The 53,488-nt window shown below is 63.8% G+C and carries 60 protein-coding genes, 1 tRNA gene and 1 pseudogene (2 of these 62 cut by a window edge); 38 read left to right on the forward strand and 24 right to left on the reverse strand.

The window, feature by feature from the left end:
* On the forward strand, positions 1–102 hold the end of the coding sequence (locus NKJ75_RS21545; protein ID WP_352500163.1) for an ArsR/SmtB family transcription factor. 603 nt of this gene lie to the left of the window's left edge; 102 of the gene's 705 nt are visible here — the last part of the coding sequence; its start codon lies beyond the left edge, outside the window; the stop codon is at positions 100–102.
* A 218-nt stretch (positions 103–320) separates the two neighbouring features.
* On the opposite strand, the gene ligD is transcribed toward NKJ75_RS21545, so the two are convergent.
* On the reverse strand, positions 321–2,831 hold the full coding sequence (gene ligD, locus NKJ75_RS21550; RefSeq protein ID WP_352500164.1) for a DNA ligase D: 2,511 nt from the start codon (positions 2,829–2,831) through the stop codon (positions 321–323).
* A gap of 11 nt (positions 2,832–2,842) precedes the next feature.
* Positions 2,843–3,709 (reverse strand): non-homologous end joining protein Ku, encoded by an 867-nt coding sequence (gene ku, locus NKJ75_RS21555; RefSeq protein WP_352500165.1) that lies wholly within the window; start codon positions 3,707–3,709, stop codon positions 2,843–2,845.
* A 345-nt stretch (positions 3,710–4,054) separates the two neighbouring features.
* On the opposite strand from ku, the gene NKJ75_RS21560 reads away from it, so the two are divergent.
* Positions 4,055–4,204 (forward strand): hypothetical protein, encoded by a 150-nt coding sequence (locus NKJ75_RS21560; protein WP_196813601.1) that lies wholly within the window; start codon positions 4,055–4,057, stop codon positions 4,202–4,204.
* 178 nt (positions 4,205–4,382) lie between these two features.
* Positions 4,383–4,808, forward strand: a complete 426-nt coding sequence (locus NKJ75_RS21565) for a thiol-disulfide oxidoreductase DCC family protein (RefSeq protein WP_031204399.1) — start codon at positions 4,383–4,385, stop codon at positions 4,806–4,808.
* 280 nt (positions 4,809–5,088) lie between these two features.
* Here the strand turns inward: NKJ75_RS21565 and NKJ75_RS21570 are convergent, their stop codons facing one another.
* Positions 5,089–5,550, reverse strand: coding sequence for a RidA family protein (locus tag NKJ75_RS21570; RefSeq protein ID WP_023687546.1), 462 nt, complete (start codon positions 5,548–5,550; stop codon positions 5,089–5,091).
* A gap of 235 nt (positions 5,551–5,785) precedes the next feature.
* On the opposite strand from NKJ75_RS21570, the gene NKJ75_RS21575 reads away from it, so the two are divergent.
* Positions 5,786–6,154, forward strand: a complete 369-nt coding sequence (locus NKJ75_RS21575; protein ID WP_023681239.1) for a YciI family protein — start codon at positions 5,786–5,788, stop codon at positions 6,152–6,154.
* Positions 6,155–6,161: 7 nt separating this feature from the next.
* Entirely contained in the window at positions 6,162–7,406 is a 1,245-nt protein-coding gene (locus NKJ75_RS21580) for an RNA polymerase sigma factor (RefSeq protein ID WP_352500166.1), read from the forward strand.
* A gap of 9 nt (positions 7,407–7,415) precedes the next feature.
* Here the strand turns inward: NKJ75_RS21580 and NKJ75_RS21585 are convergent, their stop codons facing one another.
* The 3 genes from NKJ75_RS21585 to NKJ75_RS21595 all read right to left on the reverse strand — a co-directional run bounded on the left by NKJ75_RS21585 (position 7,416) and on the right by NKJ75_RS21595 (position 10,013).
* Positions 7,416–8,042, reverse strand: coding sequence for a glutathione S-transferase family protein (locus tag NKJ75_RS21585; RefSeq protein ID WP_023681237.1), 627 nt, complete (start codon positions 8,040–8,042; stop codon positions 7,416–7,418).
* Between the two features lie 199 nt (positions 8,043–8,241).
* Positions 8,242–9,216, reverse strand: a complete 975-nt coding sequence (gene cysK, locus NKJ75_RS21590; protein WP_352500167.1) for a cysteine synthase A — start codon at positions 9,214–9,216, stop codon at positions 8,242–8,244.
* 179 nt (positions 9,217–9,395) lie between these two features.
* On the reverse strand, positions 9,396–10,013 hold the full coding sequence (locus NKJ75_RS21595; RefSeq protein WP_352500168.1) for a LysE family translocator: 618 nt from the start codon (positions 10,011–10,013) through the stop codon (positions 9,396–9,398).
* A gap of 178 nt (positions 10,014–10,191) precedes the next feature.
* Between NKJ75_RS21595 and NKJ75_RS21600 the strand changes: the two genes are divergently transcribed.
* Positions 10,192–11,097, forward strand: coding sequence for a hypothetical protein (locus NKJ75_RS21600; protein ID WP_352500169.1), 906 nt, complete (start codon positions 10,192–10,194; stop codon positions 11,095–11,097).
* Between the two features lie 24 nt (positions 11,098–11,121).
* On the opposite strand, the gene NKJ75_RS21605 is transcribed toward NKJ75_RS21600, so the two are convergent.
* The 3 genes from NKJ75_RS21605 to hrcA form a co-directional block, all read right to left on the reverse strand.
* On the reverse strand, positions 11,122–12,471 hold the full coding sequence (locus NKJ75_RS21605) for a PQQ-dependent sugar dehydrogenase (RefSeq protein ID WP_352500170.1): 1,350 nt from the start codon (positions 12,469–12,471) through the stop codon (positions 11,122–11,124).
* A gap of 107 nt (positions 12,472–12,578) precedes the next feature.
* Complete coding sequence (locus NKJ75_RS21610; protein ID WP_023672050.1) at positions 12,579–12,779, reverse strand: hypothetical protein; 201 nt, start codon at positions 12,777–12,779, stop codon at positions 12,579–12,581.
* 36 nt (positions 12,780–12,815) lie between these two features.
* Complete coding sequence (hrcA, locus tag NKJ75_RS21615) at positions 12,816–13,901, reverse strand: heat-inducible transcriptional repressor HrcA (RefSeq protein ID WP_023681233.1); 1,086 nt, start codon at positions 13,899–13,901, stop codon at positions 12,816–12,818.
* 155 nt (positions 13,902–14,056) lie between these two features.
* On the opposite strand from hrcA, the gene rph reads away from it, so the two are divergent.
* From rph to NKJ75_RS21645, 6 genes and pseudogenes are all read left to right on the forward strand, one after another.
* On the forward strand, positions 14,057–14,773 hold the full coding sequence (gene rph / locus NKJ75_RS21620) for a ribonuclease PH (RefSeq protein ID WP_023819299.1): 717 nt from the start codon (positions 14,057–14,059) through the stop codon (positions 14,771–14,773).
* A 190-nt stretch (positions 14,774–14,963) separates the two neighbouring features.
* Positions 14,964–15,374 (forward strand): VOC family protein, encoded by a 411-nt coding sequence (locus tag NKJ75_RS21625; protein WP_023819300.1) that lies wholly within the window; start codon positions 14,964–14,966, stop codon positions 15,372–15,374.
* On the forward strand, positions 15,374–16,021 hold the full coding sequence (rdgB, locus tag NKJ75_RS21630) for an RdgB/HAM1 family non-canonical purine NTP pyrophosphatase (protein ID WP_023692946.1): 648 nt from the start codon (positions 15,374–15,376) through the stop codon (positions 16,019–16,021). The genes NKJ75_RS21625 and rdgB overlap by 1 nt, the downstream gene beginning before the upstream one ends.
* Positions 16,021–17,178: a radical SAM family heme chaperone HemW gene (gene hemW, locus NKJ75_RS21635; protein WP_023681230.1), complete on the forward strand. Its 1,158-nt coding sequence runs from the start codon at positions 16,021–16,023 to the stop codon at positions 17,176–17,178. The genes rdgB and hemW overlap by 1 nt, the downstream gene beginning before the upstream one ends.
* A gap of 71 nt (positions 17,179–17,249) precedes the next feature.
* Positions 17,250–17,618 (forward strand): hypothetical protein, encoded by a 369-nt coding sequence (locus NKJ75_RS21640; protein WP_155923877.1) that lies wholly within the window; start codon positions 17,250–17,252, stop codon positions 17,616–17,618.
* Positions 17,619–17,621: 3 nt separating this feature from the next.
* Positions 17,622–17,944: pseudogene (locus NKJ75_RS21645) on the forward strand (low molecular weight protein tyrosine phosphatase family protein).
* A 113-nt stretch (positions 17,945–18,057) separates the two neighbouring features.
* Here the strand turns inward: NKJ75_RS21645 and NKJ75_RS21650 are convergent.
* A complete protein-coding gene (locus tag NKJ75_RS21650; RefSeq protein WP_023672058.1) occupies positions 18,058–18,246 on the reverse strand; it encodes a hypothetical protein in 189 nt (62 codons plus the stop codon).
* A 7-nt stretch (positions 18,247–18,253) separates the two neighbouring features.
* A complete protein-coding gene (locus NKJ75_RS21655; RefSeq protein ID WP_023672059.1) occupies positions 18,254–18,439 on the reverse strand; it encodes a hypothetical protein in 186 nt (61 codons plus the stop codon).
* A gap of 172 nt (positions 18,440–18,611) precedes the next feature.
* On the opposite strand from NKJ75_RS21655, the gene rsmI reads away from it, so the two are divergent.
* On the forward strand, positions 18,612–19,520 hold the full coding sequence (gene rsmI / locus NKJ75_RS21660; RefSeq protein ID WP_023672060.1) for a 16S rRNA (cytidine(1402)-2'-O)-methyltransferase: 909 nt from the start codon (positions 18,612–18,614) through the stop codon (positions 19,518–19,520).
* Entirely contained in the window at positions 19,513–19,890 is a 378-nt protein-coding gene (locus NKJ75_RS21665) for a YraN family protein (protein ID WP_023692944.1), read from the forward strand. Before rsmI ends, NKJ75_RS21665 begins: the two co-directional genes overlap by 8 nt.
* 176 nt (positions 19,891–20,066) lie before the next feature.
* On the opposite strand, the gene NKJ75_RS21670 is transcribed toward NKJ75_RS21665, so the two are convergent.
* Positions 20,067–20,873 carry an undecaprenyl-diphosphate phosphatase gene (locus NKJ75_RS21670; RefSeq protein WP_352500171.1) on the reverse strand — a complete coding sequence of 269 codons (807 nt, stop codon included), beginning with the start codon at positions 20,871–20,873 and terminating at the stop codon, positions 20,067–20,069.
* A gap of 171 nt (positions 20,874–21,044) precedes the next feature.
* Here NKJ75_RS21670 and NKJ75_RS21675 point away from each other — a divergent pair, with 171 nt between their 5' ends.
* The 9 genes from NKJ75_RS21675 (at position 21,045) to NKJ75_RS21715 (ending at position 30,245) form a co-directional block, all read left to right on the forward strand.
* Positions 21,045–21,737: a glutathione S-transferase family protein gene (locus NKJ75_RS21675; protein ID WP_023672063.1), complete on the forward strand. Its 693-nt coding sequence runs from the start codon at positions 21,045–21,047 to the stop codon at positions 21,735–21,737.
* Positions 21,718–22,872 (forward strand): tRNA epoxyqueuosine(34) reductase QueG, encoded by a 1,155-nt coding sequence (queG, locus tag NKJ75_RS21680; protein WP_023745886.1) that lies wholly within the window; start codon positions 21,718–21,720, stop codon positions 22,870–22,872. Before NKJ75_RS21675 ends, queG begins: the two co-directional genes overlap by 20 nt.
* Complete coding sequence (locus tag NKJ75_RS21685; RefSeq protein ID WP_023745887.1) at positions 22,869–23,969, forward strand: SDR family oxidoreductase; 1,101 nt, start codon at positions 22,869–22,871, stop codon at positions 23,967–23,969. The genes queG and NKJ75_RS21685 overlap by 4 nt, the downstream gene beginning before the upstream one ends.
* A gap of 46 nt (positions 23,970–24,015) precedes the next feature.
* Positions 24,016–25,098 carry a penicillin-insensitive murein endopeptidase gene (gene mepA / locus NKJ75_RS21690; RefSeq protein ID WP_488473627.1) on the forward strand — a complete coding sequence of 361 codons (1,083 nt, stop codon included), beginning with the start codon at positions 24,016–24,018 and terminating at the stop codon, positions 25,096–25,098.
* Between the two features lie 137 nt (positions 25,099–25,235).
* Positions 25,236–26,255 (forward strand): glucokinase, encoded by a 1,020-nt coding sequence (locus NKJ75_RS21695; RefSeq protein WP_023672067.1) that lies wholly within the window; start codon positions 25,236–25,238, stop codon positions 26,253–26,255.
* Between the two features lie 280 nt (positions 26,256–26,535).
* The gene (locus NKJ75_RS21700; protein ID WP_023681221.1) at positions 26,536–28,395 is read left to right on the forward strand and encodes an ABC transporter ATP-binding protein; all 1,860 of its coding nucleotides are present in this window, start codon (positions 26,536–26,538) and stop codon (positions 28,393–28,395) included.
* A complete protein-coding gene (gene dapB / locus NKJ75_RS21705) occupies positions 28,392–29,213 on the forward strand; it encodes a 4-hydroxy-tetrahydrodipicolinate reductase (RefSeq protein ID WP_023747442.1) in 822 nt (273 codons plus the stop codon). The genes NKJ75_RS21700 and dapB overlap by 4 nt, the downstream gene beginning before the upstream one ends.
* A 27-nt stretch (positions 29,214–29,240) precedes the next feature.
* Positions 29,241–29,861 (forward strand): 2,3-bisphosphoglycerate-dependent phosphoglycerate mutase, encoded by a 621-nt coding sequence (locus NKJ75_RS21710; protein WP_023672068.1) that lies wholly within the window; start codon positions 29,241–29,243, stop codon positions 29,859–29,861.
* Between the two features lie 299 nt (positions 29,862–30,160).
* Positions 30,161–30,245, forward strand: a tRNA-Leu gene (locus NKJ75_RS21715).
* A gap of 101 nt (positions 30,246–30,346) precedes the next feature.
* Here NKJ75_RS21715 and NKJ75_RS21720 read toward each other — a convergent pair.
* The 3 genes from NKJ75_RS21720 to NKJ75_RS21730 form a co-directional block, all read right to left on the reverse strand.
* Positions 30,347–30,691: a low affinity iron permease family protein gene (locus NKJ75_RS21720; RefSeq protein WP_023672069.1), complete on the reverse strand. Its 345-nt coding sequence runs from the start codon at positions 30,689–30,691 to the stop codon at positions 30,347–30,349.
* A 200-nt stretch (positions 30,692–30,891) separates the two neighbouring features.
* Positions 30,892–31,200, reverse strand: a complete 309-nt coding sequence (locus NKJ75_RS21725; RefSeq protein WP_023672071.1) for a DUF1236 domain-containing protein — start codon at positions 31,198–31,200, stop codon at positions 30,892–30,894.
* Between the two features lie 48 nt (positions 31,201–31,248).
* Positions 31,249–31,479, reverse strand: coding sequence for a hypothetical protein (locus tag NKJ75_RS21730; protein ID WP_033001362.1), 231 nt, complete (start codon positions 31,477–31,479; stop codon positions 31,249–31,251).
* Between the two features lie 206 nt (positions 31,480–31,685).
* On the opposite strand from NKJ75_RS21730, the gene NKJ75_RS21735 reads away from it, so the two are divergent.
* On the forward strand, positions 31,686–31,985 hold the full coding sequence (locus tag NKJ75_RS21735) for a DUF1236 domain-containing protein (RefSeq protein ID WP_023681215.1): 300 nt from the start codon (positions 31,686–31,688) through the stop codon (positions 31,983–31,985).
* A 74-nt stretch (positions 31,986–32,059) separates the two neighbouring features.
* Positions 32,060–32,266: a hypothetical protein gene (locus NKJ75_RS21740; RefSeq protein WP_023681214.1), complete on the forward strand. Its 207-nt coding sequence runs from the start codon at positions 32,060–32,062 to the stop codon at positions 32,264–32,266.
* A 170-nt stretch (positions 32,267–32,436) separates the two neighbouring features.
* Here NKJ75_RS21740 and NKJ75_RS21745 read toward each other — a convergent pair whose 3' ends face one another.
* On the reverse strand, positions 32,437–32,688 hold the full coding sequence (locus NKJ75_RS21745) for a hypothetical protein (RefSeq protein WP_352500172.1): 252 nt from the start codon (positions 32,686–32,688) through the stop codon (positions 32,437–32,439).
* 465 nt (positions 32,689–33,153) lie between these two features.
* On the opposite strand from NKJ75_RS21745, the gene NKJ75_RS21750 reads away from it, so the two are divergent.
* From NKJ75_RS21750 to NKJ75_RS21760, 3 genes are all read left to right on the forward strand, one after another.
* Entirely contained in the window at positions 33,154–36,345 is a 3,192-nt protein-coding gene (locus tag NKJ75_RS21750; RefSeq protein ID WP_352500173.1) for an amino acid permease, read from the forward strand.
* Between the two features lie 234 nt (positions 36,346–36,579).
* Positions 36,580–38,247 carry an FAD-dependent oxidoreductase gene (locus NKJ75_RS21755; protein WP_352500174.1) on the forward strand — a complete coding sequence of 556 codons (1,668 nt, stop codon included), beginning with the start codon at positions 36,580–36,582 and terminating at the stop codon, positions 38,245–38,247.
* Positions 38,247–38,552: a UBP-type zinc finger domain-containing protein gene (locus NKJ75_RS21760; RefSeq protein WP_023672079.1), complete on the forward strand. Its 306-nt coding sequence runs from the start codon at positions 38,247–38,249 to the stop codon at positions 38,550–38,552. Before NKJ75_RS21755 ends, NKJ75_RS21760 begins: the two co-directional genes overlap by 1 nt.
* A 29-nt stretch (positions 38,553–38,581) precedes the next feature.
* Here NKJ75_RS21760 and NKJ75_RS21765 read toward each other — a convergent pair whose 3' ends face one another.
* From NKJ75_RS21765 to NKJ75_RS21790, 6 genes are all read right to left on the reverse strand, one after another.
* A complete protein-coding gene (locus NKJ75_RS21765) occupies positions 38,582–38,773 on the reverse strand; it encodes a hypothetical protein (RefSeq protein ID WP_196814107.1) in 192 nt (63 codons plus the stop codon).
* A 131-nt stretch (positions 38,774–38,904) separates the two neighbouring features.
* Positions 38,905–40,086: a trans-sulfuration enzyme family protein gene (locus tag NKJ75_RS21770; RefSeq protein ID WP_023706950.1), complete on the reverse strand. Its 1,182-nt coding sequence runs from the start codon at positions 40,084–40,086 to the stop codon at positions 38,905–38,907.
* A complete protein-coding gene (locus NKJ75_RS21775) occupies positions 40,083–41,516 on the reverse strand; it encodes a pyridoxal-phosphate dependent enzyme (protein WP_023692936.1) in 1,434 nt (477 codons plus the stop codon). The genes NKJ75_RS21770 and NKJ75_RS21775 overlap by 4 nt, the downstream gene beginning before the upstream one ends.
* 227 nt (positions 41,517–41,743) lie before the next feature.
* On the reverse strand, positions 41,744–43,111 hold the full coding sequence (locus NKJ75_RS21780; protein WP_352500175.1) for an FAD/NAD(P)-binding protein: 1,368 nt from the start codon (positions 43,109–43,111) through the stop codon (positions 41,744–41,746).
* A 16-nt stretch (positions 43,112–43,127) separates the two neighbouring features.
* Positions 43,128–43,604 (reverse strand): RrF2 family transcriptional regulator, encoded by a 477-nt coding sequence (locus NKJ75_RS21785; RefSeq protein WP_023672084.1) that lies wholly within the window; start codon positions 43,602–43,604, stop codon positions 43,128–43,130.
* 413 nt (positions 43,605–44,017) lie between these two features.
* Entirely contained in the window at positions 44,018–44,179 is a 162-nt protein-coding gene (locus NKJ75_RS21790) for a hypothetical protein (protein WP_023706948.1), read from the reverse strand.
* A 232-nt stretch (positions 44,180–44,411) separates the two neighbouring features.
* Between NKJ75_RS21790 and tauA the strand changes: the two genes are divergently transcribed.
* The 4 genes from tauA to NKJ75_RS21810 all read left to right on the forward strand — a co-directional run bounded on the left by tauA (position 44,412) and on the right by NKJ75_RS21810 (position 47,497).
* Complete coding sequence (gene tauA, locus NKJ75_RS21795; protein WP_023710332.1) at positions 44,412–45,425, forward strand: taurine ABC transporter substrate-binding protein; 1,014 nt, start codon at positions 44,412–44,414, stop codon at positions 45,423–45,425.
* Positions 45,426–45,586: 161 nt separating this feature from the next.
* Complete coding sequence (locus NKJ75_RS21800) at positions 45,587–46,378, forward strand: taurine ABC transporter ATP-binding protein (protein WP_352500176.1); 792 nt, start codon at positions 45,587–45,589, stop codon at positions 46,376–46,378.
* Entirely contained in the window at positions 46,375–47,235 is an 861-nt protein-coding gene (locus NKJ75_RS21805; protein ID WP_023692930.1) for an ABC transporter permease subunit, read from the forward strand. Before NKJ75_RS21800 ends, NKJ75_RS21805 begins: the two co-directional genes overlap by 4 nt.
* 79 nt (positions 47,236–47,314) lie before the next feature.
* Positions 47,315–47,497 (forward strand): hypothetical protein, encoded by a 183-nt coding sequence (locus NKJ75_RS21810; RefSeq protein ID WP_023692929.1) that lies wholly within the window; start codon positions 47,315–47,317, stop codon positions 47,495–47,497.
* Positions 47,498–47,633: 136 nt separating this feature from the next.
* Here the strand turns inward: NKJ75_RS21810 and NKJ75_RS21815 are convergent, their stop codons facing one another.
* The gene (locus tag NKJ75_RS21815; RefSeq protein WP_023672090.1) at positions 47,634–47,921 is read right to left on the reverse strand and encodes a GIY-YIG nuclease family protein; all 288 of its coding nucleotides are present in this window, start codon (positions 47,919–47,921) and stop codon (positions 47,634–47,636) included.
* 284 nt (positions 47,922–48,205) lie between these two features.
* On the opposite strand from NKJ75_RS21815, the gene NKJ75_RS21820 reads away from it, so the two are divergent.
* The 4 genes from NKJ75_RS21820 (at position 48,206) to NKJ75_RS21835 (ending at position 51,983) form a co-directional block, all read left to right on the forward strand.
* Complete coding sequence (locus NKJ75_RS21820; RefSeq protein ID WP_023706947.1) at positions 48,206–49,159, forward strand: sulfonate ABC transporter substrate-binding protein; 954 nt, start codon at positions 48,206–48,208, stop codon at positions 49,157–49,159.
* A 70-nt stretch (positions 49,160–49,229) separates the two neighbouring features.
* Positions 49,230–50,399, forward strand: a complete 1,170-nt coding sequence (ssuD, locus tag NKJ75_RS21825; protein WP_352500177.1) for an FMNH2-dependent alkanesulfonate monooxygenase — start codon at positions 49,230–49,232, stop codon at positions 50,397–50,399.
* The gene (locus tag NKJ75_RS21830; RefSeq protein WP_023706945.1) at positions 50,396–51,172 is read left to right on the forward strand and encodes an ABC transporter permease subunit; all 777 of its coding nucleotides are present in this window, start codon (positions 50,396–50,398) and stop codon (positions 51,170–51,172) included. The genes ssuD and NKJ75_RS21830 overlap by 4 nt, the downstream gene beginning before the upstream one ends.
* Before the next feature lie 7 nt (positions 51,173–51,179).
* Positions 51,180–51,983, forward strand: coding sequence for an ATP-binding cassette domain-containing protein (locus NKJ75_RS21835; protein ID WP_352500178.1), 804 nt, complete (start codon positions 51,180–51,182; stop codon positions 51,981–51,983).
* 320 nt (positions 51,984–52,303) lie between these two features.
* Here NKJ75_RS21835 and NKJ75_RS21840 read toward each other — a convergent pair whose 3' ends face one another.
* Positions 52,304–52,489, reverse strand: coding sequence for a hypothetical protein (locus NKJ75_RS21840; RefSeq protein WP_023750996.1), 186 nt, complete (start codon positions 52,487–52,489; stop codon positions 52,304–52,306).
* 310 nt (positions 52,490–52,799) lie between these two features.
* Between NKJ75_RS21840 and NKJ75_RS21845 the strand changes: the two genes are divergently transcribed.
* Both NKJ75_RS21845 and NKJ75_RS21850 read left to right on the forward strand, forming a co-directional pair.
* Positions 52,800–53,159 (forward strand): septal ring lytic transglycosylase RlpA family protein, encoded by a 360-nt coding sequence (locus NKJ75_RS21845; RefSeq protein ID WP_023672096.1) that lies wholly within the window; start codon positions 52,800–52,802, stop codon positions 53,157–53,159.
* A 252-nt stretch (positions 53,160–53,411) separates the two neighbouring features.
* On the forward strand, positions 53,412–53,488 hold the 5' end (the start) of the coding sequence (locus NKJ75_RS21850; RefSeq protein WP_352500179.1) for a polyhydroxyalkanoate depolymerase. Its footprint extends 1,201 nt past the window's final position; 77 of the gene's 1,278 nt are visible here — the first part of the coding sequence; the start codon lies at positions 53,412–53,414; the stop codon falls past the right edge of the window.

A 53,488-nucleotide genomic window follows, 5' to 3' on the forward strand; every position in this document is an offset into this window, starting at 1 on the left:
AAGATCCTGGCGGAGAAATGGGCAAGGCGGGAGAAGGACAGCCGCGCGGTGGTGTTTTCACCGCCGGGGAAGCAGGCGTTCGAGCGGGTGTTTTTGGCGTAGAGGTTCGGCAGCGCTAATTGGGCGACGCTGGCGGTACAGCACCCCCCCTCTGGCCTGCCGGCCATCTCCCCCTCAAGGGGGGAGATTACGCGCTCAACAGCTTTCGCCAATCTCGAACATCGTAAAGGTGAGCTGCGCCTCGAAGCTGCCAATCTCCCCCCTTGAGGACAGAGGGGGGTGTGACGGAACGCTTGCGTAGCAGGTGAGGCGCGCGACGCTCACCCCCGCTTCAGCACCTTCGCCTGCTCGAAGAAATCCGCCCACGGATCGGCCTTCTCCAATTCCTTCAGCGTCGTCTTGTCGCCGATCGGGAAGGAATTCGGCGCTAGCCCCTTCTCAACCTCCGCCCACGTCACCGGTACCGAGACCGTCGCGCCCTTCTTGGCGCGGGAAGAGTAGGGCGCGACGGTGGTCGAGCCCCTGCCATTGCGCAGATAGTCGACGAAGATTTTTCCGGTGCGCGCCTTTTTCGACAGCGTCGCCGTGTAGCGGTCGGGCGCGGCCTGCTCCAGCGCCTTGGCGAAATCATGCGAGAAGGTTTTGACCGCCTCCCAATCCGCCGACGGCTTCAGCGGCACCAGCACGTGATAGCCCTTGCCGCCTGACGGCTTGACGAAATTCGGCAGCGACAGATCGTCGAGCTTGCCTCTGATGTCGAGCGCGGCCTCGCGCACCGCCTTGACGTCGACGCCTTCGTCGGGATCGAGATCGAAGATGATCTGATCCGGCTTTTCCAGCTCATCGATCTTGCAGCCCCAGATGTGGACCTCGACCACGCCGTACTGGACCAGAGCGGCAAGGCCGTCGAAATCGCGGATGAACAGGATTTCCTCGCCATCGGTCGGGTCCTTCATGCGGGCAATCTTGTCGCTCATGCCGGCCGAAGCATGTTTCTGGAAGAAGCGCGGACCGCCGATGCCATCCGGCGCCCTGACCAGGCTGAGCGGCCGGTTGACGATGAACTGCTCCATGCGCGGCCAGACCAGCGCGTAGTGTTCGAGCAAGTCCTGCTTGGATATTTTTTCCTCGGGCCACAGCAGCTTGTCGGGATGGGATAGTTTTACGCTGGTCGTGATCGTCGCGGGCGCCTTAGCCCCGGCGGCCTTGCCGGCGCCGCCTGCCGCCGGCTTTGCCTTGTTTGCCGCCTTCGATGGCTTTTCCTGCACGACTTCCTCCGCCGGCTTGTCCTCGCGCAGTCCCTGGAACGACGCGTGGCGTATTATACGGTCCGAGGTCCAGCTGCGGAACTCCACTTCGCCGACAAGTTCGGGCCTGACCCAGACCAAACCCTTGCCCTTTGGCACCGCGGCGGCAAACGGCGAGGCGTCTGCCTTCAGCGCATCGAGTTTTTTCTTCAAATCGGTGGCGCTCCTGGCTGTGAAGCCCGTGCCGACGCGGCCGGCATAGTGGAGCTTGCCGCCCTCGTGGTAGCCGACCAGCAGCGAACGCAGGCCGCGGCCGGTCTTGTCCGAGGGCAGATACCCGCCGATGACGAATTCCTGGCGGGCCGTGCATTTCGACTTCACCCAGCTTGGGCCACGGCCGCTGCGGTAGGGCGCATCGGCGCGCTTGGAGACGATGCCTTCAAGGCCCATGCGGCAGGCGTGCTGCAGCATGATCTTGCCGGGCTCGGCGAAATGGTCGCTGAAGCGGACGGGGGCATTTTCGGCCGTCTCGCCGAGCAGCTCCTGCAGCGCCTGCTTGCGCTCGACCAGCGGCTCGCGGCGCAAATCGTTGCCGTCAAGCCGCATAAGGTCGAACACATAGTAGGTGAAGCGGTCGGTTCGATTGGCGGAGAGATCCTGCTGAAGCAGCGAGAAAGACGAAACGCCGCTGTCGGCGAGCACGACGATCTCGCCGTCGATGATGGCGTCGCTGCATTTCAGCTGGGCGAGTTCCGCGACGATCTCGGGGCCGAATTTCTCCGTCCAGTCGAGGCCGGTGCGGGTCAGCAGCCGCACCTCCGTGCCGGCGATCTGCGCCTGCATGCGGTAACCGTCGAACTTGACCTCATGCAGCCAGTCCTCGCCGGGCGGCGCCTCGCGCTCCAGCGTCGCCAGTTGCGGCTCGACGAAGTCGAGGCGCTTGCCGGCTTTCGCCTTGCTGGATGCCGCAGGCTTGTTGGAGTGCCAGACCTGCGGCTTCTTGCCGTCGGCGGTCTTGCCTTCCGCGACCTCTTCGATGGTCAGGCCGGACTTCACCGATTTCGGTGCGTCCTTCAGGATATCCTCGCCGGGGCGGGCGGCGGCATCGTCGGATTTGATCAGCAACCAGTTGTCGCGCTTTTCGCCCGGGCGGGGTCTTAACCTGACCAGATGCCACCGCCCATTCAGCTTCTGGCCGTTGAGTTCGAAGTCGATATGGCCCTTCTTCATCGCCTTGGCGGGGTCGATCTCTGGCGTCCATGTGCCTTCGTCCCAGACGATGACGGTGCCGCCGCCATACTCGCCCTTGGGAATGGTGCCCTCGAAGCGGGCATAGTCGATCGGGTGGTCCTCGACATGCACCGCCAGCCGCTTTTCGTGCGGGTCGAGGCTCGGGCCCCGCGTCACCGCCCAGCTCCACAACACGCCCTCATGCTCGAGGCGGAAATCATAGTGCAGCCTGGTCGCGTCGTGCTTCTGGACGACGAAGATGCCGCCGGGCTGCTTGCCGCGCGCGACCTTGCCCGCCGGCTCGGCCGTCTTCTTGAAATCGCGCTTGGACTGATATTGTTCGAGGCTGGCCACGGCGCCGACCCTCAAGCCGACTTGCGCTTGGGCGCAGAAGCTTTCGCCTTGCCGCTTTTTGCCGCCGGCTTGGCCTTCTTCGCCGGGCCTTCCGCCTGGCCGCCATCGGACAGGCTCTTCTTCAGCGCGTCGAACAGATTGACGACATTGGACGGCTTGGGCGCGGCCTGCGCTTTCGGAGTCTTCTTTCCGGCCTTCTTGGCGCGGATCAGTTCGAGCAGCGCGTCCTCAAACTTGTCCTCGAATGTCGACGGATCGAACTTCCCCTTCTTCTTGTCGATGATGCGTTCGGCCATATCGGTCATCTCCTGGTCGGTCTTCACCGCCTTGATGTCGCCGAAGATGCTCTCCGGCTCCCGCACCGTGTTGCCGTAGCGCAAGGTGGTCAGCACCATGCCTTTGCCGCGCGGCTCGATGACCACGGGCCGCTCGCGGCTATAGAGCACGACGCGCGCCAGCCCGGCCATCTTCTTGTCCGCCATGGCATCGCGAATGACGGCAAAGGCCTCCTCCGACACCTTGTCGGCGGGCGTGACATAATAGGGCGTGTCGAGATAGATCTGCTCTATCGAGGCTTTGTCGACGAAGCCGTCCAGCGCCATCGTGTGCGAGGACTCGATCTGCACCGCTTCGATCTCTTCGTCCTCGATATGGACGAACTCACCGGGGCTCACCTCATAGCCCCTGATCTCGTCACCATCGCCCAGCGGCTTGCCGGTTTCAGAATCGACATAGATGCGCTTGACCGTGTTGCCGGTCTTGCGGTTGAGCACCCGGAACGAAACTTTTTCGGCGTGGGTGACGACGTTTGTCAGTTCGACAGCGCAGGTGACCAGCGACAGTTTCAGATAGCCCTTCCAGGCGGGGCGAGGTGCCATGGCGAACTCCTGCGCGATGCGGTTAAAGCGAGAACGGGCAAGGCCCGTTCCGGTTCCGGGCGCGCAACCAGGGGCATTTCGGCAGCGAGCATGGAAATTTCGAGAGGCTCGCCAAATCTGAAACAGAACCGCGCTCAAGCGACATCCAGACGAAACATATGTGATGCAAAAGTCACAATGCCGGAAATGGCGACGAACCACACCGAAAGACCCCCAAACAGCCGCATTCCGGCCACGAAGCATGGGGTTTTCGACCAAAGATTAACATCGTGTTCACCGACTATTCACGCCTCGACGCTATGATCCCCGCAATCGGACGGGACATCCGAAAATCGGGACAGGGACTTGAGTAAAATGAAATTCTGGGGCCACATCGCCGGCTATGCCGCCGCCATCCGTGAGTTCATCGCGCCGACCTATCGGCCGGAGCGCTACTACATGCGCGGCCCGGGTCCGGCCTGCGCCCGTCGCGGCAGCTCGCTCGGCGCGCATTGATCATGACATTCGAAACGCGTCACGACAGCCGGATCTGCAGACCGGAGGCCGATCCCCGCGCAACCACCTATCGCGCCGAGCGCCCCGCGCTGGCCGCGAGAAGCCGTGCGACAACGCCGCGACTTTGATCCCGCTGCCGGCGGGCTTAGTGTCTGAAGGCACAAGCTGCCGGACTCCCGTGACTTCTTCTCCTGAACCCTTCGATGCCAGCCAGCCATTGATCGTTTTCGACGGCGTCTGCGTGCTGTGCTCGGGCTTCGTGCGCACGGTGGTCAGGCTCGACCGCAAAAACCGCTTCCGCTTCGCCACGGCGCAGTCGCCCTTCGGCGAGGCGCTGTTCCAGAGATACGGGCTGCGCACCGACAGCTACGAGACCAATCTGGTCCTTGTCGGCGGCGCTCCCTTCATCCGGCTGGACAGTTTCATCGCGGTGATGGCCGAACTCGGCTGGCCGTGGCGGGTGGCGAAGGCCCTGCTGCTCATCCCGCGCCCCTTGCGTGACTGGCTCTACGAACGCATCGCCAAAAACCGCTACGCCATGTTCGGCCGCAAGGATAGTTGCGAGATCCTGTCCGCCGCGATACGTGCGCGCGTGATCGGCTAATCGCATGTCACCCAAAAATGACCTCCGTTCTGGGAAAACGACATACGCAAAAAGAGCGGCGCGATAAGGCTTCTGGTCGTTGGCGGCTATGGCATTTTCGGCGGCCGCATCGTGCAATTGCTGGAGAGCGAGCCACGCCTGATCCTGCTCGTCGCCGGGCGCTCACTGGCCAAAGCCGAGGCCTTGTGCAACGCCGGCACCGGCGCGGCGGCGCAGCTCGTGCCGGCGCGCTTCGATCGCAACGGCGACCTCGCGCAAGGCCGGCCTGTTCGTTCGCGCCTCAGTCCGGCAGCGCCGCGACGGCGACGATCTCGATGACGATGTCTGCCTGGGCAAGCGCTGCGACGCCGATTACCTCCGAAGGCGGCGGATTGTTGTCGCTGCAATGCTTCGGACAATGCTCGGCGAAAAACGCGTCCAGCACGTCGAGACGAAAATTAGGCGAGCTGAGGACGCCGCCGTCGGGAAATGGCCCTTTGACGAAAAAGGTCAGCCTGATGAGATGGTCGAGCCCGCTGCCAAGTTCTTCCAGATCCGATTTGATGTTGCCGAGAACTTCCCGCCACTGCGCCGCGGCATCGCCGGCGAAGCCGCCACCCTTCTTGCCGGCCGGATCGTAGTCAGCCGATGTCGCGGTGTTGCCGCAGAGATAGACGGTGCCTTTCGCACCGCTGACGACCGTGCCTTTGCCCCATGGCATCAACCGGCCGTTCTTGAATTTCTTGTGGGTCACGAGTTCCATTCTCTTCTCCCACGCCTCGTGTGACGTGCCCGCCAACGACAGAGGATAGTGCTGTGCGGAGCCACGGCCAGTCCGCTGCCGGTCATCCGCCAGCAGACGAAGGAACATCTGGTCCTTGCGAAATCTCCTGGCGGAGGCGAAAGTTTTTTCTGAAGCCTGTCGAAATCGGCCGCCGCCGCGCGACATACGTCTGGCCCCGCTAGGACGCGGCCTTCGAAACCACGGGAGAAGACCCATGCGATACATGCTTTTGATCAACAGCGACGAAGCCGCGCAGGCGAACACGCCAATCGAGAAGGCTCAGCAGATGAGCGCAGCATATGCCGCCTATACCGAAGCGTTGAAGAAATCCGGCGCATGGCTCGCCGGCGAACGGTTGCGCCCGACCCAGGCGACCACCTCGGTGCGGATCACAGACGGCAAGACCAACGTGATCGACGGCCCCTATGCCGACACCAAGGAGCAGCTTGCCGGCTTCTACATGATCGAGGCGGCCGATATCGATACCGCCATCGACTGGGCGGCGCGCTGTCCGGCGGCGAGCGCCGGCACGGTCGAGTTGCGGCCGATCTGGGAAATGGCCGACTACATGCCCAAGAAATGAAACCGTGATGGACAATCGCCCGGAGATCGCGCGGGCGGCGGCCGAAGCGGCCGCCCGGCAGAGTTACGGCAAGCTGGTCGCCTACCTTGCTGCGCGCACCCGCGACGTAGCCGGCACCGAGGACGCGCTGGCCGAGGCCTTTGCCGCGGCCCTTGAGCGCTGGCCACAGACCGGCGTGCCCGAGAAGCCGGAAGCATGGCTGCTGGCCGTGGCGCGCCGGCGGCGCGTCGACGCGGTGCGCCGTCGGCTGACCAGCGAGGCGAGCCGCGACCATCTCAAGCTGATGGCCGAGGAGATGGAGGCGAGCATGGAAGACGAAGACCTTCCCGACGAACGTCTCAGGCTGATGTTTGCCTGTGCGCATCCGGCGATCGAAGCCAGCGTGCGGGCGCCGCTGATCCTGCAGACGGTTCTGGGTTTCGACGCGGCGACGATCGCCTCGGCCTTCCTGGTTTCGCCGGCGACGATGGGCCAGCGTCTGGTGCGCGCCAAGAGCCGCATCCGCGAGATCGGCATTCCGTTCCGCGTGCCGGATCGCGCCGAACTCGGCGAGCGGCTGGGAACGGTGCTGGAAGCGATCTACGCGGCTTTCGCCGAAGGCTGGACCGACCCGGCAGGGACCGAGACGAGAGCGCGCAATCTGGCGACCGAAGGCATCTGGCTCGGGCGGCTGGTGGCATCGCTGATGCCGGACGAACCGGAAGCGCTCGGCCTGCTGGCGCTGATGCTGTTTGCCGAGGCGCGCCGCCCGGCGCGGCGCGATGCGGCTGGAGATTATGTGCCGCTCGCCGAACAGGATTGCCGTCTTTGGGATCACGCGCTGATCGACGAAGCCGAGGCGCTGCTGGGCCACGCCGCCACCATGGGCGTCATCGGCCGCTACCAGCTCGAAGCGGCGGTACAATCGGTGCATGCGACGCGGCGACGGACCGGCCAAACCGATTGGGCGGCGATCCGTAACTTCTACGATGCGCTGTCGGCGATATCAGGTTCGCCGGTGATTTCGATCAACCGCGCCGTGGCGATTGCCGAGGGCGAAGGGGCGGCGGCAGGACTGGCGGCGCTCTACGTGCTGGGCGACGACAAGCGGCTCAACGACTACCAGCCCTACTGGGCCGCCCGCGCCGGCCTGCTGGCCAGGCTCGGCAATGCGGCGCAAGCGGTCGTGGCCTATGACCGGGCGATCGGCCTTGAACGCGACCCGGCCGTGCGCCGCTTCCTGCAGGCGAAACGGGCGATCCTGCGAAATTGAAGCGTTCGTTCAGGCCGGCCACATTTCATGTGTGGTGTTGAGCCGTTTCATCAGCGGATGCGCGCGCAGCGCCGACCATAAGCGTTCGATGTTCGGCCAGTCGGCTCGCGCCTTGTCCATATCGGGGTGCCAGGCCACCAGCATGACGAGGTAGATGTCGGCCAGCGACATCGCGTCGCCGACCAGCCAGCCGCGCCCCTCGAGGGCTGCATCGACAATGGCGAAGCCGCGGTCCATCTCGGCAATGGCTGCCTGCTTGACGGCTTTCTTGCCGTCGGCATCGGCGGTGTAGCGATGGGCATAGTAGAGGCGCAGGATGGCGGGGTAGAGCACCGATGACATGAACGCCATCCAGCGCAGGAAACCGGCGCGATCCGGCGATCCGGCGGCCGGCGCCAGACCCGCCTCCGGATGGCGCTCGGCAAGCAGGATGCAGATCGCCGCCGATTCGGTTATCGATTGACCGTTGGGCAAGGTCAGCACCGGAACCTGGTTCAACGGGCTGATGTCGAGGAAAGCCGGGTCCGGCGGATCCTTCTTGGGCACATCGATCTGGTCGAATTGCGCGTTTGCCAGCGCCAATGCGGCCTCGACGACAAAACCGCCGCTGCCTGGGCGCGTGTAAAGCTTGTACATGTGATTCTCCCCCTGCCCGCGCGAAGCAGGCCGGGGCGATTTGACCCTGAAGCCGCCTCCCGCTCAAGCCGGTGGCGGACGCCACGGCCGGGTTTTCTGCGGTCCAGCCATGAGACTTCCGATGTCGGAGGGACAGCACCCCCGATGCCCGGCAGGGCAGAGGGGGGTGCGAAGGATCGCCGCCTATCCAGTTAAGACGTTAAGCCCCCAGCCCGTCGAACAGGATCGTCGACAGATAGCGCTCGGCGAAGGACGGGATGATCACCACCAGGTTCTTGCCCTTGTTCTCCGGCCGCGACCCGACGGCGATGGCGGCCTGCAGGGCAGCGCCCGACGAGATGCCGACCGGCACGCCTTCAAGGCGGGCGACGAGGCGGGCGTTGGCGACCGAATCCTCGTTGGAGACCTTGACGATCTCGTCATAGATCGAGGTGTCGAGGATCTTGGGCGCAAAGCCGGCGCCGATGCCCTGGATCTTGTGCGGGCCGGGCTGGCCGCCCGACAGCACCGGCGAGGCCTCCGGCTCGACGGCGACGACATGCACCGAGGGCTTGCGTTGCTTCAGCACCTGGCCGACGCCGGTGATCGTGCCGCCGGTACCAATGCCGGCGACGAAGATGTCGACCCCGCCATCGGTGTCGTTCCAGATCTCCTCGGCGGTGGTGCGGCGGTGGATCTCCGGGTTGGCCGGGTTTTCGAACTGCTGCGGGATGACGGCGTCAGGCAGGGTGGCGGCCAATTCGTCGGCCTTGGCGATGGCGCCCTTCATGCCTTTCGGCCCTTCCGTCAGCACCAGTTCGGCGCCGAGCAGCGCCAGCATCTTGCGGCGCTCCACCGACATGGTTTCGGGCATGGTCAGGATCAGCTTGTAGCCCTTGGCGGCGGCGGCGAAGGCGAGCGCGATGCCGGTATTCCCCGAGGTCGGCTCGATCAGCGTCGTCTTGCCGGGTTTGATCCGGCCCGACACTTCCAGCGCCTCGATCATGGAAACGCCGATGCGGTCCTTGACCGAGGCGATCGGATTGAAGAATTCGAGCTTGGCAAGAAGGTTGGCAACGACGCCCTTCTCCTTGGCGAACTTGTCGAGCCGCACCAGCGGCGTGTCGCCGATCGTCTCGGTGATCGAGTTGTAGACACGGCCGCGGCCGGGCACGCGCGCGGAAGGCTTGTTCATTGGTTTCGCTCCCAAATCAGATCAGGCAATTGGCGTCGGCGGACAGAATAGGGCTTTCGCTCGCGCAAGATAGGCTGCCGGCCGAAAATATCGAGTGGGCCGCTTGCTGAAAACGCTTGTCTCCTCAAGCCGCATTTTCCGGATGGACCGATCGGCGGAATGGATGGGCCTGAACCGATCTACTGACGTGCGGCAATGGCAGCGGCCGCGCCCACCATGAAGCCGGCGGCGGTGCGGTTCAGCGCCTTCAGCGCGCGTGGCGATTTCAGGAACCAGCGCGCCTTGGCGGCCAGCGCAAGATAGGGCACCAGCACCACAAAGAGCACGATAACGGTGAGCGCGACCAGGATGCCGTAGTCGGCGAGCGTGATGGTCTTCAGGTCGACGATGGTCGGCGTGATGGCGAGGTAGAAGATCATCGTCTTCGGGTTGCCCAGCGTGACGGTGAGGCCGGCAAGGAAGCTCGATACCAGGCCGCCCTTGCCTTTCCTGGCCTCGACAGTCTCTGGCGTGATCCCGGCCGTCCAGAAACGCCAGCCGAGGAAGGCGAGATAGGCGACGCCCAACCATTTGATGGCGAGAAACACCATGCCGAGGCTTTGCGCGACAAAGGCAAGGCCGAGCACCACCGCGGTGAGATAAATAAGGTCGCCGAGCATCAGGCCGAACGACATCGCCAGCGACGAGCGGAAGCCGGATCCGAGCGCCCGCGCCACAAGCGCGGTGACGCCGGGACCGGGAATGGCGGCGGCGATGCCCAGCGCAGCACTGTAGGCAAGGAAGCCGGTGAGGGTCATGACGGTCGCACCTCGTGAAACGACTCTGATGCCATGAAAGCCTGCAACGGCAAAAAGGATTCGATTGCGCCAAGCAGGACATGAAAGCCGGTCGTCATCACCTGAAAGCGAGAGATGGTTCACTTACGCCCCGAAGGCGGTCGGCTATCTCGCATGGCTCCGAACGGCAGGAGCACCCATGTTAGCCAAAAGACTTCACATCCAGCTCATGAAGTGGATGCCCAACAACTATTCCGAAGCACGCGGTCACGTCCACGAGCTGGAATGGTATCTGTGGTTCGAGGGGCGTCAGGCTTTCAGCCTGTTCGACAAGGGCGATAGCGATGTCGTTCCGCAGACTGGATATTTTACCGACAGCCGGGACCCTGGCGCTCACCCCATTCGTCCGATGATCTATCCGCTGGTCGTCAACAACCGGTTCAAGGTGCGGCTGGTGGCGATCGAGCGTGACGGACCGCAAAAGATAGACCCCGACGACACCGCCAAAGGCGAATTCTACATCGACCTCGACATCAAATATCCGCCGGTCTCCGACTGGCGCATCATCGCTGCCGATCCGCGCAACACCGACCTCAACGTGGAAGCGTCGTTCCAGCTGCAATGGCTGGATTATGTCGATACCGCCGAGATTGCCGAGGATGGCCCGCCACGCATCATCGACAAGTCCAATTATCCCTATCCCTGGGGCGCCAATGTGATGGTGTTCGAGCACTGGCTCGGGCTTGGCCGCAAGGCGCCGCTCAAACTCATCGACCCGAACCGCGCATCGCGCCGCGAATACTGGATGATCAATTGCAATGCGGCTCGGCGCATGGTGCAGGACCTCTATCGCTTCCACATCAACCAACTGGGCGTCGCCAACGACACCATCAGCAGTGTTTACGTGCCGAAGCTCAATGCCGGCCACGTCACGGTGAGCCTTTACGAGCACGATTTCAGCGACAGCCGCTTCGCGCAAGGGGCGAAGAAGTCCTTCGGCTCGGTCGGGCTCTTCAATCTCAGGGATACCGGTTTTGATGACCGCGTCTCATCGGCCGAGGTGATCCATACCTATCCCAAGGTGATCCATCGGGACGTGCATTAGGGCCGGATTGCGCTGTTCGCCGGCTCAGGATGGGCCATCGACATGGGTGATGCGCCAGATGGTGCCGTTGCCATCCTCGGTGACGATAAGCGCGCCGTCCTTGGCCACCGCGACGCCGACCGGCCGGCCCCAGACGGCGTCGTCGGAGAGGACGAAGCCGGTGATGAAATCCTGGTACTCGCCGGTCGGCTTGCCGTCGCTGAATCTCAGCCGCACCACCTTGTAGCCGGTCCTCATACCACGGTTCCAGGAGCCGTGCAGGGCGACGAAGGCGTCACCCTTGTACTCTGCCGGGAAATTGCCGCCGTCATAGAAGGCGATGTTGAGCGGCGCCGAATGCGCCTGCATCAGCACGTCGGGCACGGTGACCGAGCCGGCGAGGTCTGGGCGCGCGCCCTCGTGACGCGGGTCCTCGTTGGCGCCGATATAATACCAGGGCCAGCCATAGAAGGCGCCGTCCTTGACTGAGGTGGCATATTCGAACGGCACATCGTCGCCGAGACCGTCGCGCTCGTTGACGACACACCACAGCGCGCCGGTGGCCGGCTGCACGGTCATGCCCGAGCAATTGCGCAGGCCGGTAGCGAGGATGCGGCCATTCTTGCCGTCGGGGCCGAAGGCCAGCACGTCGGCACGGCCATCCTCGGAACCCCAGGTGGCGCCGAGTGGCTGTGATTTTGCCCAGGCGTCAAGGCCGCCCTTCGGTGCCTTCTGCATGCCCTCCGCGACGTTCGATCCGGAGCCGACCGAGAGATACAGCGTCTTCCCGTCCGGCGAGAAGGCGATATCGCGGGTCCAGTGGCCGCCGGTAGGGATGTCGGAGACAATCGTCTCCGGTTCGCCGGAGGCTTTAAGGTCGCCGTCGCGGTAGGCGTAGCGGACCACGCTGTCGTTGTTGGCGACGTAGACCCATTGCGGCTTGTCGCCAGGCGGGTAGAAGGCGATGCCATAGGGCTGGTTGAGATTGTCGGCAAAAATGCCCTCTTCGGCCGGCTTCGCGCTACCCTTGGCCAGCCGATAGACGCGGATCTGGTTGGCGTCACTGTCGGCGACGAACAGGTCGCCGTTCGGCGCCACGCGCACGACCCGCGGATTGGAAATGCCGGAAGCAACCAGTTCGGCCGAAAACCCAGGCGGCAGGACGGGCTTCGCGCCCTCGGGCCGATCGCCGAGGCCGGCGCTGTTGGAGGCGGATCCGGTGATGTTGGGTCTTTTCAGATCATCCGGCTTGATCAGCCGGCGCACACCTGGCTTGTCGGCCTTCCAGTCGCCGAAAGCGTCCTTGCCGGTCAGCAGCGGTTGATCGGCCTGCTGGGCGAAGGCGCTGGTGGCCAGAAGCAGGGCAAGGCCTGCGAAGCCGGCAATCCGGATCATGCTGTTCTCCTCGAACTCGCGCCGTCGGCGCGTCACGACAAGGGAGATATTGTGCGGCCGCCGCAAAAGAGAAGCGTGCGCGCGCGCAGATTCGACGAGAGAACCGCTCAACTTTCCTCTTCGACGTCGAGATCGTCGTCGAGACGCTTTTCCAATGCGACGAGATCTTCCGGCAGCGGCAAGCCCATGGCGCGCATTTCGCGCAGTTTTTCGCGCAGCTGCTCCTGGATTTCGTGCTCGTCCTCCGGCTGGTTGACCATTTCTTCGAGCAGCATGCTGATCTGGGCCTTGAACGATTCAAGCGCCATTCTGCGCCCTCCTTTACGGTGATCCCGGCTTTCGAATTATCTTAACATCCGGGTAATCAATTGCGCAGTGTAGTCGACCATAGGCACGATGCGGGCATAATTCAGCCTGGTCGGGCCGATGACGCCGAGCGCGCCGACGACGCGGGCGTCCTTGTCGCGGTAAGGCGCCACGACCAGCGACGAGCCGGAGAGCGAGAACAGCTTGTTTTCCGAGCCGATGAAGATCCGCACGCCGGGGCCGTCCTCGGCGAGGTCGAGCAGCTGGATCAGCCCGTCCTGCGTCTCCAGATCCTCGAACAGGTGGCGCAGCAATTCGATATCGGCCTGGGCGGTGACGTTTTCGAGCAAATTGGCGCGGCCTCGCACGATAAGGCGCGCCGGCAGGCCGCTATCGGCGCCGGCCCACACCGCCAGGCCTTTCTCGACCAGATCCTGCGACAGCGTGTCCAGCGCTGCCCTGGTCTCGTCCTTGATGCGGGCGATCTCGATGCGCGCCTCGGCGAGCGTGCGGCCCCTGATATGGGCGTTGAGGAAGTTGGAGGCCTCGTGCAGCTGCGAGACGGTGATGCCGGCCGGCAGGTCGACGACGCGGTTCTCGACATCGCCATTCTGCGACACCATCACCGCCAGCGCCTTGGTCGGCTCGAGCTGGATGAACTCGATGTGCTTCAGCGCCACCTCGTTCTTGGTGGCGAGCACCAGGCCGGCGCCGCGCGACATGCCCGACAGCATCTGGCTGGCCTCGGTCAGCATGTGTTCCAGCGTCGCGCCCGAGCCGGAGGCGCGCACCTGCGCCTCGATGACCCGGCGTTCCTCGTCGGAGAGATCGCCAAGCTCCATGAAGGCATCGACGAAGAAGCGCAGGCCGGTCTGGGTCGGCAGGCGCCCGGCCGAGATGTGCGGGGCATAGATCAGGCCGAGATGCTCGAGGTCGCTCATCACGTTGCGGATGGTCGCCGGCGACAGCGACGACGGCAGGATGCGCGACAGGCTGCGCGATCCCACAGGCTCACCGTCCTTCAGATAGGATTCGACGATGCGCCGGAAAATGTCGCGCGAACGCATGTCGAGCGATTGCAGCGCGGGCGCCAGCAGACTGGGTTCGGTGACTGCCTTGGTCATTCGAGCCAAAAACCTCCGGCTCAAGGATATAGACTTCCATCGCCCCCGCGCAACCCGGCGTCTGTGCCAGATCGCCCGGCCTTTTCCTTTGCGCCATGGGCTGCATGCGTCTACAAGCCGCCGACGCAACCGTAAAAGAACAGAAAGAGGCCTCGATGCGCCCTTCTAAACGCCAAGCCGACGAAATGCGCGCCATCTCCTTCGAGCGCGGCGTCTCCAAACACGCCGAAGGCTCGTGCCTGGTGAAATTCGGCGACACGCATGTGTTGTGCACGGCGAGCCTGGAGGAAAAGGTGCCGGGCTGGATGCGCAATTCCGGCAAGGGCTGGGTGACGGCGGAATACGGCATGCTGCCGCGTTCGACCGGCGAGCGCATGCGCCGTGAAGCTTCGGCCGGCAAGCAAGGCGGCCGCACGCTGGAAATCCAGCGGCTGATCGGCCGCTCCTTGCGCGCCGTTGTCGACCTGCAGGCGCTGGGCGAACAGCAGATCACCGTCGACTGCGACGTCATCCAGGCCGATGGCGGCACCCGCACGGCGTCGATCACCGGCGGCTGGGTGGCGCTTTACGATTGCCTGCGCTGGATGGAAGCGCGGCAGATGGCCAGGGTTGCCAAGGTGCTGAAAGATCATGTCGCGGCAATTTCCTGCGGCATCCATGACGGCCAGCCGGTCATCGACCTCGACTATATCGAGGATTCGTCTGCCGGCACCGACGCCAATTTCGTCATGACCGGCAAGGGCGGCATCGTCGAGATCCAGGGCACCGCCGAGGGCGAGCCGTTCTCGGAAGGGCAGTTCGCGGAGCTGATGGGCCTGGCAAAGAAGGGCATTCAGCGGCTGGTGAGCTTGCAGCAGATGGCTGTGGCTTGATTGAATTTAACGTGATGACGTCGGCGATCCTTCACACCCCCCTCTGGCCTGCCGGCCATCTCCCCCGCAAGGGGGGAGATCAGAGGTCGCTACCGTTTTCGCCAACCATCAACGTTGAGACGCCGCCAGCGGAACTGCCAATCTCCCCCCTTGCGGGGGGGATGCCCGGCAGGGCAGAGGGGGGTGCCTGATGCACCCCTCCGCTATTCTTGAGTCAGCGCTTTACGTCACGGATCTCGCCGCTGCCGAGACCTTCTACTCCGATGTCCTCGGCCTCCCTCTCCTCGGCAAGGTCGACGGCCGCCATCTCTTCTTCCGCTGCGGCCCGGGCGTGCTGCTCATCTTCAACGCCGAAGCCACCAAAATCCCGCCGGCGCCCGATGCGCGGCTGAAAGTGCCGCCGCATGGCACGGTCGGCGAGGGCCATCTCTGCTTTGCCGCAAGTGAGGATGAACTCGCACAGTGGAAGGCGCAACTTGAGGCGAAAAACATCGCCATCGAAAGCGAATTCGAATGGCCGCAGGGCGGGCGCTCGATCTACATACGCGACCCCTCGGGCAATTCGATCGAATTCGCCGAGCCAAGGATCTGGGGCCTTTGATGCATTCTCTCGATGGAAAGAAGATCGTCGTTGCCAGCCACAATGAAGGCAAGCTGCGCGAATTCGCCGATTTGATGGGTCCGTTCGGCTTCGAGGCGAAGTCGGCCAAGGACTACGGCCTGCCGGAACCGGAGGAGACCGGCACCACCTTCGAGGAAAACGCCTACATCAAGGCCTTCGCCGCGGCTAAGGCGACCGGCCTGCCGGCGCTGTCGGACGATTCGGGCCTGTGCGTCGACGCGCTCGACGGCGCCCCCGGCGTCTACACCGCCAATTGGGCCGAAGCTCCCGATGGCAGCCGCGACTTCGGGATGGCCATGCAGCGCACCGAAGTGGCCTTGCAGGAGGTCGGCGCCGCCAAGCCAGCGCAGCGCAAGGGGCGGTTCGTCGCCGTCATCTGCCTGGCCTTCCCCAATGGCGAGGCTGAATATTATCGCGGCGAAGCTGAGGGAACGCTGGTGTGGCCGCCGCGCGGCGAACTGGGCTTCGGCTACGACCCGGTGTTTTTGCCCGACGGTTTCGACAAGACGTTCGGCGAGATGAGCGCTGAGGAAAAACACGGCTGGAAGCCCGGTCAGCCGACGGCGCTGTCGCACCGCGCCCGCGCCTTCCAGAAATTCGCCCGCGCCAGGTTAGGCTCAGCTTAATGTCGCTGGACCGCAGCCCGGGCTTCGGGGTCTACATCCATTGGCCGTTCTGCGCGGCCAAATGCCCGTATTGCGACTTCAACAGCCATGTCCGTCACCAGCCGGTCGACCAGGAGCGCTTTGCCCGCGCCTTCGAGAACGAGCTGAAGACCATGAGCGAGCGGACCGGGCCGCGCGAAGTGACCAGTATCTTTCTCGGCGGCGGCACACCGTCGCTGATGCAGCCGCAGACGGTGGCGGCGGTGCTGGACGCCGTGGCGAAGAACTGGACGGTGCCCGACGGCATCGAGGTGACGCTGGAAGCCAATCCGTCCTCGGTCGAGGCCGAGCGATTTCGCGGCTACCGCGCCGCCGGCGTCAACCGTGTGTCGCTCGGCGTGCAGGCGCTGAACGACAAGGATCTGCGCTTCCTCGGCCGGCTGCACAATGTCGACGAGGCGCTGCATGCAATTGGCCTGGCACGGGACATATTCCCAAGACTTTCCTTCGACCTGATCTACGCCCGCCCCGGCCAGACGCTGGATGACTGGCAGGCGGAGCTCGAACAGGCGATCGGCCATGCCGCCGACCATCTGTCGCTCTACCAGCTGACCATCGAAGAAGGCACGCCGTTCCATGCCCTTCATGCGGCGAACAAATTCATCATCCCCGATAATGACCGGGCCGCCGATCTCTATGCGCTGACGCAGGAGATCACCGCAGCGCATGGCCTGCCGGCCTATGAGATTTCCAACCACGCCAGGCCGGGCGCCGAGAGCCGGCACAATCTGACCTATTGGCGCTATGGCGAATATGTCGGCGTCGGACCGGGCGCGCATGGCCGCTTTATCGAGAACGGCCACCGCACCGTGACGATCGCCGAGCGGATGCCGGAGACCTGGGCCAATCTGGTGGAGGCCAGGGGCCATGGCGTCACCGGCGGCGAGATCCTGACGCGCTCCGAAGAGGCCGACGAGTTCCTGCTGATGGGGCTGAGGTTGGCCGAAGGCATCGACCTTTCCCGCTACGAGGCGTTTTCCGGGCGCGGCCTGTCGAGCGCCCGGCTGACCGTGCTGCAGGATGAGGGGCTGGTGGCGCCGATCGGCAATGCCAGGCTACGCGCCACGCCAGCCGGCATGATCGTGCTCGATGCCGTGGTGGCGGATTTGGCGCGGTGAGCCCACAGGGCAAATGGCCGGGCTGTTGGACGATTTATCGGCTTGAGCAAGGATGTTAGAAAGTCGACTTGTTGAACCGCTGGCGTGCCAGCGCCGCATCCGAGGTGACTCCTGCGATGACGTTCCTGATCCACGAGACCTTGATGACATTGAACACGGATGATGTGTTCGAGTTTGGATTGACCGAAATCTTGAGATCTCCAGAGCAAGACGACCTCTTTGAGGCTCAGGCGATTTTCATCAGGAACGCAACGGTCACATCGAAACTAAAATTGACCCACTTGAGCGAATTCAGCGTTGTCCTCAGTTTCATAACATATATTGGAAATAAGCTTCGCGGAATCGCCAAGGATGAGTTGCTCGAGTTTGATCTGAATGGACTCACATTTGATCAGTACATCCCTCTCAGCAAAAATCTGCGTAAGATCTGGGATGAGTAGTCGGTGAAGAACGTCCTGTTCGTCTGCAGCCAGAACCGCTTGCGCAGCCCGACCGCCGAGCAGGTGTTCTCCAAACGTAGGGATATCGAGGTCGAGTCGGCCGGCACCAATCACGATGCAGACACGCCGCTGACGCATGAACTGGTCGCCTGGGCCGACATCGTCTTCGTGATGGAAAAAGCGCACCGCACCAAGCTGCAGAAGAATTCAAGGAGAGCCTGAAGAAGGCCCGCGTCATCTGCCTCGACATCCCGGATGACTACGGATCCATGGATCCGGAGTTGATCGACCTTCTGAAGGCACGGGCTTCGCGATATCTCGATTGAACTATGGGGGCTTCGCAACCACGCGTTCGTCATCCTCGAGTCTGCGCCGCGTCGCTTCGCTCCTTGCTCGCCCGTGATGACGAAGTGAGGGTGGTCCTCGCCAATCGCGAAGGTCAAGCGTCGTGCTTGAAGCGGCGCTTGCCGCGGTGTTTCTCGGCATGCGCCTCTCCGGTCCGGGCCGGCTTGGCGTCGCTCTTGTCCCGGCGGACGCTGTTCTGGTCGTTCATCGGATGCGGCGGCGCGCCTTCGCGGGCGCTCTTCGTTTCAAGACGGGTGATGAAGATATCGAAACGATTGGGCATCGTACGGTCAGTGCTCCGTCGTGCTGTCCGGTTTGTTGTCCGAAAGCCTGACATTCGTCGGCAAGGCGGTGGCCGTCCGACTGGCCAGGCCGGTGTCGCTTTCGGCGAGCGCACGCTTGCCCTTTCGCGCAGTGAAGCGCTTGCGCTCGGCATAATAGGGCTCGAAAACGTCCTGCAATTCCAGGCTGTCCATCCTGTCCTCCTCCTCAAGAGACTCAGGTATTCAATCCGCCAGCCACGCTTTCGTTCCCCACTGTGGCAAAGACATGGCCGCCGGGTTACATCGGCGTCAGGTTTGGCCCGACGTTCGGGAGTTTTGCAACCCGGCGCGCGCCATGCCAAACAGGGCGAAATGGAGAGACCCGGTGACCGGCGAGAAACGCAGCTATGTGATCGGGCAGACCGAGATCGCAGTCCGGCCGCTGGCGCCGGCGCTGTATCTGGTGGCGACGCCGATCGGCAATCTCTCCGACATCACGCTGCGCGCGCTGGAAACGCTGGCGGCCGCCGACGTCGTCGCCTGCGAGGACACCCGCGTCTCGCGCGTGCTGCTCGACCGCTACGGCATCCGCCGCCGCACCACGGCCTATCATGAACACAATGCCGGCGAGGCCGGACCGAAGCTGATCGCGGCACTCGAGGCCGGGCAGAGCGTGGCGCTGATTTCGGATGCCGGCACGCCGCTGATCTCCGACCCAGGCTACCGGCTGGTCGGCGAAGCGCTGGAGCGCGGCCTGCGCGTGGTGCCGATCCCCGGCCCATCGGCGCCGCTGGCGGCGCTGACGGCGTCGGGCCTGCCGTCCGACGCCTTCCTGTTTGCCGGGTTTCTGCCGGTGAAATCTGGGCAGCGGCTGACAAAGCTCGAAACGTTCAGGGCGGTGCCGGCAACGCTGATCTTCTTCGAGTCGCCGCGTCGGCTGGCCGAAACGCTGGTCGCCATGGTCGAGGCGTTGGGCGGCGCGCGCAAGGCCGCCATCGGCCGCGAGCTGACCAAGACTTTTGAAGAGATGCGGACGGGAACGCTGCAGGCGCTGGCCGACCACTATGCGGCGGCTGACACGCCGAAGGGCGAGATCGTCATCTGCGTCGGGCCCGCCGAGATCAAGCCCGACCAACCCGCCGACATCGACAGGCTGCTGCTGTCGCTGGCCGCCGAAATGCCGGCGTCCAAGGCGGCGGCGGAGGCGGCGAAGATGACTGGCGGGCAGAAGCAGGCGCTTTACCGGCGGCTGCTGGAACTCAGGGATGCGGTTGGAGAAGGCGAAGGTGGCTGAGCGCCCGGCCGCCAGCCGCCAAAAAGCCTATCGGCGCGGCCATCGCGGCGAGTGGCTGGCGGCAGCGGCGCTGATGCTGAAAGGTTATCGCATCCTCGCCCGCCGGCATCGCACCCGCTTCGGCGAGATCGACCTGATCGCCAGGCGCGGCGACCTGGTGCTGTTCGTCGAAGTCAAGGCGCGGCGCACGCTGATGGAAGCGATGGAGGCGATCGGCCACCAATCGGAGCGCCGCATCGAAGGCGCCGCCGACATCTGGCTGTCGCGGCAGCCGGACTACGGCAGATTGTCAATGCGCTTCGACATGATCGCGGTGCTGCCCTGGCGCTGGCCGGTGCATGTCGAGAACGCGTTTTATGGGAGGAGTTAGCGGCCTTTACCCTCCCCCTTGTGGGGAGGGTCGGTGAGCAAGCGACCCGAAGCGTCGTTGGCGAAACGGGGCGGGGGCGTGGCGCCCCCACCCCGATCCGCTTTGCAGATCGACTGACCGGGGCGAGCCGCCTGTCTCGCCCGTCCTTCGGACCCCCACAAGGGGGAGGGTAAAGCTCACCCCCAAATGAAAAGCGCCACCAACCCAACCGCTCCCACCACCAGGCGCCACCAGCCGAACAGCGAATAGCCGTTGCGCGAGACGTAATCGAGCAGGAAGCGGACGACGATCAGCGCGGTAAGGAAGGCGGCGATGAAGCCGATAGCGATGATCGGCAGGTCGGCGCTGCTCAGCACGTTGCGGTTCTTGAACAGATCGAAGGCGAAGGCGCCGACCATGGTCGGGATGGCGAGGAAGAAGGAGAATTCCGCCGCCGCGCGCTTGTCGACGCCCAGCAGCAGCGCGCCGACGATGGTCGAACCGGAGCGCGACGTCCCGGGGATCAGCGACAGGCACTGGAACAGGCCGATTTGCAAATAAAGCCTTGTCGGGAAGCGCTCGACGTCGCGGTAGACCGGCTGCAGCTTCATGCGGTCGATGACCAGCAGCACGACGCCGCCGATGATCAGCATGATGCAGATCAGCCTTGGCGATTCGAACAGCACCGTCTTGATGAAATCATGCGCCAGCGCGCCGATGATGGCGGCCGGCAGGAAGGCAATCAGGATGCCGAGGACGAAATGCCGCGTCAGCCAGTCATGCGGCAGGTCGAGCAGCATCTGCCACAGACGGCGGAAATAGACGCTGAGGATCGCCAGGATGGCGCCGAGCTGAATCAGGATCTCAAAAGCCTTGCCGGTGGAATGGAAGCCGAGGAAATGGCCGGCGAGCAGGATATGGCCGGTCGAGGAGACCGGGATGAACTCGGTCAGCCCCTCCAGCAGGCCGAGCAGCAGGGCTTCGACAATGGTATGGCTATCCATATGGCAACCTCGGCATTCAAGGGACGGAAGGAAACGGCTGGCAAAAGGGCTTGCTTGTCACGGCGCGGAAGTCCCCCTATAGGTCGCAGCACCGTGACGGCCGCATGACGGGCCGCCAAGACTTACCGGTGCGGACGGCGATTCGCCAGTGCGCCTTAATATCGCGGAATCATGCTGACGCTTTTCCATCACCCGATGTTCGCCACCTGCCGCTTCGTGCGCCTCGCCTTCGGCGAATATGGCGAGGAGCTGGCGCTGATCGAGGAAAAACCGTGGACGCGGCGCAAGGAGTTTCTGGCGCTGAACCCCGCCGGCACCTTGCCTATCCTGCTGGCCGAAGGCGACGTGCCGATCGTCGGCGCCATGGTGATCGCTGAATATCTCGACGAAACACGTGGTGTCCTGAAGCGCGACAAGCGCCTGTTTGCCGAAGACCCGATGCAGCGCGCCGAAATCCGCCGCCTGACCGACTGGTATCTCAACAAGGCCGAGAGCGAAGTGACCCGGCATCTGGTGCGCGAGCGCGTGCTGAAGCCGGTGATGCCGGAAACGGCGGGCGGCGGTTCCCCCGATTCGGCGGCGATCCGCGCGGCGCGCGCCAACATTCGCCAGCACATGAAGTACACCAACTGGCTGGCCGGCACCCGTCATTGGCTGGCCGGCAGCAAGGTCACCTATGCCGACCTGGCGGCAGCGGCGACGCTGTCGGTGCTGGATTATCTCGGCGAGATCGATTGGCGCGAGCATGCCGCGGCGCGCGAATGGTACACGCGGGTGAAATCGCGGCCGTCGTTCCGGCCGCTGCTCTCCGACCGGGTGCGCGGCCTGTCGCCGGTGTCGCATTATGCGGACCTCGACTTCTAGAAGCCAAACCCTGCGCGCGCTAGTCGACGCCGAGGCGCGGCGCGCCGGCTTCGATGCGGTTGCCGTCACCACGCCCGATGCGATCCCGCTGGCGCCAGCCAGATTGGCCGAATTCGTCGCCGATGGTTTTCACGGTTCGATGGCGTGGATTGCGGAGACGCTTCAACGCCGTAGCGAGCCTTCGACGCTGTGGCCCGAGGTGCGCTCGATCATCGTGCTGGCAATGAATTACGGCCCCGACCACGATCCGCGTGCGCTGCAGGCAAGGCGCGATCGCGGCGCGATCTCGGTCTATGCGCAAAACCGCGACTATCACGAGGTGATGAAGGGCCGGCTGAAGGAGATCGCCGGCAAGATCGTCGCGCGGGCCGGCGGCGACGTGAAGGTTTTCGTCGATACGGCGCCCGTGATGGAAAAGCCGCTGGCTGAGGCCGCCGGGCTCGGCTGGCAAGGCAAGCATACCAATCTGGTCAGCCGCGAGCACGGCTCCTGGCTGTTTCTCGGCACCATCTTCACCACGGCTGAGCTCACGCCCGATGCGACCGAGGTAGACCATTGCGGTTCCTGCCGCGCCTGTCTCGACGCCTGCCCGACCGATGCCTTTCCGGCGCCCTATCGGCTCGATGCCAGGCGCTGCATCTCCTACCTGACCATCGAGAACAAGGGGCCGATCCCGCAAGAATTCCGCGAAAAGATCGGCAACCGCATCTATGGCTGCGACGATTGTCTCGCCGCCTGCCCGTGGAACAAGTTTGCCCGCGCCGCTTCGGAAGCCAAGCTTGCTGCCCGCGACGAACTGCGCGAGCCGCCGCTGGGCGAGCTGTTGCAGCTGGACGACACGGCGTTCCGGTCTTTCTTCTCGGGCTCGCCGATCAAACGCATCGGCCGCGACCGCTTTGTCCGCAACGTGCTGACCGCCGCCGGCAATTCCGGCGATGTTTCGCTGGCCGGCCCGGTGCGCGCCCTCCTTGGCGACGCCTCGCCGCTGGTGCGCGGCGCGGCGATCTGGGCGCTGGCGCGGCTGGTGCCGGCCGCCGAATTCAACAGGCAGGCGGCGATCTACTCGAACACTGAAACCGACAAGACAGTGCGGGGCGAATGGCTGTCCGTATTGCCAATTGAGGCGCACGCATGAGCGAAAAACAGGTTTTTATCTTTGGCGCCGGCTATTCGGGCAAAGCCTTTGCACGGGCCAATGCGGGCTGGCACGGTTTGCGCACTACGAATACCCCCACCCCTAACCCCTCCCCACAAGGGGGAGGGGAACTCGCGGAAGCGCCTACCTTCGCAGACCCAGCGACTGGGATCGGTAAGAGCGCGCGGCAACGTTCCCTCCCCCTTGTGGGGAGGGGTAGTGTGGGCGCCCCTGTTCACAAGAATCTCATTTTTGGCACCACGCGCTCATTGGAAAAATTCGACGCGCTGCGGCAGGTCGGCATCGCGCCGCTGCTGTTCGACGGCGCCCTGACCCCTGAAATCGGCGATGCGCTGGAAAAGACCACCCATCTCGTCGTCTCGGTGGCACCGGAGGAGGCCGGCGACCCTGTGCTTCTCGCCGCGCGCAAGGCGATCGAGGCGATGCCGGCGCTTCGCTGGATCGGCTATCTCTCGACCGTCGGCGTCTATGGCAATTATGACGGTGCCTGGGTCGATGAAACGGCCGAATGCCGGCCGGTGTCGAAACGCTCGTCGATGCGAGTGGCGGCCGAGCGGGGCTGGCTGCAGCTTGGACTCGAGACCGGCAAGCCGGTGGCCATCCTGCGGCTTTCCGGCATTTACGGGCCGGGTCGCAACGCGCTGGTCAATCTGGAAAACGGCACGGCCAGGCGGCTGGTCAAGCCCGACCAGGTGTTCAACCGCATCCATTGCGACGACATCGCCGGCGCGCTCTGGCACCTCATCGGTGGCAATAGAGGCGGCATTTTCAACATCACCGATGACGAGCCGGCGCCGCCGCAGGATGTCGTCACCTATGCCGCTTCGCTGATGGGCGTCGAGCCGCCGCCGGAGATTCCTTTCGAGACCGCCCAACTTTCGCCCATGGCGCGGTCCTTCTATGGCGAGAACAAGCGCGTCGCCAACGCCGCGATCAAGGCAGCGGGCTACCGGTTCCGCTATCCGGACTACCGCCAGGCGTTCGATCGGATGTGGGCCGACGGCAGCTGGCGCGACGGCGAGCCGCGCAGCCCGATGAAGGTAGATAATCGAAACGCGAGCCCGAGGGTGATATGATTCGATTGTGTTGCGGACTTTTGCAGTGGGGTTCATGACGATTTCGATGCGATCCTTGACCGGCAGACGGCCGTTCCTGACGGCGGCGCTGGCGGTCGTGGCGCTGGCCGGGCTGGTGGCGGGCGCAATCACGGCCGAGCCACGGGCAAAAGACCTGTTCGGCGCCAAGAAGCTGCCGGCGGTGGCTGCGGCGCAATCCTTCGGCTTCTATTCAAAGGGCTGCTTCACCGGCGGCGTCGCCATTCCGATGGACGGCCAGAACTGGGAGGTGATGCGTCCCTCGCGCAACCGGCGCTGGGGTCATCCAACGATGATCGCGCTGATCGAGAAACTGTCGCGCGATGCCGCCGCCGACGGCTGGCCGGGGCTTCTGATCGGCGACATTTCGCAGCCGCGCGGCGGCCCGATGCTGACCGGGCACGCCTCGCACCAGATCGGCCTCGACGCCGACATCTGGCTGACGCCGATGCCCGACCGCAAGCTTACGACCCAGGAGCGCGAAAACATCAGCGCCACGCTGATGGTCGACGACAAGACGCATCTGGTGAAGGACAGGCTGTGGAAGCCGATACATACCAAGCTGTTGAAGCGCGCCGCGAGCTATCCGGAAGTCGAGCGCATCCTGGTCAATCCAGGCATCAAGAAGAAGCTGTGCGACACCGTCACCGGCGACCGTACCTGGCTGAGAAAAATCCGGCCGTTCTGGGGCCATGACTATCATTTCCACATCCGCATCGGCTGCCAGCCGGGTTCGCCCAACTGCAAGGGACAGGAAGCGACGCCCGACGATGACGGCTGCGGCAAGCCGCTGGCCTGGTGGTTTACCGAGGAGCCGTGGCGGCCCAACAAGAACCCGGACGCGCCCAAGGCGCGCGACCTGATGACGATGGCGAACCTGCCGAAACAATGCCAGTTCGTGCTCGACCAGCCCGATGCCGACTCGGCCGAAGCCGTCACCTATCGCGGCGGCGGCGTGCCGATCGCCGCCAGGGCGCCGGAACCCGACGCGCCTCCGCCTATTGCGGGCAATGCGGGCGGGTTGCCAAACGCAGCCAACGCATTCACCGCCACGCCGGAGATCGGCATTCCCCTGCCAAGGCGACGGCCGCCGGCAAACGTCGGACAGTGATGGCGAACTGACGCTTTCCCTTTCCGGGGCCATGCGCTAGTCAATCGATTGAACACCGGGCGATTGAACACCGGGCGATTGAAAAACCGGGCGATTGAAACGGTCGCAACGGCGCCGCAAAGGGGACGAGCAAGAGCATGTCAGGCGACGACGACACCGCGTTGCGGTTTCCAGTGCTGATCGGCGACATCGGCGGCACCAATGCGCGCTTTTCGATCGTGCTCGACGCAAATTCGGAAGCCGGTGAGCCGCATATCGTGCAAACCGCCAATTTCGCCACCATAGACGAGGCGATCCAGGCGGCGGTGCTCGACCGGTCGTCCATCCGGCCGAATTCGGCAGTGCTGGCGATCGCCGGACCAGTCGATGGCGACGAGATCCCGCTTACCAACTGTCCCTGGGTGGTGAAGCCGAAGCAGATGTTTGCCAATCTGGGCCTGGGCGACATCGTCGTGCTCAACGATTTCGAGGCGCAGGCGCTGGCCGTCGTGGCGCTCGGCGAAGAGCATATGGAAAAGATCGGCGGCGGCGCGCCGGAGGAGAATGCCGGGCGTGTCGTGCTCGGCCCCGGCACCGGCCTCGGCGTCGCCGGGTTGGTTCATGCCCTCCACCACTGGATCCCGGTGCCTGGCGAAGGCGGCCATATGGATATCGGTCCGCGGACGCCGCGCGATTTCGAGGTGTTCCCGCATATCGAAAAGCTGGACGGCCGCATTTCGGGCGAGCAGATCCTGTGCGGGCGCGGTCTGGTCAATGTCTACCGGGCGGTCGCCAAGGCCGACGGCAAGCCGGCGCCGTTCACCACGCCGGCCGAAATCACCGGGGCGGCGCTGGCCAAGACCGACCCGGTTGCCGAGGAAGCGCTGGCGCTGTTCGTCACCTGCCTCGGCCGCACCGCCGGCGACCTCGCGCTGGTGTTCATGAGCCGCGGCGGCGTGTTTTTGACCGGCGGCATCGCGCAAAAGATCGTTCCGGCACTGAAGGAAGGCAATTTCCGTGCCGCCTTCGAGGACAAAGCGCCGCACAGCGCGCTGATGGCCTCGATGCCGGTCTATGTCATCACCCACCCGCTGGCAGCACTTCTGGGCCTTGCCGCCTATGCCCGCAACCCTTCGCTGTTCGGCGTCCAGACCGCGGGGCGGCGCTGGCGGGCATGATCCATTTCGTCCCGAAAACGGGTATTTTCCTGGAAATGGCTGCCGCTTTCGTGACCCCAACCTCGGGCCGCGACGAAGTTTCGCCATAGGCAAGCCGTAGCCGGGGCGCTAAGAGGGGGCCGAATTCCAGCCTGGCATCCCTAGGGCCGGATGATTTCAGATCGAATCGACCTGAAATCTGAATCCGGCTCTAAATCAAAGAGATAGAGCATGATGTCGTCCGAAAACCGCTTCACACTTTTCGGCATCATGCTCTAGCAAACCACGAAGCGCCCGCGATTTGACCGCTCAAAGTCCACTCAAACTGAAAGTCCAGCCAGCTGAGGTCACTGCGGTGCTGCGCCGCATCCTGGCCGAAAACGGTAGTGAATATCGCTGGACCTATGTCGTTGCCGTCGGCTGCCTGCTGATTGTTTCCGCCACCACCGCCTTCACGGCGTGGATCATGGCCCCGATGATCAACGAGATCTTCTACGAACGACGCGGCGACATGATCGTCTGGATCTGCGCCGGGTTCATGGCCGCCTCCGTGCTGCGCGGCTTCGCCGGTTACGGCCAGGCGGTCGCGTTGGCCAAGATCGGCAACAATCTGGTCGCCCGCTACCAGAAGCGCAGCTTCGACCACCTGATGAAGCTCGGCGTCGACTTCTTCAACGATACGCGTTCCGGTCGGCTGGCGGCACAGGTCAACGAGAATGTCGGCGGCGTTCGCGATCTGCTGTCGCTGACGCTGACCTCCATCAGCCGCGACGCGGTCTCGCTGATCGCCCTCGTCGGCGTCATGATCTACCAGGATCCGGTGTTGTCGCTCAGCTCGCTGCTGATCGGGCCGCCGCTGATCTGGGCCGTCGTCTACATCACCCGCCGATTGCGGCGCATCAACCGGGAATCGGTGCTGATCAACTCGCGGCTGAACGGGTCCGTACAGGAGGCCACGCAAGGCATCGCCATCGTCAAGGCCTTCACCCTGGAAGCCGAGCTGGCGCGCCGGATCGGCATCATGGCCGATACGGCCGAGCAGCGTAACAACAAGATCGCCCGGGTCGCGGAGCGGCTGTCGCCGATTTCCGAGATTTTGGGCGGTCTCGCCATTACCTCCGTCCTTGCCTATTCCGGCTACCGGGCGCTGGTGCTCGGACAACCACCAGGCGCTGTGTTTTCCTTCATCACCGCGCTGATCATGGCCTACGATCCGGCACGGCGCCTGGCTCGTACGCAGGTCGGTATGGAACGTGCCCTGGTCAACGCCCGGATGATTTACGAGCTGCTCGACCTGGAGCCTAAACAGGGCGATGCGCCCGACGCGGTCGAAGCCAGGATCACCACCGGCGAGGTTCGCTTCGACAATGTGACGTTCGGCTACAGCGCCGACATGCCGGTGATCAGGAACCTGAGTTTCACCGCCGCGGCCGGCAAGGTTACGGCGGTGGTCGGGGCCTCGGGTGCCGGCAAGACGACGCTCGTGGCGCTGCTGCAGCGCTTCTACGATGTCGACAAGGGTTCGATCGAGATCGATGGCCAGGACATTTCCAAAGTCACCAAGCACTCGCTGCGCGGCTCGATCGCCTATGTCTCGCAGGCGCCCTATCTGTTCGAAGGCAGCATACGCGACAACATCCGTTTTGGCCGACTTTCGGCGACCGACGCCGAGATCGAGCGGGCGGCGGTGCTGGCGGCGGCCGACGAGTTCATCCGTCAGCAGCCGCAGGGCTACGACACGCCCGTCGGCGAGGGCGGCTCGACCCTTTCCGGCGGCCAGCGCCAGCGCGTCTCGATTGCGCGGGCGATCGTGCGCAACGCGCCGATCCTTTTGCTCGACGAAGCGACCTCGGCGCTCGACAACGAGGCCGAGGCGCGCGTCCAGGAGGCCCTGACCCACGTGATGGAAGGGCGCACCACCATCGTGATAGCGCATCGCCTGTCGACGGTCGTCAACGCCGACCACATTATCGTGCTTGAAGAGGGGCGCCTGGTCGAGGAAGGCACCCATGCCGCACTGATGGCCGATCCAAACAGTGTCTACGCCCGCTTCCACCGCATTCAAGGCAAGAACGGACTGGGGCTTGTCGACGACTCGAAGCCCGTCCAAACTCCGGTCCGGCGCAGCCGCGCCAAGAAGGCGGTGGGGAGAACAGCATGAGCGAATCCAGCGAAATGGGCCTGGTGGTGGTGGGGGCGGCCGGCCGCATGGGCCAGACGCTGATCCGCGCCATCCATTCGATCCCCGGCGCCCGCGTCGTCGGCGCGGTCGAACGAACCGGATCGCCCTATCTCGGCAGGGATGCGGGCGAGCTTGCCGGCATCGGCATCATCAATGTGACGATCGGCGACGATCCGCTGCCGGTGTTCGCCAAGGCCGACGGCGTGCTCGATTTCACCATGCCGGCAGCCACCGTCGAATTCGCAGGCTATGCCGCGCAGGCACGCATTGCCCATGTCATCGGCACCACCGGCTGCTCGGCGGAAGACGACGCCAGGATCGAGGCCGCGGCGCGCCACGCGACGATCGTCAAATCCGGCAATATGAGCCTCGGCGTCAATCTTCTGGCGGTGCTGGTCGGGCAGGCCGCGCGCGCGCTCGGTCCAGAGGATTTCGACATCGAGATCCTCGAAATGCATCACAAGCACAAGGTCGACGCGCCCTCGGGCACCGCCTTGCTGCTCGGCGAAGCGGCGGCGGCGGGACGCGGCATTTCCCTTGCCGGCAACGATGTGCGGTCACGCGACGGCCATACCGGCGTGCGCAAGCCAGGAACGATCGGCTTTGCCAGCTTGCGCGGTGGCTCGGTGGTCGGCGACCACAGCGTCATCCTGGCCGGGACCGGCGAGCGCATCACGCTGTCGCACCATGCCGAGGACCGCGCCATCTTTGCCCGCGGCGCGGTCAAGGCCGCGCTCTGGGCGCGCGGTAAAAAGCCCGGACTTTATTCCATGCGGGACGTGCTCGGCTTGAGCTAAACCATCCATAATTTTGAAGGAGCAAACATGTCGGGAACTCTCGTGCTCGTGCGCCACGGCCAGAGCGAATGGAACCTGAAGAACCTGTTCACCGGCTGGCGCGATGTCGACCTTACCGAGCAGGGCCACAAGGAGGCCAAGGAAGCCGGCCAGAAGCTCAAGGCACGCGGCTTGAAATTCGACATTGCCTTCACCTCGGCGCTGATCCGGGCGCAGAAGACCTGCCAGCACATTCTCGACGCGGTCGGCCAGAGCGATTTGAAGACGATCCGCGACCAGGCGCTGAACGAGCGCGACTATGGCGATCTCTCCGGCCTCAACAAGGACGACGCGCGCCAGAAGTGGGGCGAGGAGCAGGTGCACATCTGGCGCCGCTCCTACGACGTGCCGCCGCCCGGCGGCGAAAGCCTGAAGGACACCGGCGCCCGCGTCTGGCCCTATTACCTGCACGACATGCAGTCGCATGTTCTGAAAGGCGGCACCGTGCTGGTCGCCGCGCATGGCAATTCGCTGCGCGCGCTGATCATGGCGCTGGACGGCAAGAGCGGCGAGGAGATCGTCAAGCTCGAGCTCGGCACCGGCGTGCCGGTGATCTACAAGCTCAACGCCGATTCCACCGTGGCGTCGAAGGACGTGCTGGAGGGGTGAGGTTTTCGGCCAACGCATTCGCCAAGTCGGCGCTGCCCCTCATTGCCCTGCCGGGCAGTTCTCCCGGTATAGTGACGGGGAGAAAGGGCTGGCCGCAGCCTCGGCGCTCTTCTTGTGACGCAGGTGACCGGCGAAAATCATCGATGAGAGCGCCCCTCTCCCCGTCACTGTACGGGGAGAGGATGCCGGCAGGCAGGTGAGGGGCGGCGCTGACCCCCGGGAAACTAAGCCGGCAGGCAGAGGCCCTCGAAAAAGCGCGTTGACACATATCGTTTGCCCGCTTACATGAGCCCGCACCAGCCCAGATGGCGGAATTGGTAGACGCGCACGGTTCAGGTCCGTGTTCCGCAAGGAGTGGAGGTTCGAGTCCTCTTCTGGGCACCAAATTCCCGTTTCGGATAAGTCCGAAATGATTTAGACGCGAAGCAAAAAAGCCCGGTTCCCGGGCTTTTTTGCTGATGGATGACAGATTGTCCAGCGGAGGGTCAATGCGGCGGGCGAACCGCTTTCATTGCTTCTTCTTCGAGTGTCTGGAGCTTCTCCCGAATCTCCTCCGGCTCGGCATGCTCCAAGCCGACGACATCGTTTCTGGTCTCATTCAGCGAAACGATAATCTCATCAAGCTTGGCGTGAATGGCGGCCGTGTCGCGGTAACCCTGGATCAGCACAACGCCGGTGATCACGATGGCCGCTACCGACAATGCGTAGGTGACCACATTGGTCAGGCCGAATGGCACCAACGCAGTACAGAGCAGCATGGCTACAAGAAGGACATAGAAGCCCGGTGGCCGGGATAGAAAGTCGCCCATCACAAAGAGAAAGCGGTTCATATCCAGGCCGCGGTCAAAAATGCCACGAGTGCGGTGACGGCTACGCAAATTGGAATTGCCGCGAGTAAGGCAGCTTCCAGGACCCAAGTTTCCTTGTCGCTAAACATCAGACATCCTCCCGTTCAGAAAACGGCCGCCCATAGAGCCTTCACAGCGCAGCCAAAGCCCGCCGCTCCTGATCGGAGCGGCGGGCTCGCGCGTTACTCGATGATCTGCACGACCTTGCGCGTGTCGGGATCGACGAGAACCGCGTGATCTCCGACAACCGTATACTTGTAGCGGACATCCGGAACGTCGATTGCGTGGAGCTCGACAGTGTCGGGAAGTGCCGTGCCGACGTTGAGTTCGACGCCGAGCAAACTGACTGAGGCCAGCTTCTGCTTATGGATATATTCGCGAACGACCGTCTGTTGTTCGGGCTTGAGAACAATAACATCCTCGGCAAACGAGGTGCCGATGCCCGCCATAAGGACGAGGGCGCCGGCGGCGCTGACGAAATACCTGGTCATGGGAATTTCCTTTTCATAGGTCAGTTTGAAGGCGTGGATACGAGCAGATCAGCCGCCACTCGCAGGGGCTGGGGCAGGTGCCGCAGGCTTTGCAGGTGCAGCCGGAGCTTCCACCTTTGGCGCTTCAACCTTGACGTTGATATCCTTGCCGCCGTCGCCGCGGATATTGATGACGCCGGTAAAAATAAGCAACACTACGACCGCAATAAGTGCAAGAACAACAGCAATCGCAGTGCCGCCGCCACCCCCAGAATTAACAACAGTTGGGCCGTCTGCCATGTGTTCCTCTCCTGTTTTATTTAGTTGCATTTGGGAAACGCCTGCCCCGCTTGAACGTTCCGCCTCGGGACTTGGGTCTTAGCTGATATCCGACTTTGGTCTGGTTCGCCGCGGACTGAAGTCACAGGAACAATCTGGCTGATCTCAAGTTCGGTCCCTCGGCGAACAGGCGTGGTGCCGTCGCCGGATTACGCGAGGAGAAAACCATGAAAATCCACTTTGCAAGTGCCGCTGCAGGCTTGTTGCTTTTGGCTGGGGTCGGCGCCGCCGCAGCTCAGGATGTCGTCATCACACCGGAGCAGGATACGGTCGTCCGCGAATACGTGAAAAAGCAGCCGCTGGCTTCGGTGAAGATCCCGGGCGTGGAGCTGAACGTCGGCAGTGCCTTGCCTGATACGGTCGAGCTGCACGAAGTTCCCAACGTCAAATACCGCTACGTCGTGGTCGACAACCGCACCGTCCTGGTCGATCCCAGCACCCGGAAAATTGTGAAGGTCTACGACTGATCGAATAGCTGCCGCCCGCCGCCGGCCATGGCGGCGGGCAGCGGATTTCACATTGCGCTCCAGGATGATCGAAGATGATCGATGACGTCGAGACATCGCCAGCCCTTGATACCCGCTTGGGTTCTCTCAGGGCGAGAATGCGCGATGCGCGCATAACAGAGGCCGACATGAAGACCTTTCAGAAAGTCGCATCCATCATGGTTGGCGGCAGTGGCCGCATCAGTGGCGATGACCTGATTGCAGCGTCGTTCGTCCTCGAGGACCAGCCGGAAGGCTTGTGAGGCGGAGTACTCACGTGTGCAGGCTCCCGCAACGCTGATCCCAAGTGTTCTGGTGCTGAACACATTCCTGCTACGGGCCGGCGTCGAAGGCGTGCCCGCTGGAGAGGTCGCGTCGCGCTCAAGCATCGTCCAGAACACCATGTCGCCGCATGTGAAGATACCCGGCCATGCTAGCCGAAGCCGGCGCCGTAGAAAATCAGCGCGGCCGGCAGAACCGGCAGGCCGGTCCAGAGCGTCGCCACGCCTATGGTCACAAATGTCACCGAGGCCAGTTTGGTCCAGATCCGATGATGGTAGCGAGCGATCGCCATATCGACCGTACGGGCGCCGGCCTGGGAAGGACCCACCAGCGCGCCAAGGCCGACCGCCGCGCCCAGCGTGGTCGGCGCGCTGTTTGCCCTGCAACGCGGGGCTATGGGCATGCTCGCACAAGTTAGCTCCAATTTGAGGCACGGCGTGAAGTCTCGGTCCTTGCCCCGCGATGGCGAGGTACGAAGTCAAAAGCGGTCAATGTGATTAGCGATCTACAGTCGATTTCAGCCGCCTTCGGATGATAGCGCCGCAATCACGAGATTTGTCGATAATAATCGATATTAGGCTGTATTCGCGACTATTCGATCGCTCTTCCATAGTGGGCGATAGATAAAATTGGAAATGACATCCCAGATCTGAGGAGGTCAAGGCCTTGGGGCCGGCATCAGTATGATTGAACCGCAGCCACCGCAAGTTGACAGCGATCATCGGGCGGATCTGGTTTGGTACGAAGTCTTAATACGTCTCACCTAAGGTCCAACTTTGACTTCGGGAGCGCGACGTTCGACAGACATATCTCCGCAGGTTACATTCGCCAGTCAGACAGCGCTCCGCACTCGAATGGATGTCTCTGAATGCCGGGCCTCACGCCTTCACGACCGCACCCGAGAACCTTGGGATGGATGGGCACGACAGCGCTCGCCATGGGTGGCAGCAATCAAAGCCTGTTTCTGATTGCCGCCCTTTTTGTCGGCCAGGGGAATATTCCCGGTCAAGGAAGCGCTGCGGTTCCTTTGCTGGTTGTTGGTCTGCTTCTAAGCTGGGCCGCCGCGCCTGCGTGGACCGAATTGGTTCTCATGTGGCCAAACCGCGTCGGCGGTATCTCTGCAGCGTGCGCCGAAGCCTTCCGACCTTACAGTCCCGTTCTCTCGGCTCTGACGGGCACCTGCTATTGGTGGGGTTGGGTGCCGACCTGCGGACTGACAGCGGTTCTTTCAGCGTCTGCAATCCAGCAATGGTACCTGCCGGGCCTCCCCGTGGAGGCGGTCGCCTGCGGGCTTATCGCATTCTTTACGGCGGTCAACCTGTGTGGAATCAAGTGGGTGGTCCAACTGGCGATCCCGATCGCCACTGCCTCCGCGACGCTTGCGTTTCTCTCATCCCTCGTCCCGGTCATCAGTGGCTCGGTCGACTGGCGGCAGGCGACGGATTTTGCCCTGACCAGCCCGTTTACCGGCCTGTTCGGCGACATCACGTCGGTGATGGCGGGACTGTACCTGATCGGGTTTGCCGCACCGGCATTTGAGGCTGCAGCCTGCCATGTTGGCGAAACCATCGATCCCAACCGCAACATTCCTCTGGCGATGTGGGCCAGCGCCGCAATGGCCGGCGTCTATTTCCTGGTCCTGCCGGTTGTCTGGCTGGGTGTGCTCGGGCCGGAGCCGCTCGGCACCGACCTCGCCATAGCTCTCGGGCCCACCTTTGCGCCCTTGTTGGGGAGTTTCGGCAAGGCGGCCGCCATCTGGCTCATCATGCTGAACATGTTCCATGGAACGTTGCAGCCATTGGCAGGCGCCGCGCGGACCCTTGCGCAGCTGAGCGAAGACGGCCTGCTGCCGAGCTTCCTGGCCAGGCGCACCTCAACAGATTGTCCCTGGGCGGCAACGCTGCTCACAGCTGCCGCGGCAATCGGCTTCATGCTGTGCGGGTATCCGCTCTGGATGATCGCCGCGGCCAATTTTACGTACCTGATCAGCATCTGCATGCCAAACATCGCAGTCTGGCTCTTGCGCCGTGACAGTCCCGAAGCCGAGCGACCCTTCCGGGCTCCCAGGGGAACGATCATCCTTGGCGTAGGCGCGGCTGCAATATGGCTGTTGACCGCCATACTGGGATTTCAGCAATTTGGCCTTCCTACCGTCCTGTTCGGTCTGGCTTTGGCATATTCGGGTGCTGCGCTATACGCCTGGCGCACGATGGAGGATCGATACGCACTCGGTCTACCCTTGCTGCCACATACGCTTCACCTGAAGCTTACCGGAGCCATGCTTTTTGTGCTCGTGCTTGACGGTGCCGGCTATTTCCTGGCGATCGGCAGCGTTCCCCAAGGCGACACTTCATTGGTCGCCGCGCTGGAGGACATTTTTGTCGTTGTCGCGCTGCTGACCATCAGCGTTGGCCTGATCTTGCCGGGGATGATCACCCATTCGGCGACCGAGGTGAGCAACGCGGCAAAGCGTCTGACATCCGGAACGCTGAAGGACTTCTCTCTCGCCATGGTCGCCCTGGGGCGGGGAGACCTCGCGGCGGCGCATGCCTCCGTGAATATCATGCCGGTTACGGTAAACTCTCGTGACGAACTTGGAGAGATGGCCGAAAGCTTCAACCTGCTCCAGGACAAGGTGAGGGAAGCCGCCCACGGCCTGGACGACGCGCGCGAGAACATGAACGTAGCGCGCACCGAACTGATGGCACGGCACGAGGAAATCGCGCATCTCGCGCACCACGATCCGCTTACCGGCCTGGCGAACCGAGCCGCGCTTGCAGCACACCTGGCCACGACGCTCGAGCGCGCAAAAGCAACGCACGCCAGCTTTGCCGTCTTCAGCATCGACCTTGACCATTTTAAAGAGGCGAACGACGTTTTCGGGCACGCCGCCGGCGACGATCTGCTTTGCACCATTTCCCGGCGTCTCCAAACCGCGGCGCCTGAGGCCTTTATCGCGCGCATGGGCGGCGACGAATTCACGGTTGTCCTGGCCATGGATGACCGGTCCGCGAGTGCCAAGGACGTTGCGGACCGTCTGTTCGAATCGGCGGCAGGCAAATTCGAAATCCGGGGCCAGCACATTTCGATCGGGGTGAGCATCGGGGCGGCGATCTATCCGAAAGACGGAGAGAATGCAGCGGCGCTGATGGCAAATGCCGACGCAGCGCTCTACCGGGCCAAGGCGGACGGTCGTCGGATGGTGCAATTCTTCGATCCTGAGATGGATAAGCGGCTAAGAGAGCGCTACGCCTTGCAGCGAGATTTGCGCTCTGCGGTCGCCCATGGCGAACTTGTGCTTCATTATCAGCCGCAAGCCAGGATGGACGGCGAAATTTTCGGCTTCGAGGCACTCGCCCGATGGCACCATCCAAAGCATGGGCTCATCTCCCCAAACGCGTTTGTCTCGCTTGCCGAACAGGATGGCACGATCGTTGAGATAGGTGAATGGACGCTCAGGCAGGCGTGCAGAGACGCGGCCTCCTGGCCCTCACCGCTGCAGATCGCCGTCAACCTCTCTCCCGTGCAGTTCCGTTTCGGGGACCTGGTAGGCCTCGTTCATTCTATCCTCTACGAGACCGGCCTTGCTCCGGGGCGGCTGGAACTGGAAATCACGGAAGGGGTTCTCATCCGCGACCGGGCAACTGCCTTGTCGGTTTTGCGGAGGTTGAAGGCGTTGGGCGTCAGGGTCTCGATGGATGATTTTGGCACCGGGTATGCCTCGCTGTCCTCGCTGCAGGCGTTTCCATTCGACAAGATCAAGATCGATCGCAGTTTTGTTTCGGGTGTCGGTTCGAATGTCCAATCGGCCGCCATCGTGCGCACGATACTCAGCCTGGGGAATGCGCTGGCCTTGCCTGTCATCGCGGAGGGTGTCGAAACAGAGGACGAGCGTGCCTTCCTGATGAGGGAAGGATGTCCCGAAATCCAAGGATATCTGGTGGGGCGCCCGCATCCGATAGCGCTCTACAAAGATGTGACGAATGGGCTTTCGCCGGGATCTGCCTTCGGGGAGCCCGAGGATACCACCGCACCCCAGGCGCTTGGCGTAACGCGATAGCCGCGGCGCCGTTCGTCGGCGCGCTGCTCCTGCAACACACCGGTGAGCGAGGACTGCCGACGGTACTGCTCGGGCTCGCCCTTATAAAGGTCGCACTGGTCGGCGCGCTGTTTGCCTTGCAGCGCGGGGCCATGCGAAGCATCCGAACCAGATGGCGCGGGAGCCACCTCCCCTTCCGGCCAGTCCTCCAACAAACCACTTCAAACCCGGCCGTCTCGGCGCTACGTTCTATCTATGGCCCCACCCACCCAGCCGATCACCGTCACCCGCCGCGACCAGATGTTTCCTATCCTGGGCGACGCCGATATCGAGCGCATGCGCCGGTTCGGCGAGGCGAGTTCCTATGCCGCCGGCGAGCATATCGTCACCGCCGGCACCGTGGCGCCGGGGCTGATCGTCATCTTGTCGGGCACGGTCGATATCACCCAGGATGTCAGGCCCGGCCGGCGCGAGACCATCGTCACTCATGGTCCCGGCAATTTCATCGGCGAGCTGGCGCAGCTTTCCAGCCGGCCGTCGCTGGTCAATGCGGAGGCGGCCGAGCCGGTCGAGGCCTTCGTCATCCCCTCGCAGCGGCTGCGCGACCTGATGGTGCAGGAGGCAAGCCTTGGCGAGCGGATCATGCGGGCGCTGATCCTGCGCCGCGTCGGGCTCCTGGAAAGCGGCAGCAGCGGACCGATCGTCGTAGGCCCGGCCGGCAATGGCGACACGCTGCGGCTGCAGGGGTTTCTGCGCCGCAGCGGCCAGCCGCACCGCGCGCTCGATTCCGACAGCGACCCGTGCGCCAAGACGCTGATTGAGCATTTTCATGTTGACCCGCACCATCTGCCGATCGTGCTCTGCCCCAACGGCAAGCTGATGCACAATCCCGGCGAAACCGAACTTGCCCGCTGCATCGGCCTGCTGCGGCCGATCGATCCCGACATGGTCTATGACATCGCCATTGTCGGCGCCGGGCCGGCGGGGCTGGCGGCCGCGGTCTATGCGGCATCCGAAGGGCTGTCGACCATCGTGCTCGATTGCCGCGCCTTCGGCGGCCAGGCCGGCGCCTCCGCGCGCATCGAGAACTATCTGGGTTTCCCCACCGGCATTTCCGGCATGGCGCTGATGGCGCGCGCCTACAACCAGGCGCAGAAATTCGGCGTCGAAATACTCATCCCCGACGAGGCCAAGCTGCTCGGTGCAGCAGGCGAGGGCTACACGCTCGCCGTCGGCGACGGTGAAAGCCTGCGCGCGCGCACGGTGGTGATCGCCAGCGGCGCCCGCTACCGCCGCCTCGACGTCGCCAAGCTGGCCGAGTTCGAGGGCACGTCGGTGCATTACTGGGCCTCGCCGATCGAAGCGCGGCTATGCACAGGGCAAGAAGTGGCGCTGGTCGGCGCCGGCAATTCGGCGGGGCAGGCGGCGGTCTATCTCGCCAGCCAGGTGCGCAAGGTGACGATGCTGGCGCGCCGCGGCGGCCTCAGGGAAACCATGTCGCGCTATCTGGTCGAGCGTATCGAGGCGCAACCCAACATCGAGGTGCTTGGCGAGACCGAGATCGAGGCGCTGGAAGGCGAAGGCGGCAATCTCACCCGGTTGCGTTGGCGCAACCCCGGCGGCGTCGAGACGCGGCCGATCCAGCATCTCTTCCTGTTCATCGGCGCCGACCCCAACACCGATTGGCTGGCTGGGTGCGATATCGCGCTCGACGCCAGGGGCTTCGTGCGCACCGGCGCCGACATAGGGGCGGGCCAGATGGAGACCAGCCGCAGCGGCGTGTTCGCCATCGGCGACGTGCGCTCCGGCTCGGTCAAGCGGGTCGCCGCCGCCGTCGGCGAAGGCGCCCAGGTGGTGGCTGCCTTGCACGCGTATCTCGCGCGACCCAACGCAGCAGCGCCCGAACTGGCCAGGAGAGCATAATGGATGAATGCAAACACACGCGCGACATCAAGACGGTGACGCCGAGCGCGCTCGGCTGCGAGGAGTGCCTGAAGAGCGGCTCCATGTGGGTGCATCTCAGGCTGTGCCGCACCTGCGGCCATGTCGGCTGCTGCGACGACTCGCCCAACCGCCACGCCACCAAGCATTTCCACGCCACAAAGCACCCGATCATCGAAGGCTACGACCCGCCGGAAGGCTGGGCATGGTGCTTTGTCGACGAGGCGTTCATCGACCTGGAAGGCGACGTGACGCCTCAGAACGGCCCGATCCCGAAGTTTTTCTGAGGCGGCCGACTGTCGGCCGACCGCTGCGCCTATTTCACCGAGCCAGTAACCGTGCGGTCTATGGCATTGGGATTGTGGTCGTTGCCGGCAAGTGCGGCAATGATCAGAAGACTGGCGACGACCGGGACGAACAGGATGGCCACGCGGGCCTGCACATAAAAAATGGCGCGCCATTCGCTGCGCTTTTCCGGGTTGTTGTCCATCACACTCACTCTCGCCATGCCTCCCCAGGCGGGACATAGCGGCGAAGGGTTAAGCAAAGGCTGCTGAATGTGTTAACGCGCGGCGGATTGGGATTTAATCTCGACGGTCAGCGCCGCCCCTCATTGTCATCGGTACGCATCCGGTACGCCTACCCCCGCAGCGCCTGGTCCAGGTCGGCGATCAGATCATCGCCATCCTCTATCCCCGCCGACAACCGCACCAGCGAATCCGAAATGCCGATTTCCGCGCGCTTTTCCGCCGGGATCGAGCCGTGCGTCATCAGCGCCGGGTGTTCGATCAGGCTTTCGACGCCGCCGAGGCTTTCAGCCAGCGTGAACAGTTGCGTCCGTTCGAGGAAACGTTTGGTGCCGGCGAGGTCGCGGTCGAGGTCGACCGAGATCATGCCGCCGAAGGCATGCATCTGTTGGACGGCGATGGCGTGCTGCGGATGGCTGGCCAGGCCGGGATAGACGACGCGGCGCACATCTTTTCGCGCCTCCAGCCACTGCGCAATCTTCAGGCCGTTCGTGGAATGCCGCTCCATCCTGAGCGCCAGTGTCTTGATGCCGCGCAGCGCGAGAAAACTGTCGAAGGGACCGGAGATGGCGCCGATGGCGTTCTGCAGGAATTTCAGCTGGGCGGCGAGGTCCTTGTTGTCGCCGACGATGGCGACGCCGCCGACCATGTCGGAATGGCCGTTGAGATATTTCGTCGTCGAGTGCACGACGATGTCGATGCCGAGTTCCAGCGGCCGCTGGATGTAGGGGCTGCAGAACGTGTTGTCGGCGACCGTCAAAACCCCTTTGCGCCTGGCGAGTGCCGCAACGCCTTCGAGGTCGACGATACGCAGCAGCGGATTGGTCGGAGTTTCGACCCAGAGCAGTTTTGTCTCCGGGCGAATCGCTGCTTCCACCGCCGCCAGATCGGTGAAGTCCACAAAACTCACCTGCAGATTGGCCGAGCGCTTGCGCACCCGCTCCATCAGCCGGAACGAGCCGCCATAGATGTCGTCGGTTGCAACGATATGGGCGCCGCTGTCGAGCAATTCCAGCACGGTCGAGATCGCCGCCAGGCCGGAAGCAAAGGCAAAGGCGGCCGAGCCGCTCTCGAGATCGGCCACCGCGCGCTCGAAGGCAAAGCGGGTCGGGTTTTGGCTGCGGGCGTACTCAAACCCCTTGTGCACGCCGGGCGACTGCTGGCCATAGGTCGAGGTCGCGTAGATCGGCACCATCACCGCGCCGGTCAGCGGGTCATGGCTCTGGCCGCCATGGATGGTGCGCGTGGAAAAAGCCAGGCGGTTCTTGCCCGATGGGGATGTTTCAGCAGTCATCGTGCGCGCCTCAAATGGTTGATCAGGTCGATACGGGTTATCAGGCCGACGAACTCGTCGCCATCGAAGATGATGGCGACCTCGTTGCGGTCGAACACCGGCAGCAGCGCATCCAGCGTCTGGCTGGCCTGCAGAGTGTGCAGATTGGAGGTCATGGCGGTGCGCACCGGGGCGTTGAAGCGGTCCCAGCGGCCGTCATAGGGGCCGTCGACCTTGGCCAATATATCGCCCTCATCGATAATGCCGACCAGCTTGCCGTTGTCCAGCACCGGCAGCTGCGAGACATCGGAGCGGCGCATGCGGCCATAGGCGTTGAGCAGGCTTTCGTCGGGGCCGACATAAACGGTGTCGCCGGTGCGGTGCGAGCGCATGACGAGGTCGCGCAGATCGCCATGCTGTTCCTGTTCGGCCAGCCCCTGTTCGGCCAGCCAGAAATCGTCGAACACCTTGGACAGATATTTGTTGCCGCTGTCGCAGACGAAGGTGACGACGCGTTTCGCTGTCGTCTGCTCGCGGCAATAGCGAAGCGCGGCCGACAGCAGCGTGCCGGAAGACGAGCCGGCGAGAATGCCTTCCTTCGAAAGCAGGTCCCGCACGGCCAGCATGCTCTGCTTGTCTGGGATGGAATAGGCTTTCCTGACCAGCGACAGATCGGCATTGGGCGGCACAAAATCCTCGCCGATGCCTTCGACGGTCCAGCTGCCGGCCTCTTCCATCTTGCCGGTCTTGATCAGCGGCGCCAGCACCGACCCCACCGGATCGGCCAGCACCATTTCGGTCTTCGGCGATGTTCTGGCGAAGTAGCGGCCAAGCCCGGTCAGCGTGCCGCCGGAGCCGACGCCGACGACCACGGCGTCGAGGTCGCCATCGAGCTGGGCAAGGATTTCCGGTCCGGTGGTGGTCTCATGCGCCTCGGGGTTGGCCGGGTTGGCGAACTGGTTGGCGTAGAAGGCGCCGGGCGTTTCCGATGCGATCTTCTCGGCCATGTCCTGGTAATATTCGGCATGGCCCTTGCCGACATCGGAGCGCGTCATGCGCACTTCGGCGCCGAGCGCGCGCAGATGCTGGATCTTTTCGCGCGACATCTTGTCGGGCACGACGAGGATGATGCGGTAGCCCTTGGGGATGCCGACCTGGGCGAGGCCGAGACCGGTATTCCCGGCGGTCGCCTCGACGATGGTGCCGCCGCGCTTCAGCTTGCCTTCCTTCTCGGCCGCGGCAATCATCGACAGCGCAATGCGGTCCTTGATCGAGCCGCCGGGATTCTGGCTTTCGAGCTTGATGAACAGCCGGCACTTGCCGGTGTCGAATTTGGTCAGTTCGACCACCGGCGTCTGGCCGATGAGGTCGAGCACCGAGGCGTATGGCGGACGCAGGCGGGATAACGCGCCGTCCGAACTGCCTGGCGCAGCTTTTCCGTGCTCGCTCATATCGATGTGCTCCCTTGAACAAGCGACCGCCTCGGGGGCAGAGCGGCAGCGTAGCTTCTTTTCCGGCCGTTTGCAGTCGGAAAGAAGGTAGATCGTGCCAATCAACCGGCGAGAGGGGGAATGGAATTCCAGTTTTAGGCCGGCTTTGGACTCAAGCCCAACACCCTCCGTAGCGATCCTTCCCACCCCCCTCTGAGGGGCGTGCTATCCCGCCGACGTCAACAGCTTTACCCTAGCAGCTGCTTGCTCAGCCTAGCGCATTGCACGCGGATGTCGGGGATGGCGTCGATCTCGAAGAAGGTGCCGCGGGTCAGCGGCCCGACGGCGAGGATCTTGGCCGATGCGGTGCCGTCGCCGGCGATGATTTCGCACTTGGCCGTTACATCGAGGCCAAGCCGCAGCGGGTCGGGCCGCGCCAGGCCGCGGTCGACCAGCGAGCGCACGACGCTGTTCGACGTCGTCGAGATGTCGCGGGCGATGCCGGTGCAATCATAGATGCGGGCGACCTGCAGCGTTTCCAGCGCCTTTGTGTGGCGAGACTGGATGCCGACGGTGAATCCATCGCCAGCCTCGATGCCGACGACACGGCCGGCGACCGGGCGGATGCGGCCGGTGCGCACCGCTTCGGTGACGCGGGCATGCACCTCGGGCGCCAGCCGATGGCGATGGATGTCCCACCAGGCCTTGGTGTGCTCAACGAAGCGGCGCTTGGCCGAGGACGGCCAGTTCTGCCAGATCTTCTGATTGAAGGGTCGCAGCCCATCGACGACGTCGCGCCAGTCGATGCCGGCCTTCTGGTTTTCGCGGATCAGGTCGCGGAACCAGCCGACGAAATAGGAGAGCTGCGTGCCGAGCGGAATGTCGGCGACGTCGAGCTTGATCGGGTTGCCCTTGCGGTGCGGCGACGGCAGCAGCCCGCGCCGCGATACGGCGACGATCTCGCCGCGATGGCCGCGCTGCTCGAGCGACAGGAAGGCGTCGACCATGCTGAGCCCGGTGCCCAGCACCAGCACGCGGGCTTCAGGATCGAGCGCGGTGTCGGCCTCGGTGCCCATGCGGATTGCGTGCCCTTGGCCGGCGCCGGGCTGCTCGTCATGGCCGGTGGCAAGCACCGCCAGATGCGCGACGACGCTGGTGCCGTTGGCCAGCACAACTTCGACGCCGGACGATGTCGGCGAGATCGACAGGCTTTCCTCGCGAATCAGCCTGAGACGGCCGGTTTCCTTTTCGCGCGTTTCGAGCTCGTCGAGCACTTCCTTGAGGTAGCGGGCATAGACGCTGCGCGGTGCATAGAAGGGTGTCTGCGGCGTCTGTTCCTGGCTTATCAGGCCGCGCCCCTGCAACCAGCGCCAGAAATTCAGGGGATCGTCGGCATAGGCGCTCATCCCCGCGGCGCTGACATTCAGCACGTGCGCCGATAAGAGCGTCGAATAGGCGATGCCCTGGCCGAAATGCGGACGCTTTTCGATCAGCGTGACGCGAAGGTCCGGGTTGGGCGACTTCAGCAGATGCGCGGCAAGCACGACGCCGCTGGCGCCGCCGCCGACGATGATGATCGAGCTGCGGATGATCGAAATGGCGCGCGCGACGCTCATGCGAGCACGCTCAGGATCAGGCGGGGACCTTTTGCGCCGGCGCAAGCTCGTCGATGTCCCTCGCGACCGGAAGGTCGTCGAGGACGATGTCGCGCATCTCGGCAAGCGTGCGCTGGTCGAGCACCTCGGCGATCGCCTGCCGGACCTCGAGCATCAGATGTCGGACTTGGCATGTCGCCTCATTGCAGTCTTCACAGCGCTGATACTGGGTGCGGCTGGCGCAGGGGATGGGCGCCAGCGGTCCGTCGAGGACGCGCACGACATGGCCGACCTTGATCTCGTCGGCCGGGCGCGCCAGGCGATACCCGCCATCCTTGCCCTTGCGGCTCTGGACGAAACCGGCATTGCGCAATTCGCCCAGAATGGCGTCGAGGAATTTCTTCGGGATGTTGTTGCCGCTGGCGATGTCGCCGACGAAGGCGAGCTGTCCCACCGGCAGATGCGCCAGATGGACCAGCGCCTTGAGGCCGTACTTGCCTTTTTTGGTGAGCATAGACCGAATGTTTCTCTGTCAGGCGATGGCCCAAACCATCGGTTGCGAAACGCCTGACGTGCCTCCCCGCCGCGTGCAAGCTGCTTCGACACATAAATTCTACTGACATGATATACAAGCCGAGAAACCTTGATTTTGCTTCGTTTTCACGCCGCAGGGGCCACTTTAGCAAGGCTTTGTGCCGTTACGGTCACAGCCAGCCGCGAGCGATTGCGGCGATGAACGGCGGCTCCTGCTCCCAATGTCGATAAGATTACTATACTTACCCTCGAACACGCGGAACGTGTTTTCAAATCAACCGTCTTTTACAGCATGGATTTGCGCCATTTGGGGCTTTGCCGGGATTTTGGGTCGCAGCCCGCGGATCGGCGAACATGACTCCCGACAACTCGGGCGCCGCCCTGCGCCCGATATCAGGACGCCGCCTTGCCGCTCTGAGACCGGGCGGCCTTGGCGGCCACCGGCACGCCGCTTGACCGCAGCATCCAGCGGTGGCCGTCGCTGCGGAAGTCGGTGAGGCTCAACGGCTCGACATCGATCCTGCGGCAGGCCGCAAGCGGCGCGCCGAGCACCAAATCAGGCCTCTTCCGTAGCGAGGGTTGGCAGGACCACCAACTCTTCAGCACCTTTGGGGCGCCGTTTGCGTTTGTGCACGGTCCGACACGGGCCGGTCACCGCGCCCGCATCAGCCGTTGGTTTTTTTCTAACAAGTGCTTTTTCCTTGGAACGATTTAACTCTACAAGAATGATAGAATTAGCTGACTATGAACAGGCATCCGGTTTTTCTCATTTTTCATGGAGCCTTTCATGTCCAGCATTTCGCGACGCATTGTCCTCCTGTCGTCGGCAGCTTTGGCGGGTGCGGCCTTCCTCGGCCCGGCCCAGGCGCAGGACCTCAACATCACCATTGGCTACCAAACGGTGGTCGAACCTTCGAAAGTAGCACAGGCCGACGGCGCCTATGAAAAGGCGACCAAGGCAACGATCGACTGGCGTAAGTTCGATTCCGGTGCCGATGTCATCGCCGCCGTCGCATCCGGTTCGGTCGATATCGGCTATGTCGGCTCGAGTCCGCTGGCCGCGGCCGCCAGCCGCGAACTGCCGATCCAGACCATCTTTGTCGTCGGCCTGATCGGCCAGTCCGAAGCGCTGGTCGCCCGCAATGGATCCGGCATCGAGAAGATCGCCGACCTCGCCGGCAAGAAGGTGGCGGTGCCGTTCGTGTCGACCACGCATTACAGCCTGCTTGCCGCGCTGAAGCACGAAAACGTCGACCCGAAGTCGGTCGAAATCCTTAATCTCAGGCCACCGGAAATAGCCGCCGCGTTCGCTCGCGGCGACATAGACGCGGCCTATGTCTGGGATCCGGCGCTCGGCCAGATCAAGACGACAGGCAAGGTGGTGCTGGATTCCTCGCAGGTTGCCGCCTGGGGCGCGCCGACCTTCGACGCCTGGATCGTGCGCACCGACTTCGCCGAAAAGAACCCGGACGCCGTGCGCGATTTCGTCAAGGTGACCGGCGAATCCTATGCCCAGTTCCTGGCCAAGCCCGAGGCATGGTCGGTTTCGTCGCCGGAAGCGGCCAAGATCGCCAAGATCACCGGTGCCAAACTGGAAGAGGTGCCGCAGCTCCTCAAGGGTTACGTCTTCCCGACATTGGAAGAGCAGGCTTCCGACAAATTCCTCGGCGGCGGCACGGTCAAGGCAATCGAGGCAGCTTCGGCCTTCCTCAAGGAGCAGGGCAAGATCGACGCCGTGCTGCCCGACTATTCGAAATACGTGTCGTCGAAATACGTGACCGAGGCTCTGGCCTCGAACTGATCTTCAGTTTTACGCAATTCCGGACGGAAAACCGCTTTACACTTTTCCTGGAATTGCCCTGAACACGCGCGGTTTCTTCTTCCCTGACGCCGCGTGCTGCCTGTCCCGGATCCGCTTAACGAGGGCCGGGGCAGGCTGATTTTCTTCCGGAGCCCCTTTTCATGCCGCATCTCGTACTCGACCCGCATCTCGTACTCGACAAGGTCTCGGTTCACTATGACGGCCAGGCAGCGCCGGCGGTCGACCGGGTTTCCATCGATGTCGCCAAGGGCGATTTCGTCGTGCTGGTCGGCCGCTCCGGCTGCGGCAAGACTTCGCTGCTCAATGTCGCCGCCGGCCTGGTCGAGCCCGCGCGCGGGGTCGCCACGATCGGCGGCCGGCCGATCACCGGCCCAGGCTCCGACCGGGCGGTCGTGTTCCAGAACGATGCGCTGTTTCCCTGGCTGACGGCCCGTGAAAACGTGGCCTTTGCGCTCAGGCTGCGCGGTGTGCCGCAAGCCGAGCGGGCGCGCCGCGCCGACCAGTTGCTGGCGCTGGTCAAGCTTAACGGCGTCGGCGACAAACGCATCTGGGAATTGTCCGGCGGCATGCGCCAGCGCGTCGGCCTCGCCCGAGCGCTCGCGGCCGAGCCTGAATTCCTGCTGCTCGACGAACCGCTCGGCGCACTCGATGCGCTGACGCGCGAGAGCATGCAGACGACGCTGCTCGACCTGTGGACCGCAAGCCGGGTCGGCGTGCTGATGGTCACGCACGGCATCGAGGAGGCGCTGGTGCTGGCCACAAGCATCGTCGTTTTGGCGCCCGGACCGGGCCGCGTGGTGCGGACATTCGAGACCAGTTTCAGCCGGCGCTATGCCGCGGGCGAGCCGATCCGCGCCATCAAGACCGATCCGGCCTTTGCCGCGGCGCGCGGCGAGCTGACCGATGCGATCTTCGAAGGAGAGGTGGCATGAGCGTCACCTCCTACAGCGAGCGGCCGGCCGCCGCGACCGGCGAGGCCGATGCCCTTTCGGTCCCGTGGTCGCGGCCGGTGCGGAAGCGGCGCAGGGTTTCCTCGCGGGCGATCAGCGCCGTCACCATCCTGGTCGTGCTGGCGGCATGGGCGCTGTCTGCGCGCCTGCAACTGGTGTCGCCGGTGTTCTTGCCGTCGCCCGCCGCCGTGTGGACCAAGTTCATCGTGGTGATCAAGGACGGCTTCGTCGACGCGACTTTGCTCCAGCATATCGTCGCCAGCCTCGGCCGCGTGTTCGCGGCGCTGCTCGCGGCCATCGTCATCGGCGTTCCGGTTGGGCTGGCTATCGGCATTTCGACGGTCGGGCGCGGCATCTTCGATCCCTTGCTCGAATTTTTGCGGCCGATCCCGCCGCTCGCCTATCTGCCGCTGGTCATCATCTGGTTCGGTATCGGCGAACCGTCAAAGATCCTGGTGATCGCCATTGCCATGCTGGCGCCGGTGGCGCTGTCGACGGCCTCGGGCGTGCGCGGTGTCTCAAAGGAGCGCATCGATGCGGCCCGTTCGCTTGGTGCGACGCAGCGCCAAGTGGTGCGCCATGTCATCCTGCCCAGCGCGCTGCCGTCGATCCTCACCGGCCTGCGCATCGCGCTCGGCGCCGGCTGGTCGACGCTGGTTGCAGCCGAGCTGGTGGCGGCAACGCGCGGCCTCGGCTTCATGATCCAGTCGGCCGCCCAGTTCCTGGTCACCGATGTCGTGGTGATGGGAATAGTGGTGATCGCGACAATAGCCTTCGTGCTGGAATTCATCATCCGCCGGATCGAGCGTCAGCTGGTTCCGTGGGCGGGAAAGGAATGAAACAAGTTTCTGCCGGTTTGACCGGCTGCTTCCCTTCGCAGCACGGCGACCGCCGATCCGGAACAGAAGGAGTGATGTCATGACCCAGTCCACCGCGGTGCTGTTCGCCCATCTCGGCAACTGGCTGCTCGCCTGGCGGGAGAACTCGTCGTGGCAGCCGCAGCCGAAATCGCCGGCCCCGGTGCAACTCGACGCCGAACGCGACCGCCTGCCGCCACGCGACGAGGGATTTTACTGGGCCTGGCAGTATTGGTCGCAGTGAGGTGATGGAGATTAGCGCCAGCCTTCGCGATTTCGTCATCCTAGGGCGAAGCAAGGAGCGAAGCGACGCGGCGCAGACCCTAGGATCCATGCCGAGACGCTGATGCTACGCTCCAGGGGAGCAACAAACCGGGCGCCTACCACCCGGTTCCGCGAAACAGCTCAAACCACTCCGGATTGGCCTTCTCTATCAGTTCGATCTTCCACTGTCTCGGCCATCGCTTCAGCGACTTCTCGCGTTGAATGGCATCGGTGATGTCGAAGAATTCCTCATACCAGACCAGCCGTTGAACACCATAGCGGCTGGTGAAGCCTGCGCCCTGGCCGGATTTGTGTTCAGGCATGCGGCGGGAGAGATCGTTGGTGACGCCGATGTAGATCGTGCCGCGTTTTTGGCTTGCAGTCATGTAGACGTCGCCGGTCATGGTTTCAGGGTATCGAGCCTCGGTTCGCGCACAAGCGACATTCTGATCCGTTCCACTCTACGGCAAACGTCACGGCATGGATCCCTAGGGTCTGCGCCGCGTCGCTTCGCTCCTTGCTTCGCCCTAGGATGACGAGTGCTGGGTTCTGAAGAAAATATTTCCACGTCAAGCAGCCAACTCGCAAAATCGTTTCTCTACTAAATTTATAGACCTACCTAGCCTTGTCTCTCATCCACGGCAGGGAGCCCTTCCCGGCGCCGGTTCGCAGCGAAGGAAGAGGGATCATGTTCAGCCTGACCAGACGCGTTTTCGGCCTTGGCCTTTTGGCGGCGGGCATTGCTGCCTCGCTCAGTGCCTCGGCGCAAGAGTTGAAGCAGCTCAACATCGGCTATCAGAAGACCGGCCTGCCGGTCATCGCCCGGCAGCAGCAGGTGATCGAGAAGGCGCTGAGCGACAAGGGTGTCGCGGTGAAATGGGTCGAATTCACCGCCGGCCCGCCGTTGGTCGAGGCGCTCAATGTCGGCGCCATCGATGTCGGCTGGACCGGCGACGCACCGCCAATCTTCGGCCAGTCGGCCGGCGCCAACATCGTCTATGCGGCGGCACTGCCGGCCAATGGCGACGGCGAAGCGATCTTCGTCAAGCCGGCATCGCCGATCCAGTCGCTCGCCGGCCTCAAGGGAAAGCGCATCGGCGTCGGCAAAGGCACCAGCGCGCACAATCTGCTGGTCGCGGCGCTCGAAAAAGCAAACATCCCCTTCGACCAGATCACCCCGGTCTATCTCAGCCCGGCCGATGCCGCGGCGGCTTTCGCCAGCGACCAGATCGATGCCTGGGCGGTCTGGGACCCGTTCTACGCCATCGCCGAGACGCGCTACCAGCCGCGCGTGCTGGCGCGCTCCAGCGAGGTGCTGAAGGTGAACACCTATTTCCTCGCCAACAAGGATTTTGCCAAGGCGCATCCGGAGACGATCACCACGACGATAGCGGCGCTCGGCGTGGCGGCGAAATGGGCGGACCAGAATCGCGACAAGGTCGCCGCCGCCCTGCATGAGGTGACCGGCGTGCCGCTCGACGCGCAGACCATCGCCGCCAATCGCACCAAATTCGGCATCTTCCCGATCACCGACGAGATCATCGCCGGCCAGCAGGCGACCGCCGATCGCTTCTACAAGCTCAAACTGATCCCGAATGCGGTGCGCATCTCCGACGCCGTGTGGACCGCACCGGGCAATTGAACTTTCACGTGCGGCGCCGGGCGTAAAACGCCCGGCGCCTTTTTGCCGTTTCCGCTTCAGGGATTTCGCCATGACCGCTCCAGCCAATCCGCAAGCCAGCCCGCTCGATTTCTTCTGGTTCATTCCAACGCATGGCGACGGCTCCTATCTCGGCTCCGAACAGCAGCAGCGGCCGCCGGAGTTCGCTTACTTCAAGGAGATCGCACAGGCCGTCGACCGGCTCGGCTTTCCCGGCGTGCTTTTGCCGACCGGGCAGAATTGCGAGGATTCCTGGATCACCGCCTCCGGCCTTGCAGCGCTGACAGAAAAGCTAAAATTCCTGGTGGCGCTACGGCCCGGCGTGACGTTGCCGACCTTCGCGGCGCGCCAGACGGCGGCGCTCGACCGGCTGAGCAATGGCCGCCTGCTGCTCAATGTCGTGGTCGGCGGCAACCCGACCGAGCTTGCCGGCGATGGCGTGTTCCTGCCGCATGATGAGCGCTATGCGCAAGCGCAAGAGTTCCTGACCATCTGGCGCGCGCTGGTGTCGGGCGAGAGCGTCAACTTCAACGGCAAATATTACCGCGTCGACAATGGCCGCCTTGACCTTCTGCCGCAACAGGAGCGGCCGCCGCTCTATTTCGGCGGCTCGTCCGATGCCGGCCAGGAGCTCGCCGCCGATCTCGTCGATATGTACCTGACCTGGGGCGAGCCGCCGGCGCAGGTGGCGGAAAAACTCAGCGCGGCGCGCAAAAAGGCTGAACGGCGCGGCCGCAAACTGCGTTTCGGCATCAGGCTTCATTTCATCGTGCGCGAGACCGAGGAAGAGGCCTGGCGCGCCGCCGACCGGCTGATCAGCCACGTCACCGATGCCCAGATCGAAAATGCCCAGGCCCGCTTCACCAGGGAGATGGACTCTGTGGGACAGCGGCGCATGGCCGAACTGCATGGCGGCCGCCGCGACAGGCTGGTGGTTTCGCCCAATCTGTGGGCCGGCGTCGGCCTGGTGCGCGGCGGCGCCGGCACAGCTTTGGTCGGCTCGCCCGAGCAGATCGTCGAGCGCATCCGCGAGTATCAGGCGATCGGCATCGACACCATCATCGGCTCCGGCTACCCGCATCTCGAGGAAGCCTACCGCGTCGCCGAGCTTCTGTTCCCGCGTCTCGGCCTGGGCACCAGGCGGGCACGGGCGCATGAGCACATCGCCAATGAATTCGCCGTCGGGTTCCACGGCGCCAACCGCCTTCAGGCGTCGTCATGAGCCTGGCTCAACGGGTCAAACAGAACGGCATCGGCTGGCTGCTGCCGGCGTTGGTCATAATTGGCTGGGAAGCCGCCAGCCGCGCCGGCGTGATGCCGGCCAATGTGCTGCCGGCGCCGAGCGCGGTGGCCGAGGCCTTCTGGCGGCTGACGCTGTCGGGCGAGCTGATACAGAACATCGGCGTCAGCACGCTGCGCGCGCTGGCCGGCTTTGCCATCGGCGGCTCGATCGGCTTTGCACTCGGCCTTGCCAACGGGCTGTCGGCGCTCAGCCGCGGCCTGACCGACACGACGCTACAGATGATCCGCAACATCCCGCATCTGGCGCTGATCCCGCTGGTCATCCTGTGGTTCGGCATCGACGAGGAAGCAAAACTGTTCCTGGTGGCGCTCGGCGTGTTCTTCCCGATCTACGTCAACACGCTGCTCGGCATCCAGAGCGTCGACCCGCATCTGGTCGAGATGGGCCGGGTCTACGGCATGGACCGCCGCGCGTTGTTTTTTCAGGTGATCCTGCCCGGCGCGCTGCCGGCGATCTTCGTCGGCCTGCGCTATGCGCTGGGCATCATGTGGCTGACGCTGATCGTTGCCGAAACCATCTCGGCCAGTTCCGGCCTCGGCTACATGGCCATGCAGGCACGCGAATTCCTGCTGATCGATGTGGTCGTGCTGTCGATCCTGATCTATGCGCTGCTCGGCAAGCTTGCCGACAGCTTCGCCCGCCTGCTCGAGCGGCTGTCGCTCGGCTGGCATCCCGCCTTCCAGAACGCCTGAGGGTTCGATGCCAACCGCCAGCCTGACCGCCATCCGTTCCTTCGTCGCCGCGCCGGAACCGTCACGGCCGGAGGAGGCCGTCGAAAGGCAGCGCGCCTTTGCCTTCAAGGGCGTGGAAAAGCGCTTTGGCGACAAGGTCGTGCTCGACGGCATCGATCTCGATGTGCCCGTCGGACAGTTTGTGGCCGTCATCGGCAAGAGCGGCTGCGGCAAGAGTACGCTGTTGCGGCTGCTGGCCGGGCTCGATCGGCCAACCGCTGGATCCCTTACATTCGGGCCGGAGGCGAAGGCCGGCGCCGGGGAAGAGAGCCGCTTCATGTTCCAGGAGCCGCGGCTGTTGCCCTGGGCCAGCGTGGTGAAAAACGTCGAGGTCGGGCTGACCGGGCTTGCCACCGGTGCGGAAGCCAGGCGGCGCGCGCTCGCCATCCTGGGTGAAGTCGGCCTCGCCGACCGCGCCGACGAATGGCCCTCGGTGCTGTCGGGCGGCCAGAAGCAGCGCGTGGCGCTGGCGCGCGCCCTGATCGGCCAGCCTCGGATCCTGGCGCTCGACGAGCCGCTCGGCGCGCTCGATGCGCTGACCCGCATCGAAATGCAGCAGCTTCTGGAACGCATCTGGCTGGAGCAAAAATTCACCGCGGTGCTGGTCACGCATGACGTCGCCGAGGCGGTTGCGCTCGCCGACCGGGTGGTGGTGATCGAGGACGGCCGCATCGCGCTCGATCTCGACGTGTCGGTGGCGCGGCCGCGCCGGCGCGGTTCGGTCGAGCTTGCCAGGCTGGAGGGCAGGATTCTGGATCAGCTGTTCGGGTAGTGCTGTCGCGGGCAGGGCATTCTATCCGAACCGGATAGATAGGTAACAGAATGGACCGGCAATATGGGGTGGCTGTTTTCTTGCTCGCCGGGTTGGCCCTGTTTGCGACTGCGGGTTTGACCAGCGCCTTCCCCCACTCCGTCACCGCTTCGCGGCGCCACCTCTCCCCCCTCCGGAGGGAGAGGAAGGGAGCCAGGCCGCATAAGTTCGCGCCCCTGCAAGGCTCGCGCCTTTCCTCTCCCCCGTCGATCGGGGGAGAGGTGTCGAGCGAAGCTCGACGGAGTGGAGGTCGATCTGTGGCGGTCGACTTTCGTCGCAACTCACCCCGGCGAACGGCTCGCCCATACCAGCCCGGCGAAACCGACCAGCATGGTCACGATGCCGATATAGAGCCATTGCGACTGGCCGGTCATGAAGCTGCCGCCGACCACGCCAATGCCTTGCAGCGACCACAGCGCGCCGATGGCCAGTACGATCAGAGCCAGCAGATATTTGAACAGTCTCATCGTTGGAATCCCTTTTCAAAGTCGATCGTCAACTGCGCCATGACCGTGACGACAGAGCGAAAGGACGGCGCCCAATCGCGCTCTCTTCTACTTGTACTATAGCGTCCTGCCTTGCTCACGGAATCTGTGAAACAGCTCGCAATATCGCCGGCGATACGGCCGCGCCACACGAAAGATGCCTGACAAACTGTTTCCCAGCGACTCCAAACGTGTGCCGGTGCCACGGAACTGCCCGATGCTTGCCGCATTTCCTGCCTTATTCGACACTTAACGGCTGGGGTCTGTCGAAAACGGAGCCAATCCCCCCAACATGAAGAAAACAAACCAGACCGCGCTTGTCGCGGTAACGATCGCGGCTGGCCTGATGGTCGGTGCATCCGCCTCCTCCGCCGCTGGCCAGTGCGGCCGCGCCTCCTGGTACGCACTGCATTCCAGGACCGCCAATGGCGAACGCATGAACCCGTCGGCGCTGACCGCCGCGCACCGCAGCCTGCCTTTCGGCACCAAGTTGAAAGTGACCAACCAGAATAATGGCCGCAGCGTCATCGTGCGCATCAACGACCGCGGCCCGTTCATCAAAGGGCGCGTGCTCGATCTGTCCAAGGGCGCCGCCGGCCAACTCGGCTTCATCGGCTCCGGCCATACCTCGGTGTGCATGGCGCGCGTCTAGATCTGTCCAAGTCCGGCCCGATCGGGCCGGACACATCCTGCCCCGTCGTCCAACAGCCTTGCATTTTGCAGTGCACATTGAGCCGGCTGCACCCGCCCAACGCGGTTTCTCAAGGCCTTGGACGAAAGATTGGCATATGTCACGCCACGTGACGTATTGCATCGCAGCAATATCTTGTTAACCTCCGCGCGAGACATTCAAGGCTCGGCGCTGTCCGTCGTCCCTTCGGTCACGGCAGCTGCGGAGTACCTGATGTTCTACCAGCTCTATGAAATGAACCATGCCGCCCTGCAGCCCGCGCGGCTTTATGCCGATGCAGTGCGGCTGTT

Source organism: Mesorhizobium sp. M0058, from assembly GCF_040323095.1.
Classification (GTDB): Bacteria; Pseudomonadota; Alphaproteobacteria; order Rhizobiales; family Rhizobiaceae; genus Mesorhizobium.

What these genes read in the sequence shown, in the direction of transcription:
- cysK (WP_352500167.1), bottom strand. Translation starts at nt 9,216, where the DNA reads ATGAACAAGCCTTCCGCGCGCGTGCCCGGCCGCGGCCGTGTCTACAAC.
- NKJ75_RS21675 (WP_023672063.1), top strand. Translation starts at nt 21,045, where the DNA reads ATGCTGACGCTTTTCCATCACCCGATGTTCGCCACCTGCCGCTTCGTG.
- NKJ75_RS21595 (WP_352500168.1), bottom strand. Translation starts at nt 10,013, where the DNA reads ATGACCCTCACCGGCTTCCTTGCCTACAGTGCTGCGCTGGGCATCGCC.
- NKJ75_RS21625 (WP_023819300.1), top strand. Translation starts at nt 14,964, where the DNA reads ATGCACCCCTCCGCTATTCTTGAGTCAGCGCTTTACGTCACGGATCTC.
- rdgB (WP_023692946.1), top strand. Translation starts at nt 15,374, where the DNA reads ATGCATTCTCTCGATGGAAAGAAGATCGTCGTTGCCAGCCACAATGAA.
- NKJ75_RS21605 (WP_352500170.1), bottom strand. Translation starts at nt 12,471, where the DNA reads ATGATCCGGATTGCCGGCTTCGCAGGCCTTGCCCTGCTTCTGGCCACC.
- NKJ75_RS21780 (WP_352500175.1), bottom strand. Translation starts at nt 43,111, where the DNA reads ATGAGCGTCGCGCGCGCCATTTCGATCATCCGCAGCTCGATCATCATC.
- mepA (WP_488473627.1), top strand. Translation starts at nt 24,016, where the DNA reads ATGCGATCCTTGACCGGCAGACGGCCGTTCCTGACGGCGGCGCTGGCG.
- NKJ75_RS21770 (WP_023706950.1), bottom strand. Translation starts at nt 40,086, where the DNA reads ATGACTGCTGAAACATCCCCATCGGGCAAGAACCGCCTGGCTTTTTCC.
- NKJ75_RS21650 (WP_023672058.1), bottom strand. Translation starts at nt 18,246, where the DNA reads ATGCCCAATCGTTTCGATATCTTCATCACCCGTCTTGAAACGAAGAGC.
- ssuD (WP_352500177.1), top strand. Translation starts at nt 49,230, where the DNA reads ATGACCGCTCCAGCCAATCCGCAAGCCAGCCCGCTCGATTTCTTCTGG.
- rph (WP_023819299.1), top strand. Translation starts at nt 14,057, where the DNA reads ATGCGCCCTTCTAAACGCCAAGCCGACGAAATGCGCGCCATCTCCTTC.
- dapB (WP_023747442.1), top strand. Translation starts at nt 28,392, where the DNA reads ATGAGCGAATCCAGCGAAATGGGCCTGGTGGTGGTGGGGGCGGCCGGC.
- NKJ75_RS21735 (WP_023681215.1), top strand. Translation starts at nt 31,686, where the DNA reads ATGAAAATCCACTTTGCAAGTGCCGCTGCAGGCTTGTTGCTTTTGGCT.
- NKJ75_RS21785 (WP_023672084.1), bottom strand. Translation starts at nt 43,604, where the DNA reads ATGCTCACCAAAAAAGGCAAGTACGGCCTCAAGGCGCTGGTCCATCTG.
- NKJ75_RS21740 (WP_023681214.1), top strand. Translation starts at nt 32,060, where the DNA reads ATGATCGATGACGTCGAGACATCGCCAGCCCTTGATACCCGCTTGGGT.
- ku (WP_352500165.1), bottom strand. Translation starts at nt 3,709, where the DNA reads ATGGCACCTCGCCCCGCCTGGAAGGGCTATCTGAAACTGTCGCTGGTC.
- NKJ75_RS21845 (WP_023672096.1), top strand. Translation starts at nt 52,800, where the DNA reads ATGAAGAAAACAAACCAGACCGCGCTTGTCGCGGTAACGATCGCGGCT.
- NKJ75_RS21655 (WP_023672059.1), bottom strand. Translation starts at nt 18,439, where the DNA reads ATGGACAGCCTGGAATTGCAGGACGTTTTCGAGCCCTATTATGCCGAG.
- NKJ75_RS21800 (WP_352500176.1), top strand. Translation starts at nt 45,587, where the DNA reads ATGCCGCATCTCGTACTCGACCCGCATCTCGTACTCGACAAGGTCTCG.
- NKJ75_RS21840 (WP_023750996.1), bottom strand. Translation starts at nt 52,489, where the DNA reads ATGAGACTGTTCAAATATCTGCTGGCTCTGATCGTACTGGCCATCGGC.
- NKJ75_RS21580 (WP_352500166.1), top strand. Translation starts at nt 6,162, where the DNA reads ATGGACAATCGCCCGGAGATCGCGCGGGCGGCGGCCGAAGCGGCCGCC.
- queG (WP_023745886.1), top strand. Translation starts at nt 21,718, where the DNA reads ATGCGGACCTCGACTTCTAGAAGCCAAACCCTGCGCGCGCTAGTCGAC.
- NKJ75_RS21820 (WP_023706947.1), top strand. Translation starts at nt 48,206, where the DNA reads ATGTTCAGCCTGACCAGACGCGTTTTCGGCCTTGGCCTTTTGGCGGCG.
- NKJ75_RS21810 (WP_023692929.1), top strand. Translation starts at nt 47,315, where the DNA reads ATGACCCAGTCCACCGCGGTGCTGTTCGCCCATCTCGGCAACTGGCTG.
- NKJ75_RS21670 (WP_352500171.1), bottom strand. Translation starts at nt 20,873, where the DNA reads ATGGATAGCCATACCATTGTCGAAGCCCTGCTGCTCGGCCTGCTGGAG.
- NKJ75_RS21725 (WP_023672071.1), bottom strand. Translation starts at nt 31,200, where the DNA reads ATGACCAGGTATTTCGTCAGCGCCGCCGGCGCCCTCGTCCTTATGGCG.
- NKJ75_RS21815 (WP_023672090.1), bottom strand. Translation starts at nt 47,921, where the DNA reads ATGACCGGCGACGTCTACATGACTGCAAGCCAAAAACGCGGCACGATC.
- NKJ75_RS21720 (WP_023672069.1), bottom strand. Translation starts at nt 30,691, where the DNA reads ATGAACCGCTTTCTCTTTGTGATGGGCGACTTTCTATCCCGGCCACCG.
- NKJ75_RS21575 (WP_023681239.1), top strand. Translation starts at nt 5,786, where the DNA reads ATGCGATACATGCTTTTGATCAACAGCGACGAAGCCGCGCAGGCGAAC.
- NKJ75_RS21750 (WP_352500173.1), top strand. Translation starts at nt 33,154, where the DNA reads ATGCCGGGCCTCACGCCTTCACGACCGCACCCGAGAACCTTGGGATGG.
- NKJ75_RS21685 (WP_023745887.1), top strand. Translation starts at nt 22,869, where the DNA reads ATGAGCGAAAAACAGGTTTTTATCTTTGGCGCCGGCTATTCGGGCAAA.
- NKJ75_RS21830 (WP_023706945.1), top strand. Translation starts at nt 50,396, where the DNA reads ATGAGCCTGGCTCAACGGGTCAAACAGAACGGCATCGGCTGGCTGCTG.
- hemW (WP_023681230.1), top strand. Translation starts at nt 16,021, where the DNA reads ATGTCGCTGGACCGCAGCCCGGGCTTCGGGGTCTACATCCATTGGCCG.
- NKJ75_RS21710 (WP_023672068.1), top strand. Translation starts at nt 29,241, where the DNA reads ATGTCGGGAACTCTCGTGCTCGTGCGCCACGGCCAGAGCGAATGGAAC.
- NKJ75_RS21730 (WP_033001362.1), bottom strand. Translation starts at nt 31,479, where the DNA reads ATGGCAGACGGCCCAACTGTTGTTAATTCTGGGGGTGGCGGCGGCACT.
- NKJ75_RS21805 (WP_023692930.1), top strand. Translation starts at nt 46,375, where the DNA reads ATGAGCGTCACCTCCTACAGCGAGCGGCCGGCCGCCGCGACCGGCGAG.
- NKJ75_RS21585 (WP_023681237.1), bottom strand. Translation starts at nt 8,042, where the DNA reads ATGTACAAGCTTTACACGCGCCCAGGCAGCGGCGGTTTTGTCGTCGAG.
- hrcA (WP_023681233.1), bottom strand. Translation starts at nt 13,901, where the DNA reads ATGACCAAGGCAGTCACCGAACCCAGTCTGCTGGCGCCCGCGCTGCAA.
- NKJ75_RS21760 (WP_023672079.1), top strand. Translation starts at nt 38,247, where the DNA reads ATGGATGAATGCAAACACACGCGCGACATCAAGACGGTGACGCCGAGC.
- tauA (WP_023710332.1), top strand. Translation starts at nt 44,412, where the DNA reads ATGTCCAGCATTTCGCGACGCATTGTCCTCCTGTCGTCGGCAGCTTTG.
- NKJ75_RS21835 (WP_352500178.1), top strand. Translation starts at nt 51,180, where the DNA reads ATGCCAACCGCCAGCCTGACCGCCATCCGTTCCTTCGTCGCCGCGCCG.
- NKJ75_RS21600 (WP_352500169.1), top strand. Translation starts at nt 10,192, where the DNA reads ATGTTAGCCAAAAGACTTCACATCCAGCTCATGAAGTGGATGCCCAAC.
- NKJ75_RS21570 (WP_023687546.1), bottom strand. Translation starts at nt 5,550, where the DNA reads ATGGAACTCGTGACCCACAAGAAATTCAAGAACGGCCGGTTGATGCCA.
- NKJ75_RS21745 (WP_352500172.1), bottom strand. Translation starts at nt 32,688, where the DNA reads ATGCCCATAGCCCCGCGTTGCAGGGCAAACAGCGCGCCGACCACGCTG.
- NKJ75_RS21765 (WP_196814107.1), bottom strand. Translation starts at nt 38,773, where the DNA reads ATGGCGAGAGTGAGTGTGATGGACAACAACCCGGAAAAGCGCAGCGAA.
- NKJ75_RS21610 (WP_023672050.1), bottom strand. Translation starts at nt 12,779, where the DNA reads ATGGCGCTTGAATCGTTCAAGGCCCAGATCAGCATGCTGCTCGAAGAA.
- NKJ75_RS21775 (WP_023692936.1), bottom strand. Translation starts at nt 41,516, where the DNA reads ATGAGCGAGCACGGAAAAGCTGCGCCAGGCAGTTCGGACGGCGCGTTA.
- NKJ75_RS21755 (WP_352500174.1), top strand. Translation starts at nt 36,580, where the DNA reads ATGGCCCCACCCACCCAGCCGATCACCGTCACCCGCCGCGACCAGATG.
- NKJ75_RS21695 (WP_023672067.1), top strand. Translation starts at nt 25,236, where the DNA reads ATGTCAGGCGACGACGACACCGCGTTGCGGTTTCCAGTGCTGATCGGC.